Source organism: Halomicrococcus gelatinilyticus (assembly GCA_024227995.1).
Taxonomy (GTDB): domain Archaea; phylum Halobacteriota; class Halobacteria; order Halobacteriales; family Haladaptataceae; genus Halomicrococcus; species Halomicrococcus gelatinilyticus.
Window position 1 is genome coordinate 112,365 of sequence record CP100465.1, and the last position, 56,229, is coordinate 168,593.

The 56,229-nt window shown below is 67.9% G+C and carries 52 protein-coding genes and 2 tRNA genes (1 of these 54 cut by a window edge); 26 read left to right on the forward strand and 28 right to left on the reverse strand.

Features of this window, described 5'->3' with window-relative positions; translation table 11 throughout:
* Together NKT36_RS00570 and NKT36_RS00575 are read right to left on the reverse strand one after the other, a co-directional pair.
* Nucleotides 1-992, reverse strand: the 5' portion of a protein-coding gene (locus tag NKT36_RS00570; protein ID WP_327053408.1) for a DMT family transporter. It extends 10 nt beyond the left edge of the window; 992 of the gene's 1,002 nt are visible here — the first part of the coding sequence; it begins with the start codon at nt 990-992; its stop codon lies beyond the left edge, outside the window.
* Between the two features lie 276 nt (nt 993-1,268).
* Nucleotides 1,269-1,799, reverse strand: coding sequence for a multiprotein bridging factor aMBF1 (locus tag NKT36_RS00575; protein ID WP_327052007.1), 531 nt, complete (start codon nt 1,797-1,799; stop codon nt 1,269-1,271).
* A 458-nt stretch (nt 1,800-2,257) separates the two neighbouring features.
* On the opposite strand from NKT36_RS00575, the gene NKT36_RS00580 reads away from it, so the two are divergent.
* From NKT36_RS00580 to NKT36_RS00600, 5 genes are all read left to right on the forward strand, one after another.
* The gene (locus NKT36_RS00580) at nt 2,258-2,383 is read left to right on the forward strand and encodes a hypothetical protein (RefSeq protein ID WP_327052008.1); all 126 of its coding nucleotides are present in this window, start codon (nt 2,258-2,260) and stop codon (nt 2,381-2,383) included.
* Nucleotides 2,377-5,406: an MMPL family transporter gene (locus NKT36_RS00585; RefSeq protein ID WP_327052009.1), complete on the forward strand. Its 3,030-nt coding sequence runs from the start codon at nt 2,377-2,379 to the stop codon at nt 5,404-5,406. The genes NKT36_RS00580 and NKT36_RS00585 overlap by 7 nt, the downstream gene beginning before the upstream one ends.
* Nucleotides 5,406-6,140: a TrmB family transcriptional regulator gene (locus tag NKT36_RS00590; RefSeq protein WP_327052010.1), complete on the forward strand. Its 735-nt coding sequence runs from the start codon at nt 5,406-5,408 to the stop codon at nt 6,138-6,140. The genes NKT36_RS00585 and NKT36_RS00590 overlap by 1 nt, the downstream gene beginning before the upstream one ends.
* A 129-nt stretch (nt 6,141-6,269) precedes the next feature.
* A complete protein-coding gene (locus NKT36_RS00595) occupies nt 6,270-8,372 on the forward strand; it encodes an acetate--CoA ligase family protein (RefSeq protein WP_327052011.1) in 2,103 nt (700 codons plus the stop codon).
* Complete coding sequence (locus NKT36_RS00600) at nt 8,369-9,445, forward strand: phosphotransacetylase family protein (protein ID WP_327052012.1); 1,077 nt, start codon at nt 8,369-8,371, stop codon at nt 9,443-9,445. The genes NKT36_RS00595 and NKT36_RS00600 overlap by 4 nt, the downstream gene beginning before the upstream one ends.
* Before the next feature lie 166 nt (nt 9,446-9,611).
* On the opposite strand, the gene NKT36_RS00605 is transcribed toward NKT36_RS00600, so the two are convergent.
* The gene (locus tag NKT36_RS00605; protein ID WP_327052013.1) at nt 9,612-9,824 is read right to left on the reverse strand and encodes a hypothetical protein; all 213 of its coding nucleotides are present in this window, start codon (nt 9,822-9,824) and stop codon (nt 9,612-9,614) included.
* Nucleotides 9,825-9,999: 175 nt separating this feature from the next.
* Nucleotides 10,000-11,493, reverse strand: coding sequence for an IMP dehydrogenase (gene guaB / locus NKT36_RS00610; protein WP_327052014.1), 1,494 nt, complete (start codon nt 11,491-11,493; stop codon nt 10,000-10,002).
* 688 nt (nt 11,494-12,181) lie between these two features.
* On the opposite strand from guaB, the gene NKT36_RS00615 reads away from it, so the two are divergent.
* From NKT36_RS00615 to NKT36_RS00625, 3 genes are all read left to right on the forward strand, one after another.
* Nucleotides 12,182-13,081, forward strand: a complete 900-nt coding sequence (locus NKT36_RS00615; RefSeq protein ID WP_327052015.1) for a DUF5794 domain-containing protein — start codon at nt 12,182-12,184, stop codon at nt 13,079-13,081.
* A gap of 30 nt (nt 13,082-13,111) precedes the next feature.
* Nucleotides 13,112-13,336 (forward strand): DUF5795 family protein, encoded by a 225-nt coding sequence (locus tag NKT36_RS00620; protein ID WP_327052016.1) that lies wholly within the window; start codon nt 13,112-13,114, stop codon nt 13,334-13,336.
* A 43-nt stretch (nt 13,337-13,379) separates the two neighbouring features.
* Nucleotides 13,380-13,553 (forward strand) — tRNA-Trp (locus tag NKT36_RS00625).
* Nucleotides 13,554-13,807: 254 nt separating this feature from the next.
* On the opposite strand, the gene NKT36_RS00630 is transcribed toward NKT36_RS00625, so the two are convergent.
* The gene (locus NKT36_RS00630; protein ID WP_327052017.1) at nt 13,808-14,413 is read right to left on the reverse strand and encodes an archaellin/type IV pilin N-terminal domain-containing protein; all 606 of its coding nucleotides are present in this window, start codon (nt 14,411-14,413) and stop codon (nt 13,808-13,810) included.
* A gap of 659 nt (nt 14,414-15,072) precedes the next feature.
* Here NKT36_RS00630 and NKT36_RS00635 point away from each other — a divergent pair.
* Nucleotides 15,073-15,510, forward strand: a complete 438-nt coding sequence (locus tag NKT36_RS00635) for a hypothetical protein (RefSeq protein WP_327052018.1) — start codon at nt 15,073-15,075, stop codon at nt 15,508-15,510.
* 21 nt (nt 15,511-15,531) lie between these two features.
* Here NKT36_RS00635 and NKT36_RS00640 read toward each other — a convergent pair whose 3' ends face one another.
* The 5 genes from NKT36_RS00640 to NKT36_RS00660 all read right to left on the reverse strand — a co-directional run bounded on the left by NKT36_RS00640 (nt 15,532) and on the right by NKT36_RS00660 (nt 20,043).
* Nucleotides 15,532-15,993 (reverse strand): hypothetical protein, encoded by a 462-nt coding sequence (locus NKT36_RS00640; protein WP_327052019.1) that lies wholly within the window; start codon nt 15,991-15,993, stop codon nt 15,532-15,534.
* A complete protein-coding gene (locus tag NKT36_RS00645; RefSeq protein ID WP_327052020.1) occupies nt 15,990-16,676 on the reverse strand; it encodes an RAD55 family ATPase in 687 nt (228 codons plus the stop codon). Before NKT36_RS00645 ends, NKT36_RS00640 begins: the two co-directional genes overlap by 4 nt.
* A gap of 167 nt (nt 16,677-16,843) precedes the next feature.
* Nucleotides 16,844-17,401, reverse strand: coding sequence for an NAD(P)/FAD-dependent oxidoreductase (locus tag NKT36_RS00650; RefSeq protein WP_327053409.1), 558 nt, complete (start codon nt 17,399-17,401; stop codon nt 16,844-16,846).
* A gap of 105 nt (nt 17,402-17,506) precedes the next feature.
* Nucleotides 17,507-19,261, reverse strand: coding sequence for an acyl-CoA dehydrogenase family protein (locus tag NKT36_RS00655; protein ID WP_327052021.1), 1,755 nt, complete (start codon nt 19,259-19,261; stop codon nt 17,507-17,509).
* Between the two features lie 708 nt (nt 19,262-19,969).
* A tRNA-Lys gene (locus tag NKT36_RS00660) sits at nt 19,970-20,043 on the reverse strand.
* 345 nt (nt 20,044-20,388) lie between these two features.
* Here NKT36_RS00660 and NKT36_RS00665 point away from each other — a divergent pair.
* Complete coding sequence (locus NKT36_RS00665) at nt 20,389-21,834, forward strand: DHH family phosphoesterase (protein ID WP_327052022.1); 1,446 nt, start codon at nt 20,389-20,391, stop codon at nt 21,832-21,834.
* On the opposite strand, the gene NKT36_RS00670 is transcribed toward NKT36_RS00665, so the two are convergent.
* Nucleotides 21,831-22,121 carry a PRC-barrel domain-containing protein gene (locus tag NKT36_RS00670; protein WP_327052023.1) on the reverse strand — a complete coding sequence of 97 codons (291 nt, stop codon included), beginning with the start codon at nt 22,119-22,121 and terminating at the stop codon, nt 21,831-21,833. The genes NKT36_RS00665 and NKT36_RS00670 overlap by 4 nt on opposite strands.
* A 95-nt stretch (nt 22,122-22,216) precedes the next feature.
* On the reverse strand, nt 22,217-23,323 hold the full coding sequence (locus NKT36_RS00675; RefSeq protein WP_327052024.1) for a pyridoxal phosphate-dependent aminotransferase: 1,107 nt from the start codon (nt 23,321-23,323) through the stop codon (nt 22,217-22,219).
* Nucleotides 23,324-23,425: 102 nt separating this feature from the next.
* Here NKT36_RS00675 and NKT36_RS00680 point away from each other — a divergent pair, with 102 nt between their 5' ends.
* Nucleotides 23,426-24,160 carry a dolichyl-phosphate hexose transferase gene (locus NKT36_RS00680; protein ID WP_327052025.1) on the forward strand — a complete coding sequence of 245 codons (735 nt, stop codon included), beginning with the start codon at nt 23,426-23,428 and terminating at the stop codon, nt 24,158-24,160.
* Here NKT36_RS00680 and NKT36_RS00685 read toward each other — a convergent pair.
* The 11 genes from NKT36_RS00685 to NKT36_RS00735 form a co-directional block, all read right to left on the reverse strand.
* Nucleotides 24,102-26,315 carry a DUF7846 domain-containing protein gene (locus tag NKT36_RS00685; RefSeq protein ID WP_327052026.1) on the reverse strand — a complete coding sequence of 738 codons (2,214 nt, stop codon included), beginning with the start codon at nt 26,313-26,315 and terminating at the stop codon, nt 24,102-24,104. The genes NKT36_RS00680 and NKT36_RS00685 overlap by 59 nt on opposite strands.
* On the reverse strand, nt 26,315-27,493 hold the full coding sequence (locus tag NKT36_RS00690) for an ABC transporter ATP-binding protein (RefSeq protein ID WP_327052027.1): 1,179 nt from the start codon (nt 27,491-27,493) through the stop codon (nt 26,315-26,317). The genes NKT36_RS00685 and NKT36_RS00690 overlap by 1 nt, the downstream gene beginning before the upstream one ends.
* On the reverse strand, nt 27,483-29,084 hold the full coding sequence (locus tag NKT36_RS00695; RefSeq protein ID WP_327052028.1) for an ABC transporter permease: 1,602 nt from the start codon (nt 29,082-29,084) through the stop codon (nt 27,483-27,485). The genes NKT36_RS00690 and NKT36_RS00695 overlap by 11 nt, the downstream gene beginning before the upstream one ends.
* 13 nt (nt 29,085-29,097) lie before the next feature.
* Entirely contained in the window at nt 29,098-30,267 is a 1,170-nt protein-coding gene (locus NKT36_RS00700) for an extracellular solute-binding protein (protein ID WP_327052029.1), read from the reverse strand.
* 171 nt (nt 30,268-30,438) lie between these two features.
* The gene (locus NKT36_RS00705; RefSeq protein ID WP_327053410.1) at nt 30,439-31,647 is read right to left on the reverse strand and encodes an alpha-1 4-glucan-protein synthase; all 1,209 of its coding nucleotides are present in this window, start codon (nt 31,645-31,647) and stop codon (nt 30,439-30,441) included.
* Nucleotides 31,648-31,860: 213 nt separating this feature from the next.
* Nucleotides 31,861-33,438: a uracil-xanthine permease family protein gene (locus NKT36_RS00710; RefSeq protein ID WP_327052030.1), complete on the reverse strand. Its 1,578-nt coding sequence runs from the start codon at nt 33,436-33,438 to the stop codon at nt 31,861-31,863.
* A gap of 74 nt (nt 33,439-33,512) precedes the next feature.
* A complete protein-coding gene (locus NKT36_RS00715) occupies nt 33,513-34,463 on the reverse strand; it encodes a carbohydrate kinase family protein (RefSeq protein WP_327052031.1) in 951 nt (316 codons plus the stop codon).
* 73 nt (nt 34,464-34,536) lie between these two features.
* Nucleotides 34,537-35,307, reverse strand: coding sequence for a sugar phosphate isomerase/epimerase family protein (locus NKT36_RS00720; RefSeq protein ID WP_327052032.1), 771 nt, complete (start codon nt 35,305-35,307; stop codon nt 34,537-34,539).
* Between the two features lie 141 nt (nt 35,308-35,448).
* The gene (locus NKT36_RS00725; RefSeq protein WP_327052033.1) at nt 35,449-36,312 is read right to left on the reverse strand and encodes a plastocyanin/azurin family copper-binding protein; all 864 of its coding nucleotides are present in this window, start codon (nt 36,310-36,312) and stop codon (nt 35,449-35,451) included.
* Nucleotides 36,313-36,478: 166 nt separating this feature from the next.
* Nucleotides 36,479-37,693: a Cdc6/Cdc18 family protein gene (locus NKT36_RS00730; protein WP_327052034.1), complete on the reverse strand. Its 1,215-nt coding sequence runs from the start codon at nt 37,691-37,693 to the stop codon at nt 36,479-36,481.
* A gap of 810 nt (nt 37,694-38,503) precedes the next feature.
* Nucleotides 38,504-39,934 (reverse strand): aldehyde dehydrogenase family protein, encoded by a 1,431-nt coding sequence (locus NKT36_RS00735; protein WP_327052035.1) that lies wholly within the window; start codon nt 39,932-39,934, stop codon nt 38,504-38,506.
* Between the two features lie 596 nt (nt 39,935-40,530).
* Here NKT36_RS00735 and NKT36_RS00740 point away from each other — a divergent pair.
* From NKT36_RS00740 to NKT36_RS00755, 4 genes are all read left to right on the forward strand, one after another.
* Entirely contained in the window at nt 40,531-41,232 is a 702-nt protein-coding gene (locus tag NKT36_RS00740; RefSeq protein ID WP_327052036.1) for a hypothetical protein, read from the forward strand.
* Nucleotides 41,233-41,341: 109 nt separating this feature from the next.
* Complete coding sequence (locus NKT36_RS00745) at nt 41,342-42,424, forward strand: NADH:flavin oxidoreductase/NADH oxidase (protein ID WP_327052037.1); 1,083 nt, start codon at nt 41,342-41,344, stop codon at nt 42,422-42,424.
* A gap of 184 nt (nt 42,425-42,608) precedes the next feature.
* Nucleotides 42,609-43,817 carry a GNAT family N-acetyltransferase gene (locus tag NKT36_RS00750; RefSeq protein WP_327052038.1) on the forward strand — a complete coding sequence of 403 codons (1,209 nt, stop codon included), beginning with the start codon at nt 42,609-42,611 and terminating at the stop codon, nt 43,815-43,817.
* Between the two features lie 47 nt (nt 43,818-43,864).
* Nucleotides 43,865-44,626, forward strand: coding sequence for a DUF7547 family protein (locus NKT36_RS00755; RefSeq protein ID WP_327052039.1), 762 nt, complete (start codon nt 43,865-43,867; stop codon nt 44,624-44,626).
* Between the two features lie 4 nt (nt 44,627-44,630).
* Here NKT36_RS00755 and NKT36_RS00760 read toward each other — a convergent pair whose 3' ends face one another.
* From NKT36_RS00760 to NKT36_RS00770, 3 genes are all read right to left on the reverse strand, one after another.
* On the reverse strand, nt 44,631-45,344 hold the full coding sequence (locus NKT36_RS00760) for a class I SAM-dependent methyltransferase (RefSeq protein ID WP_327052040.1): 714 nt from the start codon (nt 45,342-45,344) through the stop codon (nt 44,631-44,633).
* Between the two features lie 163 nt (nt 45,345-45,507).
* Nucleotides 45,508-45,885, reverse strand: coding sequence for a Zn-ribbon domain-containing OB-fold protein (locus NKT36_RS00765; RefSeq protein ID WP_327052041.1), 378 nt, complete (start codon nt 45,883-45,885; stop codon nt 45,508-45,510).
* Between the two features lies 1 nt (nt 45,886).
* Nucleotides 45,887-47,044, reverse strand: a complete 1,158-nt coding sequence (locus NKT36_RS00770) for a thiolase family protein (protein WP_327052042.1) — start codon at nt 47,042-47,044, stop codon at nt 45,887-45,889.
* 134 nt (nt 47,045-47,178) lie between these two features.
* On the opposite strand from NKT36_RS00770, the gene yciH reads away from it, so the two are divergent.
* A complete protein-coding gene (yciH, locus tag NKT36_RS00775; protein WP_327052043.1) occupies nt 47,179-47,481 on the forward strand; it encodes a stress response translation initiation inhibitor YciH in 303 nt (100 codons plus the stop codon).
* Nucleotides 47,482-47,608: 127 nt separating this feature from the next.
* Nucleotides 47,609-47,914, forward strand: a complete 306-nt coding sequence (locus NKT36_RS00780) for a zinc ribbon domain-containing protein (RefSeq protein WP_327052044.1) — start codon at nt 47,609-47,611, stop codon at nt 47,912-47,914.
* On the opposite strand, the gene NKT36_RS00785 is transcribed toward NKT36_RS00780, so the two are convergent.
* Nucleotides 47,915-48,289: a secondary thiamine-phosphate synthase enzyme YjbQ gene (locus tag NKT36_RS00785; RefSeq protein ID WP_327052045.1), complete on the reverse strand. Its 375-nt coding sequence runs from the start codon at nt 48,287-48,289 to the stop codon at nt 47,915-47,917. It lies immediately after the preceding gene.
* Between the two features lie 85 nt (nt 48,290-48,374).
* Here NKT36_RS00785 and NKT36_RS00790 point away from each other — a divergent pair, with 85 nt between their 5' ends.
* From NKT36_RS00790 to NKT36_RS00810, 5 genes are all read left to right on the forward strand, one after another.
* Nucleotides 48,375-48,680 carry a nucleotide pyrophosphohydrolase gene (locus NKT36_RS00790; RefSeq protein WP_327052046.1) on the forward strand — a complete coding sequence of 102 codons (306 nt, stop codon included), beginning with the start codon at nt 48,375-48,377 and terminating at the stop codon, nt 48,678-48,680.
* 42 nt (nt 48,681-48,722) lie between these two features.
* On the forward strand, nt 48,723-49,199 hold the full coding sequence (locus NKT36_RS00795; RefSeq protein WP_327052047.1) for a YbaK/EbsC family protein: 477 nt from the start codon (nt 48,723-48,725) through the stop codon (nt 49,197-49,199).
* A gap of 53 nt (nt 49,200-49,252) precedes the next feature.
* Complete coding sequence (locus NKT36_RS00800; RefSeq protein ID WP_327052048.1) at nt 49,253-49,678, forward strand: DUF4149 domain-containing protein; 426 nt, start codon at nt 49,253-49,255, stop codon at nt 49,676-49,678.
* A complete protein-coding gene (locus NKT36_RS00805; RefSeq protein ID WP_327052049.1) occupies nt 49,675-50,148 on the forward strand; it encodes a GIY-YIG nuclease family protein in 474 nt (157 codons plus the stop codon). Before NKT36_RS00800 ends, NKT36_RS00805 begins: the two co-directional genes overlap by 4 nt.
* A 93-nt stretch (nt 50,149-50,241) precedes the next feature.
* On the forward strand, nt 50,242-51,252 hold the full coding sequence (locus tag NKT36_RS00810; protein WP_327052050.1) for a DUF7544 domain-containing protein: 1,011 nt from the start codon (nt 50,242-50,244) through the stop codon (nt 51,250-51,252).
* A gap of 4 nt (nt 51,253-51,256) precedes the next feature.
* Here the strand turns inward: NKT36_RS00810 and NKT36_RS00815 are convergent, their stop codons facing one another.
* Nucleotides 51,257-53,659 (reverse strand): DEAD/DEAH box helicase, encoded by a 2,403-nt coding sequence (locus tag NKT36_RS00815; protein ID WP_327052051.1) that lies wholly within the window; start codon nt 53,657-53,659, stop codon nt 51,257-51,259.
* A gap of 170 nt (nt 53,660-53,829) precedes the next feature.
* On the opposite strand from NKT36_RS00815, the gene dps reads away from it, so the two are divergent.
* The 4 genes from dps to NKT36_RS00835 all read left to right on the forward strand — a co-directional run bounded on the left by dps (nt 53,830) and on the right by NKT36_RS00835 (nt 56,040).
* Complete coding sequence (gene dps / locus NKT36_RS00820) at nt 53,830-54,456, forward strand: DNA protection during starvation protein (protein WP_327052052.1); 627 nt, start codon at nt 53,830-53,832, stop codon at nt 54,454-54,456.
* Between the two features lie 42 nt (nt 54,457-54,498).
* The gene (locus NKT36_RS00825) at nt 54,499-54,861 is read left to right on the forward strand and encodes a 2Fe-2S iron-sulfur cluster-binding protein (RefSeq protein WP_327052053.1); all 363 of its coding nucleotides are present in this window, start codon (nt 54,499-54,501) and stop codon (nt 54,859-54,861) included.
* A 50-nt stretch (nt 54,862-54,911) separates the two neighbouring features.
* Entirely contained in the window at nt 54,912-55,340 is a 429-nt protein-coding gene (locus NKT36_RS00830) for a DCC1-like thiol-disulfide oxidoreductase family protein (RefSeq protein WP_327052054.1), read from the forward strand.
* 106 nt (nt 55,341-55,446) lie between these two features.
* A complete protein-coding gene (locus NKT36_RS00835) occupies nt 55,447-56,040 on the forward strand; it encodes a DJ-1/PfpI family protein (RefSeq protein WP_327052055.1) in 594 nt (197 codons plus the stop codon).
* Nucleotides 56,041-56,229 lie beyond the last annotated feature (189 nt).

The window sequence follows — 56,229 nt, forward strand, 5'->3', positions numbered from 1 at the left end:
CCCGACGCCGTCGTGGTGACGTAGATGCCGCCGAGCACGACGACGCCGCCGGCGACGGTGGCGAGGCCCGGGACCTGCCCGAGCAGGACGAGCGCGAGCAAGGTGCTCCCGACCGGTTCACCGAGCAACGAGACGCTGACGACGCTCGACTCGACGTACTTCAGCGCCCAGTTGATGACGGTGTGTCCGAAGATGCCCGGGCCGACCGCCATGGCGAGAAAGAGCGCCCACTCGACGGGCGGATAGGCCGTCAGCGCGACGGCGTCCTGGCCGACGCTCGCGAGCGCGACGCCGAACAGGACCACCGTACAGACGCCGTACACCACCGTGACGTAGGGGACGAGCGAGACGCGCTGGCGGATGGACCGCCCGGCGAGGACGTACCCAGCCGCGGCGACGGCACCGGCGACCGCCAGGGCGTTACCGTACAGCGGTCGCGGGCTGGTCCCCGCCGCCTCCGTCGAGGTGGAGTCGAGCACCGCGCCGGTGAACAGGTCGTCCCACAGCGCGCCCGAGAGCAGACCCTGGACCTCCGCGGGACTGAGCACGCTGCCGATCGTCATCGCCGCCATCCCGACGAGGGCGACGAGGATGCCGGCCACGGTCCGGCCCGTCACGCGCTCGTCGAGCAGCGCCCACGCGCCGACGGCGACGAACAGTGGCTGGGACTGCACGAGCGTCACGGACGCCGCGACGGTCGTCCAGTCCAGGCTGGCGAACCAGGTGACGAAGTGGACCGCGAGCGCGCCGCCGGTCACCACGGCGACGACGAGGTCCCGGCCCGAGAACGCCCGGAGTTCGCTCCGGTAGCGCGTCGCCGCGAACGGCGCGAGCAACAGCGTCGTGAAGAGGACGCGGTAGAACGCCTTGACGACGCTCGGCGCGTTGCTGAACTCGATGAGGATGGCGCTGGTGCTGACGGCGACGATGGCGACCGCCAGCGCGACCATCGGCGGCACCTCCTCCTCGACCCGCTCGACGACGTGGAACATCGACACGCGATGAGTGGTCACGGCTACGGGTTTAACGTTCGGGTCCCGGCGACGCAGAACGGACGGTGGCAGCAGGAGAGGGTGGCACAGGTGGCACCGGAGTCGGTGGTCGCGGCGGCGACCCGCAATCCGTAACCGCCTCGCCGTCCGCAACCGTGCCGCTGTTCCTTGCACGCACGTCGATAGGTGAGGCGTAGCGAGGAGGGGAAATGCGAGGCGTAGCGGAGAGACGTCTCAGCGGAGGGCGGACGGACCGGTCGACGTCGGGGCGCGCCGTCAGTCCTTGCGTTTCACGACGTCGCCGAGCGTGGTGGAGCCGGTGGAACTGCCGCCGCTCCACTCCTCCTCGTCGCCGCCGGCACCGCCGGCGGAGAGGCTGATGTCGAGTTTCTTCTCGAGTTTCGACTGGACGCCGTCGCTCGGCAGGGTCTCGCCGCGTTCGAGTTTCCGGATGAGGCTCGCCTTCTCGTTGAGGTCCTTCGCCAGGTCCTCCTGGCTCAGTCCTTCCGACTCCCGGGCGTTCCGGATGCGGTCGTCGTAATCCTGCGCCAGTTCGTCCATGTCGTCGAACATGTCGGAGCGCCGGCGACTCGAACTGCTGCTGCCGGTGCTCGAACTACTGCTGCTGCTGGTGCTGGACGTGCTCGAAGACGACGTGGAGTACTTCGTCGACGTCGAGGAGGTCTCCTGCGTCTTGACCTCGGTCCCGAAGTCCGCGCAGTTGTCGCAGACGTCGAGTTCCGCACCCTCGACCTTGATCGTCTTCGGCGACGACGTTTCGGCACCGCACATCTCGCACTGTACCATGCTTCGACGTTCGCTTCCTCCACTGATAAATTGCACGCCGCGCCGCGATAGCCGGAGAACGCGACGCGCCCGGGAAGGACGGAGAGCGCCAGGGCGGTCGTCTTCCGTCACCGACAGGTTCCCACGCGCCCGACGCAGCGTCGAGGGTCGCCGTCAGGGGGAGATTCGGGCGACCGTGGGGTCGACCGGTCGTGACGCGACACCGACGACCACTGGAGTCCGTGCTGCTACCGTCACTGAACGTCGACGCAGCGAGAATCGACAGGGAATCCGTCTCGTCGGTGCGTCGATACCACCGTCGGGCAGACTCCGTTGGGACGCTGTCGCGCGTTTTCTCCTGCCGATTTTGCGGACCGACGGTCGTCAGCCTCTCTCGCCTGACACGACCACACATCGTCCTGACAAAACCCACATCTTTTTGACCGAGCTGTTAGTAGGCTTCTAACAACAGTACGACTATGTCCTCATCGAGCAACGAACCGGAGACGCTGGAACCGGCCGACACGCCCGTATCGACGGCTGAGGCCGCGGTCCAGCGAGAACGGAACGACGAACCGAACCCGGAGGAGGGACGCGCGTGCTAGACCGACTGTTCGAGACGGTCACGAAACATAGCCGCGTGACCATCGCCGTCCTGCTGGTCCTGACGGTCCTCGTCGGGGCCGGCGCGCCGATGGTCGACCAGTCGTCCTCGCTGGACCAGTTCGAGAGCGACAGCGAGGCGGCGGAGAAGCAGGCCTACATCGCGGAGAACTTCACCACCGAGCGGGATGACACGACCCCAGTCCAGGTCATCCTCCGCGGCGACGACGTGCTCTCGAAGGACGCGCTTGTGAACACGCTCGAACTCCAGCAGCGACTGCGGGAGAACGAGACGGTCGGGCCGACGCTCGCGAACGAGACCCCGACCTCCGGCATCGCCAACTTCATCGCGACTGCTTCCATCCAGCAGGAGAAGGGCGCGAAGCTGCAGGCGCAGGCGGCACAGCTCCAGCAAAAGAGCCGGCAGCTCAACCGGACCGCCGCTGGCCTCGGCGACGCGCTGAACAAGACGCGGCGGCTCCAGGGCCAGTACGACGCGCTGAACCAGTCGTACGAACAGGGCGCCATCAACCAGTCGACGTACACCGAGCGTGCGTCGACGCTGGAACTGAAGCTCGACCAGACGCGCCGGAACGCGGTGGCTGACCTGAACGGAAACCAGACGGCGACGTTCACGAAAGCGTTCGAGCAGACGCGCGCGCTCCAGTCGGAGCTCGCACAGCTGGAGGCGGCCCGCGAGCAGGGCGCCGTCAACGAGTCGACGTACCAGCAGCGGACGGGCGAGATACAGTCGCAGTTCCAGCAGGTGTACCAGCTCGGGACGAGGGGCGTGCTGAAGAGCGAGTTCGAGGCGCTGCAGCAGCAGTCCGCGGAGCTGCAGGAGCGGAAGGCCGCGATGCAGAGCGGTTCGATGCCGAGCCTCGACGAGCAGCAGTCGCAACTGCAGTCGATGAACGAGTCGCAGATCGACGCCGTCACGAAGCAGGTGCTCAGCGAGAACGCGACCGGGATGGCGTCGCAGGCTATCAATTTCATGCCGCGGACGTACGAGCCCGGGAGCACCGAGGCGAACGCGACGATGCTCATCGTCTTCCAGCAGCAGGGTGGCCAGACGGTCCAGGGGATGGCCTCCACTGACATCGTCGAGTCCCAGACGGCGCTGCAGACGATCGCGAAGGACTCGCTCGACGGCGACGCCATCGTCTTCGGGTCCGGCATCATCAGCGAGGAGATGGACCAGTCGATGGCCGACAGCCTCGCCATCGTCGGACCGCTGGCGCTGCTGTTCGTCCTGCTGACGCTGCTGGTCGCCTACCGCGACCTGCTCGACATCGTGCTCGGCGTCTTCGGCATCGTCGCCGTGCTCGTGTGGACGTTCGGCTTCATGGGCTGGGCGAACATCACGTTCAACCAGATGTTCATCGCGGTGCCGGTGCTGCTCATCGGCCTGTCCATCGACTACGCCATCCACGTCTTCATGCGCCATCGCGAGGAGCGCGGGGAGCACCCCGACGAGGACGTCCGCGGGTCGATGCGCGTCGCGCTCGTCAGCGTCGGCGCGGCGCTGACGTGGGTGACCGCCACGACGGTCATCGGGTTCCTCTCGAACCTGGTGAGTCCGCTGCCGCCCATCCAGGACTTCGGCGTCGTGAGCTCCGTCGGCATCGTGGCCGCTCTCGTCGTCTTCGGCGGCCTCATCCCGGCGCTGAAGCTCGAGATCGACGGCTTCCTGGAGAACCGCGGCCTCGACCGCAGGAAGCGCGCGTTCGGCACCGGCGGCGGCGTGCTCGGTCGCGCGCTGTCGACCGGCGCGGTCGCGGCGCGGAAGGCCCCGTTCGTCGTCATCGCGCTCACGCTCGTCGTGAGTTCGGTCGGCGCGTACGGCGCGACGCAGGTCGACACCAGCTTCTCGCAGGAGGAGTTCCTCGCGGAGGACCCGCCGGGCTGGACGAAAGACCTCCCGGAGCCGTTCAAGCCGGGGACGTACTCCGCGAAGGCGAACATGGAGTACGTCAACGAGAACTTCCAGAACGAGAACTCGGAGGCACAGTTCCTGGTACAGAATGGCGTTGCGGATGATGACGCCCTACAGAAGGTGGCCGACATCCGCGAACGAGCGGCCGAAAAGGACGTCGTCTTCCTCAATCCGAACGGCAACCCATCGACCTCCGGGCCGCTGTCGGTGATGCGGCAGGTCGCGGCCAGCAACGAGTCGTTCAACGCGACGTTCACCGCGGCGGACACCGACGGCGACGACGTCCCGGACCGTAACGTCGAGCAGGTGTACGACGCGCTGTACGCGACCGCACCGTCCGAGGCCGAGAGCGTCATCCACCGCGAGGACGGCGAGTACCGCGCCCTCAAGATGTCCATCGCCATCAACGGCGGCGCGAGCAGCGCGGCGGTCAAGACCCAGATGGAGGACGTCGCGGCGTCGGTCGAGGGACTGGAGGCGACCGCGACGGGCCAGCAGATCGTGTTCGAGATCATCCAGCAGCAGTTGCTGGACACGGTCATCCAGAGCCTCGTCATCACGATGGTCGCCGTGTTCGCGTTCCTGATGCTCGTCTACCGTCTCACCGAGGGGAGCGCGACGCTCGGGGCCGTGACGCTCATGCCGGTCCTGTTCAGCGTGACGTGGATCCTCGGAACGATGTACCTCATCGGGATGTCGTTCAACGTGCTGACGGGGATGATCACCAGCCTCACCATCGGGCTGGGGGTCGCCTACAGCATCCACCTCTCCGAGCGATTCAACATCGAACTCGAACGGCGCGGCTCCGTCTGGGAGGCGATGGACGTCGCCCTCACCGGCACGGGCGGCGCGCTCCTCGGAAGCGCCGCGACGACAGTCGGCGGGTTCGGCGTGCTCGCCTTCGCCATCCTGCCGACGCTCCAGCAGTTCGGCATCATCACCGGACTCACCATCGTCTACGCGTTCCTCGCGAGTGTGTTCGTGCTCCCGAGCCTGCTGGTCGTCTGGACCCGCTACCTTGGTCCGGGCGCTCGCGGCACCGTGGACACCAAGGCAACCGAGACCGCACCGTCTGCGGGTGAGGACTGATGGAGGAGAGCGACGCCATCGAGGCCCTCGAGGAGCTCGGACTGTCGAACTACGAGGCCAAGGTGTTCGTCGCGCTCCAGAAGCTGGGCACGGGGACGGCCCGCGACATCCATCAGTCGACCGACGTACCGCGCTCGCAGGTGTACGGCGCGGCGGAGAGCCTCCAGGAGGAGGGCCTCGTCGAGGTCCAGCAGTCGAAGCCCATCCAGTACCGGCCCGTGAGCCTGGACGAGGCGCGCTCGCACCTCCGCAACCGCTTCGAGCGCACCGAGGAGCGGGCGTTCGACTACCTCGAGACCGCCCGCGAGCAGGCCAGCGAGGACGAACAGCGCGAGGACGTCTGGACCGTCCACGGTCAGGAGGGCGTCACGAGCCGCATCGAGCAACTGGTCGCCGAGGCCGAGGAGCGTGCGGTCCTCGGTAGCCCCGCGGACCTGATGACGTCGAGCATCGAGGACGCCCTCCGCGAGCGCGTGGCGGCGGGCGTCAGCGTCATCGTCGTCAGCGAGGACGAGGCGGTCCGCGAGCGGTTCGACGAGCTCCCCGTCTTCGACCCGGCGGACAAACCCGACGAAGCGCCGATGGGGCGCGTGCTCTCCATCGACGACGACACCGTCCTCATCAGCGTCCTCGACGACAGCGGCCGCGAGACGGCCATCTGGAGTTCCCAGACGGGGTTCGCTGCCGTCCTCGGCCAGTTCGTCGACGCGCACCTCGACGAATTCCAGAGCTGACCGGGTCCGCAACCGTCGACCGTAGCCGGTGACCACCGCCGGAGCCGGGGGCCGCCCGCTACGGCGAACTCTCCCGGTCGCCGGGAAGGAGCAACTACCTTTATTCGTGAACTCGACGACGTTCGAACGATGGGTGACCGCGTACTCTCCGATATGTTCGCGCCGTCGCGCGTCGCCGTCGTGGGCGCCACCGAGAGCGAGGGATCGGTCGGTCGCGCCATCGTCGAGAACCTGCGCGACGACTTCGACGGCGAGACGGTGCCCGTGAACCCGAACTACGACGACGTGTTCGGCCTCGACAGCTACGCCGACCTCCAGTCCGCGCCGGACGTCGACCTCGCGGTGGTGGTCGTGCCGCCGCCGTACGTCGTCGACGTACTCCGCGACGCCGGCGAGGCGGGCGTGGACGACGTGGTCGTCATCACCGCCGGGTTCGGGGAGACGGGCAGCGAGGGCGCAGCGCGCGAACGCGAGTTGCAGTCGGTCGCCGACGAGTACGACCTGAACCTCGTCGGCCCGAACAGCCTCGGCGTCATCAGCACCCCCGTCGGCATGAACGCCACGTTCGGCCCGGAGAACGCCCTCTCCGGGTCGATGTCGTTCATGAGCCAGTCGGGCGCGTTCATCACCGCCGTGCTCGACTGGGCGAACGACCAGGGCATCGGGTTCAGGGACGTCGTCTCGCTGGGCAACAAGGCCGTCCTCGACGAGACGGACTTCGTCCGCGCCTGGGGCGACGACCCCGACACGGACGTCGTCCTCGGCTACCTCGAGGGCATCGAGGACGGGGGAACGTTCATCGACGCCGCCCGCGAGGTGACCGACGACACCCCAATCGTGCTGGTGAAGTCGGGGCGGACCGACGCCGGCGCGCAGGCCGCCTCCTCGCACACCGGGACGCTCGCCGGCAGCGACCGCGCCTACCAGGCCGGTCTCGACCAGGCGGGCGTCCTCCGGGTCGAGACCGTCCAGGAACTGTTCGACTACGCCCAGATACTCGCCGGCCAGCCGATGCCCGACTCCGACGACGTGGCGGTCGTGACGAACGCGGGCGGGCCCGGCGTGATGACCACCGACGCCGTCGGGGATTCGGACCTCTCGATGGCGTCGTTCACCGAGGAGACGCTCGACGCGCTCTCGGAGGCGATGCCCGAGGAGGCGAACATCTACAATCCCATCGACGCTATCGGGGACGCCGACGTCGAGCGGTTCCGGACCGCGCTCGACCTGGCGCTCGGCGACGACAACGTTGGAGCGGCGGTCGTCCTCTCGGCCCCGACCGCCGTCATCGACTACGACGACCTCGCCGCCGAGGTCGCCGACCTCCAGGCCCAGTACGGAAAGCCGGTCGCCGCGGTGCTGATGGGCGGCGAGCGGACGGAGCGGGCGGCGGACGTGCTCGCAGGGCAGGGCATCCCCAACTACTTCGACCCCGCGCGGGCGGTCGCGAGCCTCGACGCGCTCGCGTCCTACCGCGAGGTGAGCGAGCGCACCTACCAGCAGCCCACCGAGTTCGACGTGGACCGCGAGCGCGCCCGCGAGGTGCTCGGGCGCGCCGAGGAGCGCGGGGACAACCGCCTCGGCGTCGAGGCGATGGACCTGCTGTCGGCGTACGGCATCCCGACGCCGACGAGCGAACTGGTCGACTCGCCGGCGGACGCCGTCGCGGCAGCCCAGGACGTCGACGGCGAGGTGGTGATGAAGATCGTCAGCCCCGACATCCTGCACAAGTCCGACATCGGCGGCGTGAAGGTGGGCGTCCCGAACGAGGACGTCTACGACGCCTACGAGGACCTCGTCACGCGGGCGCGCAACTACCAGCCCGACGCGACCATCCTCGGCGTGCAGGTCCAGGAGATGGTCGACCTCGACGCCGGCACCGAGACCATCGTCGGGATGAACCGCGACCCGCAGTTCGGGCCGTTGCTGCTGTTCGGCCTTGGCGGCATCTTCGTCGAGGTCATCGAGGACACCACCTTCCGGGTCGCCCCCGTCACCGAGCGCGAGGCCCGCGAGATGACCGAGGAGATCGACGCCGCGCCGCTGCTCCGGGGCGCGCGCGGCCGCGACCCGGCCGACGTCGATGACGTCGTCGAGACCATCCAGCGGCTCTCGCAGCTCGTCACCGACTTCCCGGCCATCCTGGAACTGGACATCAACCCCCTGGTCGCCACGCCCGCCGGCGTGCAGGCCATCGACGTACGACTGACCGTAGACACCGACAAACTATGACGGAAACCATACTCGTCACCGCAACGGAGGAGAGCACCGGCAAGACGGCCGTCGCGCTCGCGCTCGCGCGTCTCGCGCAGGAGCGCGGCCTGTCGGTCGGCTACATGAAACCGAAGGGCACCCGCCTGCAGAGCAACGTCGGCAAGACGCTCGACCAGGACCCGATGCTGGCCCGCGAGCTGCTCGGCCTCGACGCCGAGATGCACGAACTCGAGCCCGTCGTGTACTCGCCGACGTTCATCGAGGGCGCCATCCGCGGGCGCGAGGACCCGGCGGAGCTCCGCGAGCAGGTACGGAAGAGCTTCGAGTCGCTCGCCGCCGACCACGACCTGATGATCGTGGAGGGCGGCGGGAAGCTGACGACGGGCGGCATCGTCGACCTCACCGACCCCGACGTCGCCGAACTGTTCGACGCAGAGGTCCTGCTCATCGCGAACTACGCGCGGCCGAACGACGTGGACGGGCTGTTGGCCGCCGCGGACGACGTCGGCGACCGTCTCGCCGGCGTCCTGTTCAACGGCGTCGAGAACGCGAACTTCGACCCGCTCGACACGGACGTGGTCCCGTTCCTCGAAGGACGGGACATCCCCGTCCTCGGCGTCGTCCCGCGCCAGCGCGACCTCGCCGGCGTCACCGTCGGCGACCTCGCGACGGAACTCAACGCCGACGTGCTGACGAGCGCGGACACCGACGCCTTCGTCGAGCGGTTCCTCGTCGGCGCGATGAGCGGCGACTCCGCACTCCGGCACCTCCGCCGGACGAAGGACGCGGCACTCATCACCGGCGGCGACCGCCCGGACCTCCAGACCGTCGCGCTGGAGGCCCCCGGCGTGAAGTGCCTGATACTGACCGGCGGGTTCCGTCCGCCGGGCGCCGTCGTCGGGAAAGCAGAGGAGAAGGGCGTGCCCATCCTGCTCGTCCAGTCGGACACGCTGACCGCCGTCGAGCGCGCCGAGGACGTGGTGCGCAGCGGCCGCACCCGCGACGAGGAGACCGTCGAGCGCATGCGGGAACTCCTGCACGACCACGCCGACGTGGAATCGCTCGTGGGCGACGGCGACGGTGACGACTGACGGACGCGACGACTGACGAACGTATCGTCGCCGCGCGCGGACCGGCAGGCGCGGAGTGACTGCGCCCGTCCGACCAGGGGCCCTAACTGGTGACAGCGAGAACAGGACGGTCGCGGCGCTGGCCGAAAGCTATCGTCGAGAAGAGTCGCAGAAGATGGAGTTGCAGTCAGTCCTCACCGTGGAAATCGCTCGCCTCCTCCGGGGTCAGCGTGACCCACTCGTCGTCGTCGGTCTTCACCTGGACGTGGCCCTCGGGGACCTCGTCGTCGACCTGCTCGACGTGTTCCTCGAGCACGTGCTCCTCGTACTGCTTCCAGGCCGCTCGCTCCGACGGGGCGATGGCGACCCATCCGCATCCGTCCTGTTCGCAACGTAGCATTAGCCGGGGGTGACGCAGTACCCCCGTTAATAGTTGACGGAAATATCCGGACCTTGCCGAGTCTGCGTCCGACCCTGTCGCCGCGGTACCGTCGCCGAGTCACCGGGGACCGTACCGATTCCGGTCGGGACCTGTACGAAAAACGACCTGAAGCTGGTGGAGCGTCGTGGGTCGATTACTCGCCGGGGCTGTAGTTCGGCGCCTCGTCGGTGATCATCACGTCGTGGGCGTGGCTCTCCTGCTGGCCGGCGGAGGAGACGCGGACGAACTCCGAGCGCTCCTTGAACGCCGGGATGGTCTCGGCGCCGACGTAGCCCATGCCGGACTGCATCCCGCCGACGAGTTGGTGGAGTTCGCTCTCCAGCGTGCCAGTGTACGGCTTGGCGGCCTCGACGCCTTCAGGGACGTACTCCTCCTCCGTGTCGGGTTCGTCTTTCAGATAGCGGTCGCCGTCGCCGCTCTTCATCGCGCCGACGCTGCCCATGCCGCGGTACTGCTTGTACTTCTTGCCGTCGATGGTGATGACCCGTCCGGGGGCCTCGTCGGTGCCCGCGAAGTAGGACCCGAGCATGACCGCGTCCGCGCCCGCCGCGATGGCCTTGATGGCGTCGCCGGAGTACCGGATGCCGCCGTCCGCGATGACGGGGACGTCGTACTCGTTGGCGACGTCGGCGACCTGGGCGATGGCGGTGATCTGGGGCATGCCCGACCCGGAGACGACGCGGGTCGTACAGATGCTGCCCGGGCCGATTCCGACCTTCAGTCCGTCCGCGAAGTCGACGATGTCCTCGGCGGCCTCGCGGGTGCCGATGTTGCCGACGACGACGTCGGCGTCGACAGACTCCTTGATCTCGCGTGCGCCCTCGATGACGTTTCGGTTGTGCGCGTGCGCGCAGTCGATGAAGACGACGTCGGCGTCGGCCTCGTCGGCCGCGACGGCGCGGTCGGTCTCGAACGGGCCGACGGCGACGCCACAGCGAAGCCGGCCGTCCTCGTCGCGGGCCGCATCCGTGTACTCGCGGCGCTGGAGGACGCCCTGCATCGTGACGAGCCCGGTCAGGTGGTTGCCGTCGTCGACGACGGGGACGCGCTCGATCTTGTGCTCGTACATGAGTTCGAGCGCCTCGCGAGCGGTCACCTCCTCGGAGGCGGTGATGACCTCGTCGGTCATCGCCTCGCGGACCTCGTCGCTCTCGCCGACCTCCAGGTACGGGCGGATGTCGGTGCCGGAGATGATGCCCAGCACCCGGCCGTCGTCGCCGGTGACGGGTGCGCCGCTGACACCTCGTCGCTCCATCATCGCGTCGACCTCGCGTACCGTCTGGTCGGGGTTCGCGGTGACGACGTCGCGGATGATGAGTTCGTCCGCGCGCTTGACCTCCTCGATCTCGTCGACCATCACGTCGACGTCCATGTTCCGGTGGAGGACGCCGAGACCGCCCTGGCGCGCCATCTCGATCGCCATGCGGCTCTCGGTGACGGTGTCCATCGCCGCCGAGAGGATGGGGACGTTCAGTTCGACGTTCCTCGAGACGTAGGTGCTGACGTCTGCGTCGTCCGGTTCGACGTGGCTCTCCTTCGGACGCAGGAGCACGTCGTCGAAGGTGAGCGCTTCCGGTACGCGGAGTTTCTCCGAGAACTGGCCGTCCCGGTGAGAATCGTTCGCCATGTAATCCGAACGGGGTCCGCAGTGAAAAACGTTGCGAGATTGTGGTTTCATCGGTGTGTGAAACCCACTCGATATGCACGTACATGCCCATCATCGCTCGGCGAGCGCCCGCCGGCTGGCACGTGCGTCGGTCACCGCCTCGGTCCACCAGCAGACACGTGCACAGGTCGGAAGTGTCGGATTCGTTCTCGGTACGGCAGGTCATCGACGCTGGGAGAGAACAACTATGAGTACGACTGGACGATCACGTGCATCCCCCTTGCACGCTCGCGCTCGTCCTTCGGTCGGCCGTCGGCGCGAGAGACACCGGCCGACGAGCGGATGACGTGACGAACCCCACGGAGAAGTGATGACCTGCAGCCAATACTTATACTGAACCTATGATTCGTAACTCTGGTGCCGGCTCGTGCTTCACTTTTCGCGGCCAATGTGGTCGTTTCTCACGCAACGCTTAAGAATAGAACGACAGTATGATTTGATATGGACTCTACCAGTCCCGTTCGCGAGCGCATTGCTGGTCCGACGAGCGACGACTCCAGCATCTCGATTACATCCTTTGTGCTCGCTTTCCGGACAATGGTAGAGAAGCGTGCGGGGCGACTCACTTTCGGGTTCGGACAGCCCGCGCCGTTGCACCGCAGGTATCACCGCCGTTCGCCCGACGGTCAGGGTGCTCACAGATAACTGAATGAGTAGTTCACGCCACCCCGTCGCCTACCGCCTGGAGCGGCAGGTAGGCGGCAATACGAAGCTGCTGGCCACCGTCATGGGACTGCCCCTGATAGACGGCATCTTCCCCGCGATGGTACTCGCCGGGGCGCTCGACACCTGGACGGGCATCGTCCAGGTCGGACTGCTCGTCTTCGGCGGCAGCGCGACCGTCGCCGTCATTCTCGCGGAGATGGACGGAACGCCGCGCGAACAGGCGACCAGCGTGCTCGCCGTCGGTGTCGGCCTCGTCGCGGTCGCCGCACTCGAAGCGGCGTTCGCACCGACCATCCAGAGCGTGCTGAACCTCGCGGTCTTCGAGCGGTTCGCCGCGCTCGTCATCGCCGCCATCGCCGCGAAGACCGCGAGCGCCCGCGTGGGCGAGTACCTGCCCAGTTCCGGCGTCATCATCGGACTCGGGATGCTCGCCAGCCTCCAGCCCAGCGGCTTCCGGGTCGTCACCAACCCCGACACGACCCAGGTCGTCCACGCCGTCGCCGCGGCGGGCAGCGGCGTGGCGTTCGCACTGACCGTCGCCGTGCTCTCGCCGCGTCTGCGCGAGGTCGTCGACGTCGACCGGTTCCGGTTCGGCAGCGCCGTCGCGCTGGGCGTCCTCCCGCTGACCATCGTCGGACCGCTGGAGAGCGACGCACCGCTCGCGCTGGCCGTGCTCGCCGTCGCCGCGCTGCTGGCGCTCGACCCCGGCGACCAGTTCGAGGTGGGCGGGTCCGACCACCCCGACGCCGATGCCCAGACCGTCACCGACGGCGGCGAGTACGACGACGACCAGCCGTCCGTGGAGACGGTCGGCGACGAATCGGAGACGACCGCCTACGGCTACCCCGGCGAGGACGACGGCGAGCGTCGTCCCTGGCTGTAACCTTTTGCCCCTCCGGACGCAACTCCACCCATGAGCGAAAACCGCGTCGTGCAGGGTCGGATGGTGACGCCGAAACACCTCGCGGAGATGGTCGAGGGAGAGTCGGTGATGGACGCCGAGTCGATATCCGACGCCGACCGCGACTGCCCCGAGTGCGGAGGCGACGTTCTCGAGGTCGGATACATGCCGAGCGTCACCGAATTCGTGACCGGATACAAGTGCCAGGACTGCGACTGGCAGGCCCGCGAGGAGTAGAAATCGAAACCCCTTTAGGAGATTTGGCCCAACTGGGAAGCGAGGGGTCGTGGCCAAGCCCGGCATGGCGACTGACTCCAGAGGCACGCGCCCGGGACGAGACTCCAGCTGATATACCGAGCGGGCGACTGATCATCGCTCGCGTTGACGACCCTCTGGAGTTCCGAGGCGCACCGGAGATATCAGTCGATCGGGGGTTCAAATCCCTCCGACCCCACTACTACTGCGCGCTCACAACCCGTGAGCGCGCTGTATCGTGTCTGAGGAGGATTTGAACCAGGGAGCGAGCATTCGCGAGCGACCGTGGTTCACAATCCCTCCGACCCCACTTCTTCATCGCATCATTCCTGATTGACAGCGATTCGACTCCTCTATCCGTCACTCGAGCCTCCACGCACGGGTTCAATCAGTCAGGTGATGCAGATGAATCTCCTGACCCGAGTGGAGTGCCGAAGAAGGATGTAGTTGGTCTTAGACGGTGACTGCGCTCTCGCCGTTGACCGACGGCGGAACGTCCGCCTGGTAGAACGTCACGGCACCGTACTGGGTTGTGAGCTTCAACTGGACCTCAGAACCTTCACCGAGGCCGTTGCCGCTACCGGCGATCGTGGGAGCGTGCATCGAGAGACTGAAGCGGTCGCTCTGGTCGTTCAGGACCGGGAGCGAGCCATCAGTGTCCTTGATCTCGGTCACGTTGAAGCCGGCCGTTCCGCCGTCAAGTTCGCTCTCGGGGACTTCCGTCAGCGTTTCGGCCTCCCTCGGTCCGACCCACTCGATGGTGGCCGAGGAGAGGTTGATGTCGTCGGCGCCGGAGCCGCGCATCACTGTCAGGTTGACGTAGTCGACCGTCTCTGCGTCAGTCACGTTGCCGAAGCCGGAGACGACGGTCAGGCGATTGGAGACCTGTGCGGTGGACTCCTCGCCGGTCTGTTCTGCTTTCGTCTGGAGGAAGCCCGCCGTGTTGATGAGCACGCCCGCCGCGATCGCGGCGACCAGCACCATCGCGATGAACACGATGAGCGTCCCGATACCGACCTGACCGCGGTCGTCGAATCGTTGTCGAATGTTCTCTGTCATAGTATCTATCAATCGGTGTTGATTGGCTGGCTACAGTGACCACCAGACACCTCACATAAATAAATTTAGGCGACAGATATCAGTAATGATATTTTGGGAGACGGCCGACGAAATCCCGTTCATCGATAATTAGTACAACATATCGTGAATATATTCTAGGTCGGCAGTCATTCTCCCCCATTCGCTGCCATTCACTGAGCATCAAGTCGTCCCGAACGGGGAGAGTAGGGACTCTGTAACGGACCGCCATCCGTTCGAGAACAGTTCTCGCTTGGAATTCGCCGTACCTGTACTCCAAGAACCGGACCGCGATAGCCACGGGATACGTGAATCGATCGGCGTTCCGGGTAGTCACCAACGGAACGGTTCGAGTCCGGACTATCCGTGGCAGACACCTGTGCGCCTGGGCATCCTGGTGCTCCCACTGTTTCGGGAGCGTCCGGAGACAACACCTGTGACAGGTTGTCTACCCGAACGTGGCCCGCCAGCTACCCGACAAATGCCGTCCATTGCAGAGTGGGGAGGATCGTCGTAGTCCGTCGTGGTCGGACTGCACTTCGGCAACCACAGGATGGACGCCACGGCAACTGCCAGAGGTATAAATGAACGGTCACGACGAGGTTGGAAATATACTTACGTTTCGGAACATATCAGATACCATGGCAGAGGTATTCGACTCGGAACCGGTCGCGGACATGGGCTACGAGCGGGATTACGACATCTATCTTGCCTACTCGAACATCGAGCAGGTAGACCGGAACGTGTACACCTCCTACTGGCGGAAGATCACCGCGACCGTCGTCGAGAACACCGACTGGACCGTCGAACTGGAACTGGACGTCGTCGACCACATCAACGTCGGGCCTGAGGAACTCGTCTCGTACTACGACTCCACCCCCGGAACGAGGAACGACCAGGAGAAGTTCACGGCGGAACTGGAGGTCGACAAAGCGGACATCGACCTCTACCAGTCCAAGGAGGTCCCCAGCGGGTTCAAGGACCGGTACCCCATCGAGAAGGCGGTGGTCCCGCTCATCCGCGAGTGGAGCGACGAGACGCCGTTCCGGGCGGACGTCGACGTCTCGGAGTCGCCGTAGGAACGTGGTCGTCGGCGGGCGTCACTCCCGCAGGAAGTCGGGGAGTCGCAACCGGTCCTGTTCGTCGACGGTCGTGTCGAGGAAGCCGAACTGCTGGAGCATCCCGGGGACGTCGATCCGCGACGGACCGTCGGGCGAGTCCCCCTCGTCGTTCCCCGCCCGCTGGGTGACGATGATCTCGGAGAGTACCTCGGACGCTTGGACGCTCGAGGTCATCGCGTCCTGCTCGTATGTTCGCCCGCTCGGCTGGACCTCCTCGTCGTCGAGGCCCTTCTCCACCTTGAGGTCGAGGAACTTGCGCTTGCCCTCCCTGTACGCCATCTCGACGTAGGTCCGGTTCTCCGCCCGCCGAAGACGGTCGAGTTCGTCGTCGTCCGCCTCATCCTCACGGACGGCGTCGACGCCGAGGACGAACGCGCGCACCATCGCCTCGTCGCGGTCGAGCGAGTCCCACTCGCGCGAGAAGTACTCGTCGTATATCATTGCTGTATCTCGACGTCGGGGTGGACCGCGAGCCCGTGGTTCGAGAAGGATATCTTGCGCATGTCGCAGTCGATGGCCGTCCCGCGCATCTTGATGATCTGGATCGCCCGCGTCATCCCGGTGTTCTCCAGGAAGTTGTGGAAGAAGATGACCCCGTGCGCCAGGTAGTGTTCCTTCGAGTAAGAGGAGGGGTCGGTCATCTCGGAGATGAGGAGGACGGTCGCCTCGGTGTCCTTCAGCGCAGTGATGAACTCGGTCAGTTCCTCCTCGGGATCGTCCAGAAAGTGCTGGAGCAGCATGGTCGAGTCGATTACCGCTCGGTCGACGTTCAGTTCGTCGATGAGCGCGGGGACGCGTCCCGTCAGCCCCGGTTCGTGGCCGTACTGGCTCAGGGCCTGTTTCACCTCCTCGGACATGATGTTCATGAACCGCAGCTTCTGGGACTGGATGGCCCTGTCGAACCCGAACGTGAAGTTCGACATGTCGTTGACGAGTTCCGACCGCGTCTCGTGCATCGTCAGGTAGATGCACTTCTCGTTGTTCCGCGTTCCCTCCGTGACGAACTGGGCCGACAGCGTCGTCTTCCCGCTTCCAGGTGGTCCGCTGACGATGTAGAGTCTGTCCTCCGGCAACCCGCCGTCGAGAAGTTCGTCCAACCCGTCGGTCCCTGTCGAGATTCGCATTGGCCCAGACAATGAAATTCCATCTAATAATATTGCGGCTCGATTTCTCGTCGGCAGTGCCGAAAAGAACGGAGCGTCGGGGTGCGTCTGGGGGGACGGGCGGACCACCCCGTCCACACCGTCATCGCGTCGCTTCGAAACGACGACCGTGCCCGTCGCGGCGGTGCTCAGTCGGCGTCTTCGGGCGTGTCGAAGTCGTGGAAGTGTTCGCCCTTCTCCTTGCTGAGTATGTCGAGCGCGGCTGCGCCGCCGTCGCCGGCCGAGATGACCGCCTCCCACTCCTGGTTGCGAACCATCGCGCCGGTCGCGTACGCGTCCTCCACGCTCGTCTCCATGCTCAGGTTCGCGTCGACGACGTCGTCGTCCGTGAAGTCACAACCGAGGTGTTCCGCGAGGTCGCGGTCGGCGCCGGTCGCCAGCACCACGTAGTCGGCCTCGTACTCGTCGTCATCGGTGACGACGCGGAAGCCGTCACCGTCGCGTTCGACGTCCGTTACCTCCTCGTCCTGGTGGCGGTCGACGCCGAACCCGTCGACCTGCTCGCGGGCCTGTTCCAGGAACTCCGTGCCGTCGATGCTGTCGATGCCGAGGTAGTTGAACAGGTGGGCCTTGTGCAGCCACGTCTCGTCGGTGTCGAAGACGACCGTGTCGAGCCCGTTCTTCTCCGTGAACAGCGCGGTGCTCAGCCCTGCCGGGCCGCCACCGACGATTGCAACTTGCGCCATCATCTTCGCGGGACGGTCGGTTCATCTATAAATGTATCCGTAGCAGAAGGTCCTTCCCCCACTGACGGCGCGCTCCAGACGCAGGAATCGCAGCGTAACGGACCGTCAGCGGTCGTCCAGCGCCGCGGGGTCGAGCGGCGCGTGCCGGACCACCGCGTCGAAGTGGTCCATCGACAGCGCGTTGCCGTCGGTGATGCCGCGTGCGTCCCGCGTCTCGAGTGTCTCCCGGACGAACCACTCTGCCACGACGGCCTTCCGCGCGTCGTCGTTCGCGTCAAGTTCGCGCTGCGCGCTCGCGAGCAGCAGACTGGCGGTCACCACGTCGAAGACGTAGTCGGCGAGTCGCTTCGCCTCGTGCTGGGCGTACGCCGCCGACTCGGTCGCCAGCGAGAGCACGGCCTCCTGCAGTCGCTCGAACTCCCCGGTGACCGTCTCGGCGAGCGACGCCAGCGCGGGGTGGTCGGCCGCGTCGAGGGTCCGCTGGACGAGGGGGACGAGCGCCTCGTGGGTCGACTCACGCTCCAGCGTCCGCAGGAAGTCGAGCGAGAGGACGTTCGAGGTGCCCTCCCAGATGGGGAGCACCTGGGCGTCCCGGAGCAGGCGATTTGTGACGAAGTCGTCGACGTAGCCGTTACCGCCCTGTATCTCCATGGCGTAGGAGGCGGTGTCGACCGCCATCCGGGCGGTGCGGTGCTTGGCGATGGGAGTGAGCGCGCGCATCAGGCGGAACGCCTCGCGGTCGTCGTGGTCGCGCTCGTAGCGGTCGAGCCAGCGCGCGGCCTCCATCGCGAACGCCAGCGCGGCCTCGTAGTCGACCGCCATGTCGACGAGGTCGCGCTGCATCAGCGGGAACTCCTGGAGACGCTTCCCGAACGCCTCCCTGTTGGCAGCCTGCACCTTGCTCTCCAGCAGCGCCCGGCCCATGACGCCCACCGCACCGACGGCGTTGGTCAGGCGCTCCCAGTTGAGCATCGTCGTCATGTACCTGAACCCCTCCTCGGGTTCGCCGACGAGGTAGCCCGTCGCACCGCGGAACTCCACCTCGCCCGTCGGCACGCTCTCGGTGCCGAGCTTGTCCTTGAGCCGGCGGTAGAGCTGGTCGTTCAGCTCCCCGTCCGGCGTCTCGTGAGGGACGAGGAACAGCGAGAGACCGTCGGTTCCCTCGGGGGCGTCCGGCCGGCGCGCTAGCGCGAGCGTGCCCTGGGCGTCGACGTTGCTACAGAACCACTTCTCGCCCGCGAGTTCGTACGTGCGCGGTTCGCCGTCGACCGGTTCGGCGACCGTCTCGTTCGCGCCGACGTCGCTGCCGCCCTGCCTCTCGGTGAGGAACATCGCACCTTCGATGAGGTGGTCGACGTCGCGGCTCGTCAGCCGCTCGAAGTAGTCCTCGAGGTGGCCGTCGTCGTGGTTCCGCAGGACCAGCGCCGCCCCGGCGGTCATCGAGACCGGACAGACGAAGCCGGTATCGGCGTAGGAGAGGAGCAACTGCATCGTCAGCGTGTGGACGATCCCGACCGGCTCCTCGCGGTCCGGCGGCGCACGGAACGCGTCCGCGACGACGCCGCGCTCGTACGTCAGCTGCTCGTTCTCGGCCTGGACGGGGTGGTAGACCACCTCGTTCGCGACCTCGCCCGCCCTGTCGTAGGTGTGCAGTTCGGGTCCGTGGTCGTCGACCACGTCGGCGTTGTCCGCGATGGTCGTACCCACGACGTCGCCGAAGTCGTCCAGTTTGCTCTCGGCCCACTCGAACTCGTCGTCGGGGTAGACCCGCCGCGCCTCGGCCTGGAGGGCGGGGTCGTGGCGCCAGTAGTTGACGTCGCGACCCGCGTCCAGGTCGCCGTAGTCGAACGGTGGCGTCATACGGTACCACCCATCACTCCGCCCGGTAAATTGGTTCGGGAACGGACGGTGCGTTCCGAGGCGTTTCCGGTGAGGACAAGGTGTCCGGGCGAGCGACGGCGAGGACGCGAAGTCGGTCGGTTGCGGTTCGCGACCGATCTCCCCTGCCGTCACTCAGTCGTCCGGCCCGACACTCCGTCCGCTGTGGCCCGGGCGTGGCGTCGTTCGAGGACGAGCAGGCCGACCAGGAACGCACCGCCGAGCACGAACCCGCCGACTGACTGGAGTCACGTGTGCGCGCCGGCGAGCGGGCGCGCGAACACCGCCGAGTAGTTCCGTGCCAGTCCAGTGAGCGTCCGTCCGAACGCTCACCTCTTCTCGTTCTGACGATTGTGAGTTCCGGCACGTCGTCGCGAACAGCGGGACTGCTCGCCGGTTGTTCGTCGCAGAAGCGGGCCGGAAGGGATTTGAACCACGTCGAGACGGTCCTGCTCGGTCGCTATGCTCCCTGCGCGGGCTGCGTCTCGCCTCGTTCGAATCTTCCGGCGAACGAATTTGCGCCTCACGGGATGGCGAGCAGATGAACTGCTCGCCGGTCGTTCGGCGCAGAATGTAGCGGGCCGGAAGGGATTTGAACCACGCCCGGACTCGCTCGCTGCGCTGCGCGCGTCCGGTCTACTTCGAATCCCTACGAGACGCTTCGCTCCTCACGTTCGTTCGTCGCAGAAGCGGGCCGGAAGGGATTTGAACCCCTGACCGTCTGATTAAGAGTCAGACGCTCTGCCGGACTGAGCTACCGGCCCAACGCATTCGAAACAAGTCGGGTTGGACGTAAATACGTTTCCTTTCGGAGCGGCGATGCCGTCCCGTCTCCCGAAAACGACCCTGGATCGGCTGGCGGAAGGACACCTCCGACCGGAGTTCGTCGCCGCCTCAACGTCGAGAGAACGCTCGCGAACCGGACCCGGCTCGCGCCGCGGTTGTTATCTTCTCCAGCGGCGTTAGATTTTTCCCAGGGGAGTGATTCTGTCTAAACAGGAACGCGGCTGGCGCGTCGGAAGCGAACGACGACGCGGAGGACTTCTCAGTTCCAACTCTCGAACGTTCTCCGGGAGCATTAAGTACCGGCCGAGGTTACGCCCCACGTAATGAGTGCCGGGATCACCATCTCCTCTATGTCCACCTACGCCATTCTGGGCTGCGGGAGCGTCGGCCACGCCGTCGCCGAGGAACTGGTCGAGCAGGGTAAAGAAGTCCTCATCGTCGACCGGGACTCCGACCGCGTGGAGGCGCTCCGCGACCAGGACCTCAACGCCCAGGCTGCGGACATCCGCGACGAGACGGTGACGGGGATGGTGGACGACCGCGACGTGGTGCTCATCCTCTCCTCGGACGTCGAGGCGAACAAGGAGGCGGTGGCGAACATCCGCGACCGCGACGAGGACCAGTTCATGGTCGTCCGCGCGAGCGACCCGGTCTCCGCGGACGAACTCACCGAACTCGGCGCGGACGTCGTCATCAACCCCTCGACGGTCATCGCCAACTCGGCGCTGCGGTCACTCGAGGCCGGCGAACTCGAGTACAAGGCCCGAAAGCTGTCGGACGTCGTCGAGGCGGTCGAGGGCCGACTCGCCATCATCACCCACGACAATCCCGACCCCGACTCGATCGCCAGCGCCGCGGCGCTGCAGGAGATCGCCGACAGCCTCGGGGTAGAGGCGGACATCCTCTATCTCGGCGAGATCGGTCACCAGGAGAACCGCGCGTTCGTCAACCTGCTCGGCATCGAGTTGCTCTCCCGGGACGAGGTGGACCTGGGCAGCTACGACACCTTCGCGCTCATCGACTACGTGAAGGCGAGCGACACGGACATCGACATCCCGGTCGACATCCTCATCGACCACTACGAACCCGACGAGGAGTACGAGGTCGAGTTCTCCGACGTCCGGCCGAACGTCAGTTCGACGTCGACCATCATGACGAAGTACGTCCAGGAGTTCGACGTCAGCCTCAGCGAGGAGGTGGCGACGGCGCTCCTGTACGGCATCCGGTCGGAGACGCTGGACTTCAAGCGCGACACCACCCCGGCCGACCTGACGGCGGCGGCGTACCTCTACCCCTTCGCCAACCACGACACGCTCGAACAGGTCGAGTCGCCGTCGATGTCGCCGGAGACGCTCGACGTGCTCGCGGAGGCCATCACCAACCGCGAGGTGCAGGGGAGCCACCTCGTCAGCAACGCCGGATTCATCCGCGACCGCGACGCCCTCTCGCAGGCCGCCTCCCACCTGCTGAACCTCGAGGGCATCACCACGACCGCCGTCTTTGGCATCGTCGACGACACCATCTACCTCGCCGCGCGCTCGAAGGACATCCGGATGAACATCGGCAACGTCCTCCAGGACGCGTTCGGCGAGATCGGCGAGGCGGCGGGCCACTCCACCCAGGCCAGTTCGGAGATCCCGCTGGGCATCTTCACCGGCATCGAGACCAGCGAGGACAACCGCGACACGCTGCTGTCGTTGACCGAGGAAGCAGTCAAGAAGAAGCTGTTCGACGCGATGGGCGTCGACGGCGAGACGAACGGCAGCTAGACCGCGACCTCTTCGTCGCCCTCGTCGTCCTTCATCCGCTCGACCACGTCGTTGATGAGGATGACGTCCCCCACGGCGCGGACCCACCGGTAGGGGAGGATGACGCCGTGTCCCGGGTCGACGCGATTGCTGAACAGTTCGTCGTTCAGCCCGCCGATCGCCAGGCCGGTGACGGCGGAGGCGTCGAGGTTGAGCTGGACGTCGTCGACTTCCCCCACGAAGACGCCGTTGTTGGAGTACACTTCGCGACCGACCAGGGTGGTTATCTCTTCCGGAGTTTCGTCCATATGGAGGGCGATGGACTGGATGGGTCTTAATTCTTGGTAGACTCGCCGTGATACAACGACCGTCGACTACGAACGGCGTCGGTGGCGCGACGGAATCAGCGGTCGTCCAGCACGTCGCCGAACGCGGCGAGCCCTTCGCGGGCCGACGCCGGGTCGTGGCCGAGGCTCAGCCGGAACCGGTCGGAATCGGCGAAGAATCGACCCGGGACGACGAGCACGCCCGCCTCCCACGCCGCCTGGGCGACCGCGTCGCCGTCGGCCGACTCGTGTGCGAAGAAACCGAAGGTACAACCCGACGACACCTCCCCGACGAGGTCGTGCTCGGCGACGAACGACGCGAGCAGGTCGTGGTTCGTCGCGACGCGGGCGCGCGAATCGACCGCGAGTTCGTCGCTGACGTGTAGCGCACGGCGGGCGAGCGCGACGCTCGGCGACGCGACGGCCGGGACGTGGGACGCGACGGTGCGTGCGCGCTCGACGAAGGCGGCGTCGGCGACCAGCCAGCCGACGCGGAGCGGTCCGAACCCGAAGAACTTCGTCAGCGAGTTCGTCACCACGGTGTTCGGCAGGTCGGCCGCGGTGGGGCCGCCGAAGGCACCGTCCACGGGGTCGGTGGCGTACGGGGCGTACACCTCGTCCACCAGGAGCGTTGCGCCGGCGTCGGCGGCGACGCGGCTCGCTTCCGCCAGCGTCTCGCGGTCCTCGCGCCGGCCGCTCGGGTTGTGTCGGTTCGTCACCGTGACGCACGCCGTCCCGTCCATGACGGCGGCGGCGATGCGGCCCGGGTCGAGCGCGAACCCGTCCTCGGCCGGTCGGCGGAACCGGTCGACCGTCGCACCGAGCCCTGCCGGGGTCGCGACTAGCGGTTCGTACCCCGGCTTCTCCACGAGCACGCGACCGCCAGCGCCGACCGCTTCCTCGCTCGCCCCGTCACCGTTCGCCGCCCTGTCGAGGGCGGCCGCGACCGCGAGGAAGTTGGCGTGAGTTGCGCCGGCCGTGACGAGGACGTTCTCCGTCGCGACGCCGTAGACGTCCGCGAGTTGCGTCTCCAGGTCGGCCGCCGGTGACTCGACGCCGTCGAGGGCCGGCGGCACGGGGTCGTCCTCGGGCCACTCCCGGCGGAGGTCGCTCGCCCCGAGGTCGTGCGTCGCGGCCGCCGGGCGGCCCTCGATCCAGTCCAGGTACTCGATGTCGGGGAACACGTCCGGGCATACACAAACCGACGCCTTAGTGTTCGGGGACCGTCGCTCTTCTCTTTTCGGCGAACCTAAAAACTCAAGTTCGCCCCGGCGCAAGACCGGACAATGACCGATACGGCCGCCAGCGAGGAGTTCACGTTCGACGACGTGAGCGTCGTGATGGGAACCTACAACGAGGAGGAGGCCATCGGGACGGTCCTCTCCGACGTAGAACGGGTGACGGACGGACGGGCGAACGTCGTCTGCGTCGACGGGTCGTCGGACCGGACGCCCGACGTCGCTCGCGAGCACGGGGCCCGCGTCATCCGGCAGGAGCCCCAGGGCTACGGCGTCGCGGTCCGCGCGGCGCTCCTCGCGGCCGACCGCCCCGTCGTCGTCACGACCGACTGCGACGACACCTACCCGATGGAGCAGTTACCGGAGTTCCTCGCCGCCATCAACGACGGCTACGACGTGGTCAGCGGCGACCGCCTCTACCACGGAGCGCGAGCGATGCCGGACCTCAACCGGTGGGGGAACCGGGCGTTCGCCGCGCTCGCGTCGGTGCTCGCCGGCCGTCGCGTCCACGACACCACGACGGGGATGCGCGCCTACCGGCGCGATGTCATCGAGAACGTCGCCTGGACCGAGAACACTGGCCTCTCCGCGGAACTGCTCATCCGACCGCTGCTGCGGGGCTACCGGGTGAAGGAAGTCCCCATCGAGTACGACGAACGCCTGGGCGAGACGAAACTCGACCCCCTCTCGGGCGGCGCGGCCATCGCGAAGTCCATCGTCCGGGTCACGCTGGCGGAGCGACTGCGGCGGATCGTCCGGGGGACGTCGCCACCGTCGCGTTGACGAACGCGCCGTCGATGGGCACCTCGCCGGGAAGGTAGGTCCCCTCGCGCCCGCAGTCCGTCGTCAGCAGACAGAGCCGCGTCTGGGGCGGCCAGAGCACCCGCACCGAGTCGCCGCCGCTCGCGACCGACGCGTCCTGACGGTAGGTGAACGTCGACCCGCCTGGCTGGGCGACGGTGACCGCCAGCGACGCCGTCGTCGCGTCGTCGACCGGCACCGTCGCCCGTCCGGTCGCGGTGACGTTCTCGCCGACGACGCGGGCGCCGTCCGGGGTGACCACCCACGTCAGCGTCGCGACGTCGTCGCTCGTCGTGTACCCGGCCGCACCGTCGCCACCAGGTCCGTCGCCGTCCACCGTTCCCCTCGCCGTCGCGTTCAGCGTGTACGTGGCGACGACGTCGCCCGACTCTAGCTGGACCGTGACGTGGTCGGTGTTCGCGGGAATGCCGACGGTGGTCTCAAGGCGGACCCGTTCGCCCTCCTGCACTGCCAGCTCCTCCAGCCGCGGCGTCACCGTCGCGTCCGCCGCCGGTCCCCACTGCCCGCGGTAGGTGTAGCGGTAGAGCGTCCGGTCGTCGTAGGCGTCGACGACCGCGAAGTCGTCGGCCGCATCGCGGTCCTGCACGTACACGACGTCGCCGCCCAGCGACGGACCGTTGCGCAGCACCTGGAACGGATGGTTGAGCCAGCCGCCGTACGGCGTGGGCACGAACACGAGCGCGTTCGACAGGTCGCGGTCCTCGAACGGCTCGTAGGCCGCGGCGTGCTTCTCGGAGAGCGCCTCGTTGGCGGCGACGGGTGGCCCGAGCGCGCGCTGCTCCGCGACGGCGACGACGGGGACGGTGACCAGCAGCGCCACCGCGAGCGCGACCGTCGCCCGCCGACGGTCGAGGTGCGAGCGAGCGAGACGACGGACGACCGTCGCGACGGCGACCGTGCCGCTCGCTGCGAACGCCGACAGCGGCAGGAGCAGGTCGAAGTGGTAGAACGGGCCGAACAGGGCGACGAACCCGTCGTCGGGGTCGGCGAGGTCCGCGAGGACGTTGAGGTTCCCCCAGAAGTAGACGTTGCCGACGACGACAGTGACGAGCAGTCCGGCGAAGATGCCCCGGAGTTCGCGGTCCGAGAGGCCGGGGCGGTTCGCCCAACCGCTTCGGGCGCGGCGGAGGAACGCGCCCACGCCGACGGCGGCGAGGAGGGTGCCGACGGGCGCGGCGACGGTCCACCGCGTCGCGAACGTCCACAGCAGGCGCGCGTTCGCGCGGAGCGCCAGCAGCGGCGTGTAGTCGCGCTCGTACCCAAGCAGTTCGCGGTGCCCGAAGCCGAGGCCGTCCTGCGGCGCGAACGCGGCGTAGGGGAACACGAGCGGCGACCCGGTGACGTACCAGTTGTACGCGAGCGTGACGCCGACCCACGCGAGGCCGAACGCCGAGACGACGGCGTACCGACCCACGACGCGTCGGAACGCCGGCGGCCACGGACGCGTGAGGTGGTCGGGCCGCGTTCGCGCGAGTTCCAGCAGGCCGTGCGCGGCGAACGGGAGGACGAACAGGACGGCAGTGTACGGCCGCGCGAAGAACGCGAGGCCGGTGAAGACGCCGGCGGCGGCCGCCCACCGGTGGTCGTCGCGGCGCACCGCGCGCACGTACGCGGCGGCGAACGCGAGGTTCAGCATCGTCGTCGGCGCGTACGGCAGGAAGGTGGCGGACGTGAGCAGGAAGAGCGGCGTCCCGAGCAGGGCGACGCCGGCCAACGCGGCGGTCCTCGCGTCGAAGGCGTCGCGGGTCAACGTGACGACCAGCGCGGCGTTGGCGGCGGCGACGCCCACGAGCGCGTACTGGAAGTTACCGGCGAGCTTTCCCAGCGCGAAGACGGCCGCGGGGACGGGCGTGTACTTGGAGTACATCCGGTTCCCGTCGACGACGAAGAACCACGGCCGGAACGCGTCCGGGAACTGCGTGTGGAGGAACGCCTGGCCGTCGAGCAGCATCGCGGCCTGCTGGAGGTAGACGCCTTCGTCGTGGTTGACCGAAAGGTACGGGAAGACGTTCGTCGACAACCAGAAGACGATGGCGGCGGCGAGCAGTCCGGCCGTGACGGGAAGGACGAGGGCGGGAACGCCGCGATTCGTCGGAGTCGCGCGCCAGCGGTCCATCAGTCCGATTCGGGGGCGCGGGCCTGCGTCTCGCGCTGTTCGCGGGGGAACCAGGCCAGGTCGTGGTCGGCTGACAGTTCGACTCGGACCGGGGTGTCGAGCGATATCTGGCGGGAGTGGTTGTGCATGCACATGAGGACGTCGGCGTCGTCGTCCTCGTCGGCGTCGTCGAGTTCGACGCGGTAGAGCACCGTCGGGCCGAGGTAGCGTCGGTAGGTGACGCGGCCGTCGGCGTCGCTCTCGTCTGTCGGGACGGCGTTCAGGTCGTCCGGCCGCACGAGCACGTCGATGCGCGTCTTGTCGTACTGCGGCGCGAGCCCGTGGATCTGGTCGCGGTCGACGACGCCGATGCCCGTGTGCACCTCGTCGTCGTCGACGAACGCCGAGAGGAAGCCGGCGTGGCCGAGGAAGGAGGCGACGAACCGCGACTCGGGGTTCTGGAACACCTGCTCGGGCGTGTCCACCTGCTCTATCTTGCCGCCGTTCATCACGGCGATGCGGTCGCTGATGGACATCGCCTCCTCCTGGTCGTGGGTCACGGAGATGGCGGTGACGCCCGCCTCCTTGAGGATGCGACGCACCTCCTCGCGCATCTCGACGCGGAGGTCCACGTCGAGGTTCGAGAACGGCTCGTCCAGCAGCAGTATCTCCGGCTCGGGTGCGAGCGAGCGCGCGAGCGCGACCCGCTGCTGCTGTCCGCCCGACAGCTCGTCGGGGTAGCTGTCGCGGTGGCTCTCGAGGCCGACGAGGTCGAACATCTCGTCCACGCGGCGCTCGCGTTCTTCGTCGGGGACGTCCTTCAGCCCGAACGCGACGTTCTCCTCCGCGGTGAGGTGGGGGAACAGCGCGAACTCCTGGAAGACGACGCCGATGCCGCGCTGTTCCGGCGCGACGAAGGAGCCGTCGCCGGAGACTGCCTCGTCGTTCAGCACGACCCTGCCGTCGTCGGGGCGTTCGAGGCCCGCGATGAGCCGGAGGGTCGTCGTCTTCCCGCACCCGGAGGGCCCGAGGAGCGTCAGTATCTCCCCGTCGCGCACCGACAGAGAGAGGTCGTCGATGACGCAGGGGCCGTCGCCGTAGTGCTTGGTGACGCCGTCGAGTTCGAGCACCGTCTCGCCCGACGGTCGGTTGCTGTCCGGTGCGGTCGCGGGTGCGCTTGCGAGTTGACTATCTGACATCGTATCCCTCCCGTGAGAGTATCACGAGCATCGAGAGTCCGGAGACCACCAGCAGGATGAGCGCCGGCACGGCGGCCGAGCCGAAGTGCCCCGCCGCCTGGGCGTCCCAGATGAACGTCGACAGCGTCTGGAAGCCGATGGGGCGCAACAGCAGCGTCGCCGGCAGCTCCTTCATCGTCGTCAGGAAGACCAGCGCCGCGCCGCCGAGCAGACCAGGCGCGATGAGCGGCAGCGTGACAGACCGGAACGCCGCGATGGAGCTGCGGCCGAGCGTCCGCGCCGCCTCCGGCAGCTGAGGGTTCACCTGCAGGAACGACGCCCGCGTCGACCCCACCGACTGGGGAAGGAAGCGGACGACGTACGCGAACACGAGCAGCGGGATCGTCTGGTACAGCGGCGTCGCGTACTGCGAGCCGAAGTAGACGATGGCGAACCCGATGACGACGCCCGGGATAGCGTAGCCGACGTACGAGAGCCGCTCGTACGCGGCGGTCAGTCGGGCGTCGTGGCGCGCGGCGAGGTACGCGATGGGCAGGCCGGCCAGCGTCGCGGCGAGCGCGGCGAGCGCGGCGACGTAGATGGAGTTGGTGACGTACCCGAACTCGAACTGCAGCGTCGTCGCGTAGTCCGCGCCGCCACCGACCAGCCACAGCATCAGGATGCCGAGCGGCACGACGAGCGCGAGCACCGCGACCAGCGCGGGGAACAGCATCGCCGGCCACCGCCAGCGCCCCAGCCGGACGCGGTCACCGGTGCGGCCGCCCTGTCGCCCGGCCGTCCGTTCCTCGCCGCGGATGCGCGACTCGACGGCGAGGATGACGAGCGTGCCGGCCACCAGCAGTAGCGAGAGCATCGACGCGTAGTCGCGACCGATGCTCTGCTCCACGTAGATGACGCGCGTGAACACGTCGTACTGCATGGTCGCTGGCGTCCCAAAGTCCGACAGCGCGTACAGCGCGACCAGCAGGCTCCCGGCCGCGACGGCCGGCTGGATCTGCGGGAGGGTGACGCGCTTGAACGCCTCCCACCGCGAGTGTTCGAGCGTCCGCGCGGCGTCGACGAGAGTCGTGTCGAGCGACTTCAGCGAGGCGCGCGTCGTGATGTATACGTAGGGGTAGGTGTACAGCGTCAACACGACGAGCGCGCCCTCGAAGCCGTATATCTCGGGGAGCGACTGGACGCCGAGCGGCGCGAGCAGTTGCTGGAGCTCCCCTCGCGGCCCGAACGCCGAGACGTAGGCGAACGCGCCGATCCAGCTCGGGATGACCAGCGGCAGCGACACCGCGATGGTGAAGAAGCGGCGGAAGGGCACGTCGGTCCGCACCGTCAGGTACGCGAGCGGGACCGCGAGCAGTATCGACGCGCCGGTGACGCCGACAACGAGCAGCGCGCTGTTGAGGAGCACCTGGATGGTGCGCGCGCTGGTCAGCAGGTCAAGGGCTCGCGCCTGGCCGACGTTTCCGGCCATGCCGACGAGCCAGAGCAGCGGCAGCAGCACCGCGGCCGACACCGCGCCGGCGAGCAGGACGAGCCCCAGCGGTAGCTCGCTCCCGTCCGTTTGCCCGCCCGTTCGGCCGATGTCGATGCTCATCTGGTCACTCTGTTCAGAGCAGTCCCACCTCTCGCATGAGGTTCAGGGTCGGTTTCAGGTTCGATAGCTGTCCGAGGTCTAGCTCCTTCGGCGGGTTCAGTTCGTCGATGGTCGGCAGACGGCCGAGCGGTTCCACCTGCGGAATCAGGGGGTACTCGAACGTCTTCACCGCGAAGTACTCCTGGGCTTCCGCCGAGAGGAGGTGCTGGACGAAGTTCTGCGCCAGCGTCGGCTTGCTCGACGTGTTCACCACGGCTGCGCCCGCGACGTTGAACATCGCGCCGGCGTCGCCCTCGGTGAACGCGGTGCCGACGGAGGCGTCCTCGTCCCTCGCCAGCACGCGCTGGATGTAGTAGTGGTTGGTGAATCCGGCCGAGATCTCGCCGCGGGCGACCGCCTGAGCGACGAGGAACTCGTCGGAGTAGTTCTTCACGATCTTCTCCTCTTTCATCGTCTGCAGCCACTGCTTCGTCTTCTCGCGGCCGTTCAGCAGGCGCATCGCGGTGACGAACGCCTGGAACGAGGCGTAGGAGGGTGCCCAGCCCATCGCGTCGTCGAACTTCTTCTGGTCCGGGAACGCGGAGATGTCGGTCGGGATGTCGCTCTCCTGGAACTCGTTCGTGTTGAACGGTATCGTCCGCGCGCGCCCGGACGTGCCGACCCACTGCCCGTCGGGGTCGCGGAACCGCTGGTCGACCTTCCCGAGCACGCTCTCCTGGAGTTTCTTCGTCCGACCAGCGCCAGCGAGCAGCCCCAGCGAACCGGCGTCGACGGAGTAGAACACGTCCGCCGGGCTGGCGTCGCCCTCGGTCTGGATGAGCTGTGCCAGCTCCGTCGAGCCGCCGTACTGCGTCTTCACCTCGAATCCGTCGTAGAGGTTCTCGATGAACTGGATGAGTTCGCCGACGAGCGCCTGACCGCGCCCGGAGTAGAGGGTCAGCGTCCCCTCGAGGTCCGGCATCGCCTCCATCGAGGTCCCGCCAGGCGTCCCGCGATCACCGAACGGCGACCGACCGGACCCGATCTGGCCCACGACGTCGGCGTCGTTGCCACCGTCGTCTCCTCCGGTGAGGTCGCTGAGACATCCGGCAGTGACACCGACAGCGCCTGTCCCGACGGCACCGAGGAATCGGCGTCGTCTCCAGCCGCGTTCCTCGCCATCAGTAGAGTCGCGTCGCTCCATACAGTAAATTAGGCTGGCCTAAAACGTTTATACCTACCGATTCAGCGATACGGGCCGAGCGTCGATACCCGGGGGTACGAACTGGACGAAGAAGAACCCGCCGGTTCGGCCGAGAGCGGAAGACGTCTGCCGACCGGCCAGCCGACGGGTGGGAACCGGTCAGGGTCGCACTCAGTCGTCGGCGGGGACCGTCCGACGTGCGGGGTCGAGCGCGTCGAGGCACGCGAGCCATTCGCCCATGCGTTCGCCGACGAGATTGAAGAACGCGCCGTTCTCGTACTCGGACCAGTCTCCCTCCGCGAGCGCCGTCGCCATCGTCTCGTAGACGGCCGCGAACGCGTCGGCAGCGTCGCGGTCGGCGCGCGGCGCGTCGTCACCGGTCCGGTCCGACTGGTCGACCGACTCGCCGCAGTCGTCGACGACTTTCCAGAGGTGCTCGTTGAGTTCGAGGCCGGCCACCTCGTTCTGGAGGTCGTCGAACGTCGACCGCGGGGCCTTGTCGTGACGACAGAGCGGGTAGCCGTTCAGGATCTGCTTGCCGAGGACGTCACAGGCGCGCTTGAGGAAGACGCCGCTCCAGATGTCGTCGAACCGGCCGACGTCCCACTCGTTGTCGTCCATCGGCAACTGGTAGAACGCGGGGACCACCTCGCGCCGGAACGCGAGGTTCATCGAGCAGACAGTGAGGTAGTCGCCCGGCGCGGCGACGAACTCGTCGGCGTAATCCGCTTCGGTCGTGCGGGTCTGGGCCTGCCCCTGCAGGTCGCCGTCCATCAGGATGCGGACGGCGTCGAGGTCGGGGACGTTCGTCCAGAGCCCCTGGGAGGCGACCACGTCGGCGACCTCCGTCGTCTCCGTCTCCACCGTCTCGTCCATGGCGGCGTAGGGGTAGCCGCGGGGGTAGAGTCCGTGTTCGTCGAAGTTCTGGTAGAGGACGTTCACCCAGTGCTCGTCCGAGGACACCTGTTCGACCGCGCCCTCGTACTGCAGGTTGCGGAGGTGACGACCGAAGAAGTCCTCGTCGGGGAACGGCGCCGTGTCGTCGTCGATGAAGACGCCGTACTCGAACCCGTTGGCCCACAGGTACAGGAGGCCGAAACTCGTCTGGGCGTGACTCGCCTCGGGAATCAGGTGGGCGTACTCGGGGACGCCGTGTTCGTCGAACCACTGCTCGCGCCGGGTCCCGTCGAAGACCCGTCCGGCGACGTCGAGGTCGTCGAGCATCGCCTCCATCGCTGCGGTGTCACAGAAGTCCTCCGTGACGAGCACGACGTGCAGGCGGTCGACGTCGAAGTCGTGGTCGCGGGCGTTCTCGACGTAGTCGCGCACGCAGTCGTACTCCCGGATGGTCGGCACGACGACGCAGATGTCCTCCTCAATCATTGCTCTCGTCGTGAGATGATTTAGGCAGCCCTAAAAACGTGTCCTTTCGCGACGGACCTCGCGGCGCACGACCGCTCCCTTCGCGAGGCGGTGTCGGCCGACGACTCCTCGACCGCGAGGAGCGGAAGTTCGGGGTGCAGGTCGACGAGAGAGTTCTCCGGTTTCCACGGCCAGTGCGATCACCGGAACCGGGAAATCGGTCGGTGAGGATCAGTCGCCGCGCGCGGGCTCGGGGTCGCTCGACCCGAAGCGCTCGAAGGCGGACCGGAAGTCGCCGTCCTCCTCGGTGATGGTCTCCCAGGCTTCGAGGCCGCGCTCCTTGCGGGTCCCCTCGATGGTGTTGTCGAGGACGAACGCGACGAGGCCGCCGACGGCCATGCCGGTACCGCCGATGACGTAGACGGTGTCGGCGACGAGCTTCGTCCCGAGGACGGGACCGAGGTACGCGACGTTCGAGAGACTCTGGCGGAAGAAGGCCGACCCGCCCATGCCCTCGGGCGCGGCCGCAGCCACGTTGCCCATGTAGGCCGGGATGGCGAGGCCAGCGAACAGCGAGATACCGAGGATGTAGATGTTGCGCGTGGAGTCAAGGTCGACGTACTTCAGGTTCGAGAGGCCGACGGCGACGATCTGGCCGAACATGGCGATGTAGAGGCCGCCGATGATGGGGTCCGGAATCGAGCGGATGAACGCGCCGAAGTAGCCGACGAAGCCGACGGCGAGCATCGCGACGGCACCGATCTGGACGACGTAGCGCGAGGCGACGCCGGTGAGGCCGATGGCGCCGACGTTCTCCGAGTAGGAGGTCGACCCGCCCGCACCCATGACGCCGGCGAAGACGTTCATGATGCCCTCCATGCCGATGCCGTGGTTGATGCGGCGCTCGCTCGGCGCTCCGACGCCGGAGAGGCGCGCGACGGCGTGGTAGTCACCGAAGCTCTCGATGATGGAGGCACCGACGCCGGCGAGCATCCCGATGGCGAGGGAGGCCTCGAAGCGCGGCACACCCCACTGCAGCGGGGTCGGGGTGACGACGGTCGGTGCCTCGAAGATGCTGCCGACGTCGACGTAGCCAGCTGTCCCGGCGGCGTACACGCCCGTCACCGAGAGGACCGTGGCCACGACGTACGCCGCGACGATGCCCAGAAGGACGGGGAAGAGCTTGAACGCCCGGTTGCGGTCGTCGATGTACTGCGAGAACAGCGTGATGAGGCCGAGCGTCAGCAGCAGCAGCGGCCAGTTCTGGTTCGCCGTCGCCACCTGCGGCGTGCTGAAGAGCGAGAGGCCGATGAGCGCGATGGTCGGCGCGATGACGAGCGGCGAGAGGTACCGCCGGATGCGTCCGATGAGGCCGAGGTAGCCGATGACGACCTCGAACAGCGCGGCGACGATGATGGCCCCCTGGAGGCTCAGCAGCGCGGCCCGCCATTCGGCCATCCCCGTCGGATTGTTCGCCTGCACGACGGCGACGACGGCGAGCGCGGGGGCGAGCATCGAGAACGGTGACCCCTGCACGATGGGGTAGCGGTTCCCGAACGTCGTCTGGGCCAGCGTGGCGATGCCGGAGACGACAAAGAACGTCCCGATGAAAACCGGCCACAGCCGGTCGGGCATGCCCAGCGTCTTCGCGAGGATGAGCGGGACGGCGACGTTCGCCCCGACCATCGTCAGGTAGTGCTGTACGCCCAGGAAGAGCGACTCGCCCAGCGGCGGCGTGTCCTCGATGCCGTACTCGACGAACGATCCCTCCGATTCGACCGCGTCCGAACCCGCGTTGGTGTCACTCATGTGTTCTCGTCGGTCTGTTCTTTCGAAACCACGTAGTAAGCTTAAAAGTGGCGTTACGATGTTCGTGGCGTGTCCTACGATTCTCGCAAGCGATCCACTGATTCGCGGTCCGGCAGCGCGGTCATCGCGCCGTCCGCCGTGGTCGTCAGGGCGGCGACGGCGTTCGCGAAGGAGAGCACCTCGTTCAGCGTCTCGACGCCGGCGGCGAACGCGGCGAGCGCGCCCGCGGTGAACGCGTCGCCGGCGCCGGTCGTGTCGGCGACGTCCACGTCGAATCCGGAGTGCGACGCCGACCCTGCACCCCAGGGTGCCTCGGGAGTGGCGTGCGCGTACGACCCCTCGTCGCCGAGCGTCAGCAGTGCGGTGTGGGGCCCGCGGTCGCAGACCGCCTCCGCGAGACCCTCCGGGCCGCGGACGGCGAACCCCGCGTGGTCGAGGTCCGCCGGGGTAGCCTTGACGACCGTCGCGTGGTCGAGCAGTTCGACCACCGCGTCCGCGAACCCACCCGATGGCCAGAGTTCTGGTCTCGCGTTGGGGTCGAAGACGACCTCGCAGTCGGAGTCGCGGGCGCGTTCGGCGAGTTCGACCGTCGCCGAGCGGCCCGGTTCCGCCGCCAGCATCACGCCGCCGACGTACACCCACTCGACGGCGTCGAGCGCCGCGTCCGGGACGCCGCCCGGTTCGAGGCGCGTGTCCGCGGTACCGTCGCGGTAGAAGGTGAACGCGCGGTCGCCCGCCGCGTCGTGGGTGACGAACGCGAGCGGCGTCTTGGCCTCGGGGTCGTGCTCGACGAACCGGTCCGGGACGCCCTGCTCTGCGAGCGTCTCACCCAGAAAGTCACCGAACGGGTCGCGGCCGAGTCGCGTCCAGAACCACGGCGCTTCGCCGAGTCGCGCGAGTCCCACCGCGACGTTGGCGGGCGCACCGCCGGGTCGTCGGGCGAACGAATCGACGTCCGCGAGCGGTCCAGGGTGGTCCGGCAGGAAGTCGACCAGCGTCTCGCCGGAGACGAGCACGTCGGGCATGGAAGGACGTGGGGCGTCGTCCGGCAAAGCGTTTGGTACGGCGTTGCGATCTCCCCCGGAGACGAACCGCCAGTCACAGGAGTTCGTCGAGGTGCCGGACGCTGGTCTCGAGGTAGTCGTACTCCAGCGTGAACACCTCGAGCGAGAGCGTCCCGGTCCAGTCGTCGGGCAGCGCACCGAATATCTCCGCGAAGTCGATGGTACCGGAACCGAATGGAAGGTGCTCGTCGCGGGCCCGCCGCGTGTCGTTCAGGTGGAAGTGACTGATGCGGTCGGCGTGGTCCGCGACGAACGCGGCCGTCTCCGCAGAGTCGAGACCGGCGATGCGGGCGTGGCCCGTGTCGAGCGTCATCGAAGCGCCGGTCTCCGCGAACAGCCGGTCGAAGTCGTCGAGACCGAACCAGTTGCCCGGGACGTTCTCGACGCACAGTTCGACGTCCCGTTCGTCGGCGAACGACGACAGCGCCGCGAGCGTCTCGACGACGTTTGCGCGGACGGTCTCGCCGTCCCACGCGGGTTGCCAGGCGTTCGACCCGGCGTGGACGACCGCCTTCTCGGCGTCGAACGCGCCGGCCGCGTCGATGGCGGCTTCGAGTTCGCGCCGCGCGCCCTCGCGAACGTGGTCGTGCGGCGACCCGACGTCGAGCGTGAACGGGAGGTGGACCGCGAGGTCGAGGTCGTGCTCCGCGGCCGCGCTCCGGACCGCCTCGGGGTCGAGGTTCCTGTAGGCGTTCGCCCCGTCGAGCATCAGTTCCACGTAGTCCAGTCCAAGATCGGTGGCCACCGCGAAGGCTCTCTCGTACTCCATACCGACCTGCGTGACGAACCCGGTCCTGACGTGCATGCCGTGACGTCGACGGACGTCGTGTTAGCTCTGGTGGACGTCACGGCAAGCGATACCCGCCGTCGGCGGTTACCGAACCGTCAACGGCGGTCGACCGGAGATACACCAGAAACGTCTCGTGACAGGTGGCTTCCCGGACGGTCAGTAGCCGCCGCCACCGCCTCCGCCACCATCCATACCGTTCCCATCACCTCCGCCCATACCGTGTCCGTTGTCACCTCCGCCGCCATCCATACCGTTTCCACCGCCTCCGCCGCCATCCATACCGTTTCCACCGCCTCCGCCCGGACCGTGTCCGTTGCCGCCACCCATACCGCCATTACCGTTGCCCTGGCCGCCACCGCCACCCATACCGCCATTACCGTTGCCCTGGCCGCCACCGCCACCCCTACCGCCATTACCGTTGCCCTGGCCGCCATTACCACCGTTGCCGCCGCCGCCACCGTCGCCCTGGGTTTCCACGTCCCCCACCATCGTCGTCGGGTGGATGGTGCAGATGTACTGGGCCACATCCGGGGTGACGACGAACTGCAGCGTCTGGGTCGCACCCTGCTCGGCGATGGTCTCCGTCACGTCGATGGCGTCGTCCGGCGGCGTCACCGTCTCCTCCGTCGTGGTCGGGGTCCCGGTGGCCGTGGTCCCCGGCGTCGTCCCCTGGCCCGCGGTGCCGGCCTGGACGTTCGGAAAGATGACCTCCAGGTTCTGACCGTCCTCGTTCTGGAGCGCGAAGTTGTGCGGTTGTCCGTCGAGGTTCTCCCACGTCACCTCGTACACCTGGCCGACCGAGAGCTGCAGGGTCGGGTTCGACTGTCCCTGGATAGACTGGGGTGCCCGCCCCTGCCACGCCTGAACTTCACCGCCGAACCGGTAGCGCTGCACTGGCTGGGCCGTCGGCGTGGTCGTCTGCTGTGCGGCCCCGAGCGACGTGCCGGCCAGGAGGGTGCCGCCTGCCACCGAGAGGAACCGTCGTCGTGACCCTCGTCCGTATCGCGTCTCGTCAGTCATTGTGAACCACCAGAGACCGAGCGTCCGAGAACCGTTAAACGGCCAGCATCGTTCGTTCGCCGAACTCGGTGAACGGCGCTGGAACGAGGGATTACCGTGGACGACGGAGGGGTAACGACGGTTTCCGGTCGAGCGGCTGTCGACGGGTCGGCGTGGCGCGTGGCGGTCAGACGTAGCCTTTGACGCTGGTGTGGACGCCCATGGCTTCCAGTGTCTCCTCCAGGGCGTCGAGGACGACCGCGAGGTCCTGCTGGAGCGCGTACTCGCGGTACTTCCCGCCGGCGGACCCTTCGTTGATCTCGCTGACGGTGAGGATGCCCAGCATGGCGAGGTCGTCGAGATGCTCGCGCAGCCACCGCGCGGTCAGCGTCTCGCGTCCGGCCGCCTCCGAGAGCATCTTGTACCGCGAGTAGATCTCCCGCGACCGCGCGGGCGTCTCGTCCTCGGCTTCGAGCGTGGCGAGCGCGTAGACGACGAGGCGCTCGTGGTCGTTGAGGTCGGCGATGCCCCGCGCGACCTGCTCGCGCTCCAGCAGGTCGCGGCCGCGCCGGACGTGCTCCTCCGTCACCTGCTCGGCGTTCTCCTCGCGCGCGAGGTCGCCCGCCTTCAGCAGCAGGTCGAGCGCCTTCCGCGCGTCGCCGGACTCCTGGGCACCGAACGCGGCACAGAGCGGGATGACGTCCTCCGAGAGCACGTCCGACTTGAACGCGACCTCCTTGCGCTGTTCGAGGACGGCGCGGAGTTCGTTGGCGTCGTACGTCGAGAAGGAGATGGACCGTTCGCAGAGCGACGACCGCACCTTCGGCGAGAGGCTGTCGCGGAAGGTGAGGTCGTTGCTGATGCCGATGAGGCCGATGCGGGCCTCCGTCAGGTTCTCGTTCTCGCGAGCGCGCGAGAGCTGGTAGAGGATGCTGTCGTCCTTCAGGTGGTCGATCTCGTCCAGCACGAGCAGGATGATGCCGCCGTGATTGTCGAGTTCCTCCCACATCAGCTCGTAGACCTGCGAGCGTGAGTACCCCGTCTCGCTGATGCGGTTCGCGGGGTCCCGGAGCATGTTGACCAGGTGGCTCGCCACGCGGTAGCTGGAGTTCAACCCGTCGCAGTTGACCAGTTCGGTGACGACGTCGAGGTCGTCGTACTGGTCGGCGTTGCTCGACAGTTTGTCGAGCAGGAACCGCGTCGCGGCCGTCTTGCCGACCCCCGCCTTCCCGTAGAGGAAGATGTTGTCCGGCTGTTCCCCGTAGATGGCCGGCTGGAGCGCGCCGTGGTACTCCTCCAGTTCGTCGTCCCGACCGACCAGCGTATCCGGCGTGTAGTCGTCCAGGAGCGCCTCCCGGTTCTCGTAGGGAGAGTGCTCTCGGACGAATTCGAACGAACCCATCGTTCGGCCGGAGAGGGAGGAAGGTATTAATCCTTCCGAACCACCCGTTCCGCTGATTCCACTGTTTCTTCTGAAGCTGTCGTTTAAAAGACACCCCCACCCCTGCGTTCCGCTGTGTACGGAGAGTATGGAGGGGAGGGGTCGGATGGGGAGACTATGCAATGGGGAACGTTGAAGTTCCCGGGCCAAAAACAGCATCTGCAAACTAGTCAAAATAGTCGATTTCGACTACTGCGGCGGGGAATATTCTCCGTTCGATCCGTCGACCAGCACCGAGGGCTTCGTCCGTCGCCCAACACAGAGGAACGGCGGGGTGGGGGATATTTTAAATCGTCCTCGACAGAGGAAACAGAAGAAGTTCTGGTTAGGGTCCGCGGAACTCCTCCAACGTTCCATGGACGCAGCCAGCCAGGCGGACCACCTGTCCCGAATCGGACGGCTCGTTGTCCGCACCGCCCGGCTGGCTCTCCGAAGACAGAGGAACGACGGTGTGTGTCAACCGTCGACGCGCGCCGAGGGCAGCCGGGCACAGAAATATCAGGCGTCGAACCACTACGGGTGCGGGGGAAGCACCGACCGAGTGACGTGACACAGCAGCCGAACGATCACTGCCACTAGACAGAGGAACGACGGTGTCGGTGGCGACCGCTGACCGGGTCGACCACCGCCGGAGCGGACCGCGTTCACTCTCTGGCCCACTGCTTCGAAGACAGAGGAACGACGGGGTGGGGTGGTGGAACGGTCGTCGACCGACGGTGAACGTCCGTGAACAGAGGAACGACGGGGTGCAGGGACCTCGCTCGACGGCGTTCAGAGGACGATGCTCTTGTGGCGCACCATCTCCTCGATGGTCAGGTGCAGTCCCTGTCGGCCGATGCCCGACGCCTTGTTGCCGCCGAAGGGGATGTCGCCGAGACCGTGACTCGGCGCGCCGTTGATGCGGACCGCGCCGGCGTCCAGTTCGTCGGCCATCCGTCGCGCGCGGTCGTAGTCGGCCGTGAACACCGCCGCGTCGAGCGCGAGGTCACCGCGGTTCGACACCTCGACGGCTTCCTCCTCGCGCTCGAACGTCGTCACCGCGGCGATGGGACCGAACTGCTCCTCGTGGATGATTCGGGCGTCCTGGGGCACGTTCGCGAGCAGCGTCGGTTCGAAGAACTGGCCGTCGCGTTCGCCGCCGCGGACGAGGTCTGCGCCGCGGTCGAGCGCATCCTCGACGAGTTCCTCGACCCACTCGGCCTGGTCTTCGCTGATGAGCGGCCCCATCTGGGTCTCCTCCTCGAAGAGGTCGCCGACGACCCATCCCTCCATGTCCGCTTCGATGCGCTCGACGACCTCGTCGTGAACCGCCTCGTGGGCGATTACCCGACTCACGGCAGAGCACCGCTGCCCGGCGTACTTCAGCGACCCCTTGGTGCACGCGCCGGCCACCTCCGACAGGTCAGCGTCGGGGAAGACGACCGCGGGCGCGTTGCCGCCGAGTTCCATGTGCAGGTTGACCATCCCGCTCTTCCGCGCGACGTGCTTGCCCGCCGCGCTGCTGCCGGTCATCGTGATGGTGTTGACGCGACCGTCCCCGACGAGGAGGTCGCCGATGGTGCTCCCGCGGCCCGGCACGAAGTTGAAGGCACCGTCCGGAAGGTCGAGTTCGGAGACGACGTCCGCCAGGATGGCTGCGCTCACGGGCGTCTTGCTGGCGGGTTTGAGGATGACCGAGTTGCCGGCCGCGAGCGCCGGCGCGACCTCCAGCGCGGTCGTCGAGAGCGGATAGTTGTACGGGGTGATGCAGAGGACGGTTCCCATGGGCTCGGGCTTGACGATGGCCTCCCACCCCTCGTGGCCGCGGGTCGTCCCCTCGCGGTACTCGCCCTGGAGGGTGCGAGCCTCCTCGGCCGCGCGCCGGAACCGCTCGGCGGCGCTGTCGACGCCGCCCCAGGCGCTGGAGATCGGCTTGCCGGCCTCGCGGACGATGACCTCGGCGATCTCGTCCTTGCGCTCGAGCAGTCCGTCGGCGATCTGCTCCATCCATTCGGCGCGCTGGGGGATGGTCGTCTCGCGCATCGCGTCCTGTGCGCGCTGGGCGGCCGCGAGCGCCCGGTCGGCCATCTCGGCGTCGGCCGCAGCGACCTCTGCGAACACGCCGCCGTCAGCGAGGTCGGTCACTTCGAGAACCTCGTCGGCGTCGTGCCATTCGCCGTCGACGTAGAGTCGCTCCCGTCGGTGGAGTGGTTGCTGTGACATGCGTGAACGTAGAACCGCGATGCGTAAATCATTTACTCACAATTGGAATAATAATCGTATCTCACCCGTGGCTCCTCGGTCGAGCGTCCGGTCGGCACTCCAGGCCAGCACGGTCCGGCGTTTCTCTGCGTCCCCTCCCCCGATTCGTCGCCGACCCGTTCCGGTTCGACGGCTCCGTACTGCGTCGACAGTGTCGTCCCCCACCGTCGGAGACGGTCCATCCCTCAGCTGGCACCTCACCGCGCGGGTCACGCTCACCGGTCGGACGCCGTGCGGGAGAAAAAGCGTGACGGGCAATTTGGCTCTGGGACGGCTTCTGCTCCGCAGTCACGACGTTCGTTGGCCGAGGGTGGCGGCGACGGTGGCCGTGAACGAGACGCCCGTGAGTCGGTGATTTCCGAACGGTCGAACCCGTGACTGCGAACACCGATGTGTGTCGACGGCAGGGACAGTCGTTCCGTCGACCGAGACGGTCCCGTACGAGACGTACTGTCACCGAACTGACCAAATTGGTGCGGCCACCTCACTTATTATCTGATATAATAATCGGAGTGAAACATTTAAGCGAGGATTTGGAACTTTCCACCGCGAATGGAATGATACCGAACTCCCGAGACGCGCTGGATATTATCGAGCGAAACGACGGTCGGCACGATTACCTGCTCCACGAAGGGGACAAGTACCTTCTCAACCTCTCGGAGGTCGGGAGCGGCATCGTCTCCCTCCCCGGCGTCCCCGACGAGCGGAAGGAGTCCTACGTGACCGCACTCGACGACGTCAACAGGCGCTACTTCGACGCCCGGGAGTTCGAGGAGGACGTCCGCGGGAAGTACCACCGGTACGACGAGGAGGCCGAACGCAACCTCCGGTCGGCGGTGGCCGAGGGGGCCTCCAACGCAGTCGGCACGCTCCGCGACCTGCTCTCGGCGTACGAGGCGGTCGCCGACGCCGTCAAGACGAACGACGTGGCGCACGCCGAGCGGAAACGACTGGTGAGAGCGGTCGACAAGTACACGAACCGGGCTATCCGCCAGGGGTGGTACCCCGTCGTCAGGGCGTACGACCACGCGCTAAACCCGGGCGAACGCATCGCCGAGGGGAAGACGCGCAAGCGACACCGCATGTACGGCGAGACCGACATGCCCGGCGTCTCGCAACTGCTCGACACGCCCATCTTCGACCAGGTGACGCCCGAGGAACTCAAGGCCGTCCGCAAACTGGACTCGAAGGCACCGGACAAGGCGACCCGCGTCGCGACGCGACTCGTCGAGCACCACCGCTGGCTCCTCGACGACTGACGTCAGCGGATGGACGGGACGCTAACGGCAAAGGTTGGCTCCGACCGATTCCGGCAATCCTCTCCCCGTTTGCTGGTGCTTTCAACCGGCGGTTACCTACGTCGTCACGATGACCGACGACCTGTTCAGTTCTCTCTCGCTCCGCCAGACGACCGTCCCGAACCGCGTGATGGTGTCGCCGATGTGCCAGTACTCCTGTGAGACCGACGGCCTCGCGACCGACTGGCACCTGGTCCACCTCGGAAGTCGCGCCGTCGGCGGCGCCGGCATCGTCATGACCGAGGCGACCGCCGTCGAACCCCGCGGCCGCATCTCGCCGAACGACCTCGGCATCTGGAGCGAGGAGCACGCGGAGGCCCTCGCACCCGTGGCCGACTTCGTGCGGGGACAGGGTGCCGTCCCCGCCATCCAGCTCGCCCACGCCGGACGGAAGGGGAGCAAGACCCGCCCCTGGGAGGGGAGCGAGACGGTCGCGCCCGACGAGGGCGGATGGGAGACGCTCGCGCCGAGCGCGGACAGCTGGCCCTACGACCGTCCGAAACCGGCCATGCGCGAGATGGATCGGAACGACGTCGAGACCCTCGTCGACGACTTCGTCCGCGCCGCGGAGTACTCCCTCGACGCGGGTTTCGAGATCGCCGAGGTCCACGCCGCCCACGGCTACCTGCTCCACGAGTTCCTCTCGCCCGCCGCCAACGACCGCGAGGACGAGTACGGCGGCAGTTTCGAGAACCGGACCCGCATCGTGCGGGAGGTCGTCTCGGCGGTCCGGGAGGTGTGGCCCGACGACAGGCCGGTGTTCGTCCGCGTCTCCGCGACCGACTGGCTTCCGGAACGGGAATCGTGGACCGTCGAGGACTCCGTGCGTCTCGCCGACCGCCTCGCCGACGACGTCGACCTCGTCGACGTGAGCGCCGGCGGTCTCCACCCCGACCAGCAGATTCCGAATCCCGGGCCGAACTACCAGGTGCCGTACGCCGAACGTATCCGCGAGGAGACCGGTCTTCCCGTCGGCGCCGTCGGCGGCATCACACAACCCGAGCAGGCCGACGCCCTCGTCCGGAACGAGCGCGCCGACCTCGCGGTCGTCGGGCGGGAACACCTCCGCGACCCCTACTTCGCGCTGCGGGCCGCCGAGGAACTGGGAACTGACGAACTGGAGTGGCCGCTGCCGTACCGCCGCGCCGTCTAGAACGAACGCGCTCCTTTTCTACGCGCTACCGCCACTCCTCCGCCAGCAGGCCGTAGTTCACCACGTCCTGCCACTCGTCGTCGACGAACGCCTTCTCCCGGGTGACCTCTCTCCACGACCAGACCCCCTCGCTCCATCGAGCGGAGTACCAACGTATTTCTCCTCGGTCGTCTGACCGGTAATCATGACGGAGTACCGCCCCGTTCCGGACGAGTACCGCGCGACGTACCACCGGTTCCTGGACTACGCTTTCTCCCCGGAGGCGGGTCCCCAGGCCTACGAGTCCGACGACGACGTCCGCGCCCGTCTCGCCGACCGTCGCGGACTGTTCGACGGCGACGACCTGCAAGCCGTCTGCGGTCACCACTGGTTCACGGCACGCATCCGCGGCGACTGGCACGAGATGGCCGGACTGTCGGCGGTCGCGTCGCCGCCCGAGAACCGCCGTCAGGGGCTCGTCACCCGGCTGCTGCGGGAGTCGCTCGCCGAGTACCGCGACCGCGACGTGCTCTTCGCCGCGCTCTGGCCGTTCGACTACGGGTTCTACCGCCGGTACGGCTGGGGGACCGTCACCCGGTTCACGAAGTACGAGACCACCCCGGAGGCGCTGGCGCTCGACACCGAACCGTCGGGCGAGTTCCGCCGCCTCGACGAGGACGACTGGGAGCTGCTCGACCCGGTCCACGACGCCCACGGCGAGGACTACGCGCTCACCGTCGACCGCATCGAGGACTGGTGGTGCGAGCGCGCCCTCGACACCTGGGGCGACGCCGACCCCTACGTCTACGGCTGGTTCCGCGACGGGGAGGCGCGCGCCTACCTCGTCTACGAGGTCGAGGAGGACGGCGACGACAAGCGCCTGCACGTCACCGACCGCGCGCACGTCGACCACGAGGCGTTCCGCCACGTCCTGCGGTTCCTGCGCTACCACGACTCGCAGGTCGAGGTGGTCCGGTTCTACGGACCCGCGGACGAGAACCTCCTCGACCTGGTCGACGACCCCCGCGAGGTCGACTGCGAGGTGAAGACCGGGCCGATGTTCCGCCTCGTCGACGTCCCGGCGGCGCTCGAACGCGTCGTCGACCCGGGACAGACGGCGGCATCGCGCGACAGCGCGGACTCCATCGTCCTCGACGTGACCGACCCGCTGGTCGACTGGAACGAGGGGCGGTTCGCGCTGGACGTGGCCGGCGAGTCTGTCGACTGCACGCGAACGGAGGCCGACCCGGACGTACGGACGGACGTGAACGGCCTCTCGCAGGTCGTCGCCGGCTACCACTCCGTCGACGAGGCCGAGCGGTACGGGAATCTCACCATCCTGGACGACGACGCGGGCGACCGCCTCGCCGCGCTGTTCCCGTCGCGCGACGTCTTCCTGCGCGAGAACTTCTGACCCGTCGCACAGCCAACGCTTTTGGGCTGGGGTACGAACGACGAGCCATGGCAGACGACCGCGACGACCTCGAGGAGCGCGTCGAGGAACTGGAGGCCACGCTGCGCGAACTCCGCGACGAGATGCGCCGGCCGCCGCGCGGTCCCATGGGCCTCCCGCGCCCCCCGACGCCGCGCGAAGTGCTCCGGTTCACCGGCGAGTACGGCATCCCCACCGCCATCGCCGTGCTGGAGGCGAACCTCCGCGCGCTGGAGATGCTCCAGCGCGTCATCCGCTACGTCGACCCCGCCGACGCCACGAGCGAGACGCGGGACGAACTCGGCTCGCGCGCCCAGCGGGCGAGTCGCGCGACATTCGACCGCCTCGAACGCTCCCTCGCCGACCTCGAAGACGTCATCGCCGAGGGCGACCTCCCGCGCGAGTCGGCCGCCCGGAACATCCTCCAGGAGGCCCGCCGGCTGAACGAGGACATCCGCGACGAGATCTCCGCCGGCCGCGAGCAGGCGGACGCCGCTCGCGAGTCGGGCGGAGTCGACAGGGGCGAGACCACGGACGACCTGGGCGGCGAGGCCGTCGACATCGCCGTCGACGACGAGAGCGAGGACGGCGCGAGCGACGCCACCACGGAGGACGACCGCCCGGAGGTGGACGTCGACGCCGAACTGGAATCCATCCGCGACGAACTGGAGGAGCGAGACGAGAGCTCCGTCGGCGTCGACGAGGCCGACGCAAAGTCCGGAACCTCACCCGCCGACGCCGATGACGATGGGAGCGACTCCGACGAGGACGCGGACGATGCGGACACCTGACCTGTCATACCTTCTCCAGCGCCGCCCGGTAGTGCGGTCCCTCGTCGCCGTACCGAACGGCCGCTACCTCCCAGCCGGTGCCGTCCGTCGCTGCTCGGAGCCTGTCGGGGGAGAACAGACGGAACAGCAGCGCGTCGCCGACGTCGCCCTCGTACTCGAAAGACATCACGCGGTGGGCCAGCCCCGGCGTGGGGTCGTCGCGGTAGCCCAGTAGCTCCGCCGCCTCGTCGCGGTCGGGGTCGTAGCAGTCGACCACCGCCGTCCCGTCCGGCGTCGTGACGTGCGCGAGGTCGCCGAGGAACGACCGCAGGCCCTGCATCGACCCGGCGAGTCCTATCTGGGTTCCGACGACGAGCGCCGACCGGAACCGATCGCGGTCGAACGACTCCCGCAGCGCGAACATGTCGCCGCGGCGCGCGTCGGCCACGCCCCGCTCTCGCATCGTCTCGACGAGGTGGTCGCTCACCTCGACCGCGACCGTCTCGAACCGCTCCTGGAAGTACAGCGCGTGGCGGCCCGCGCCGGCGCCGACGTCGAGCAGCGGGCCGTCGACCCACGACGCCAGCCACTCGCTCGCCTCGTCGTCGACCGTGAACTCCGCAAAGTAGAACCGCTCGATAGGGTGGTCGAGGGTCTCCTCGCCGTCGCGCTGTACCAGCGGTTCGTCCTGCTCGTCCAGATGGAAGTCCCGGACGGCGCGACCGAACGGGTCGGACATGGCTCGACGTTGGGGAAGTGTCGGGAAAAGGATTGGTGGCCGTTGTTACCGTCCCAGTCGCGGTCCGACTCTTTGGTACGTTTCAAACCGTGACGCACCGATGAACGGCGCTTAGACCGAATCTCTCTCCGATTCGAACCGTGGAGCGTCGATGAAACGACGCTCAGACCGATTCGAACCGGAACCCGTCCCACTCCTGGCTTTCCTTCTCGCGGATGCCGGCGTCGGGGTCGCGGAGTTCCTCGGCGTAGACCGGCCGGACCTCGTCGCCGATGTCGACCTCGGCGTCCTCGACGAGTTGGCCGATGGCGCGGACGCGCTCGCCGTCGACGTCGAACTCCACGATGGCGAGGGAGTTCGTCGAGCGGACGCCGGGCGGCGTCGCGGTGTTCGTCGTCCAGGTCACGACCTCGGCCGTGCGCTCGGAGAGGTCGACCGTCCCCTCCTGGGGTTCGCCGCACTCGGGGCAGCGCGGGTGCCCCGGGTAGGTCAGGTGGCTGTTCGGGCAGCGGTGCGCGTCGAGAGTGTGGTCGTCTGTCATCTCAGGGTTCCTCCATGATGGTGGTGGTGACGCAGTTGCCGAACCCGCCGACGTTGCACGCGAGGCCGACCTCGGCGTCGACCTGCCGCGCGCCCGCGTCGCCGAGCAACTGCTGGTGTATCTCGTAGGCCTGCGCGACGCCGCTCGCGCCGAGCGGGTGACCCTTCGACTTGAGGCCACCGGAGGTGTTGATGGGCAGGTCGCCGTCGCGGTCGGTGACGCCCTCCTCGACAGCCTTCCAGCCCTCGCCCTGGTCGAAGAAGCCGACGGCCTCGCTCTGCAGGAACTCCAGGATGGTGAACATGTCGTGCAGTTCCGCGACGTCGACGTCGTCCGGTTCGCGGTCGGCCATCCGGTAGGCCTGGTCGCTGCTCTCGACCGCTGCGCCCATCACCGTGGGGTCGTCGCGCTCGTGGACGACGTGGGTGTCGGTCGCGCCGGCGACGCCCGAGATGACGGTGTACTCGTCCTCGTCGACGTATTCCCCGGCGACCGATTCCGGGCAGAGCAACAGTGCCGCGCTGCCGTCGGTGATGGGGCAGAAGTCGTACAGCCGTAGGGGGTCGGCGACGACGGGCGACTCCATCACGGTGTCGAGGTCGACCTCCTTGCGGAACTGGGCGTGGGGGTTGTCGAGGCCGTTGCGGTGGTTCTTGACCGCGACCTTCGCGAGGCTCTCGCGCGGCGCGTCGTACTCGTGCAGGTAGCGCCGCGCAGTCAGGCCCGCGAACGAGGGCAGGGTGACGCCGTGCTTGTACTCGACGGGATGGGTGAGCGAGGCGATGACGTCCGTCGCTTCGGCGGTCGTCCGGTGGGTCATCTTCTCGCCGCCGACGAGCAGCGTCAGGTCGCTCGCGCCCGACGCGACGGACTGCCAGGCCGCGTAGATGCCGGCCCCGCCGCTGGCGCTGGTCTGGTCGACGCGCTGGGTGTACGCCGGCAGCGCACCGAGGTCGTGGGCGAGGGCGTTCGGGACGCCAGTCTGGCCCTCGAACTCGCCGCTGGCCATGTTCGAGACGTACAGGTGGTCGACGTCGTGTGGCGACGCGCCGGCGTCGGCGAGACACGCCTCGCCCGCCTCCGCGAGCAGCTCGCGGAGCCAGGCGTCGCGGTCGCCGAACTGCGTCATCGACGCGCCGATGACTGCGACTCGGTCCATGCGCGACACGACGGGGTGGCGGGTTTATAATCTTGAGATTCGTGCAAGCGTGGCTCGCGGTCACGGTTCGCGGCTGATGTCACCGCGATGACGGGGGACAGGTCCAAGCGTCTCGGCGGCGTACCCTCCCTGCCGTGCCAGAGGACGACAAACGAGATCCGTTAACTGGGTTGCCCGAGGACCTCGGCATCGAGGAGGACCTCGGCCGGACCGAGCAACGGCTCAGGATACGCATCGAGAAACGACGGTACGACAAACCGGTCACCGTCGTCGAGGGGTTCGACAGGGGGTCGGTGGACCTGAAGTCGCTCGCGTCGGACCTCAAGAGCAAACTGGCCACGGGCGGGACTGTGACCGACGACGCGATCGAACTCCAGGGAAACCATCGCGACCGGACCGAAACGATACTGAACGAGAAGGGGTTCGCGGTCGAGTAGCGCCAGACGTCGCCGCTCGCCGGCGCGCGCCGACGGCACTCGTCGGCGCGGTGTTACGGTCCCGGAACCGCGCCCGCCCGGCCCGGGGATTTTTGTCTGCGTGGGTGTGTGTAACAATCACGCTACGATGACGTCCGAGGAGGCCGACGACTCCAGTCAACCGGACGGCGTGACCACCACGGAGGGAGAGGACCCGACGACGGTGGACCGCCTCGCGTCGCAGGTCGAACAACTCGAATCGGAACTCGACGCGACGAAGGAACGGCTCAGCGCAGTCGAGAAGAACGTGCGCTGGATGGCCCAGCGGCAGGCGTCCGAGACGGGGCGGAGCATCTGTCCGAGTTGCAACGCCGGCGGCGCTCTCACGGTCGAGCGCACCGCCACCGGCAAGCAGAAGGTCGAGTGCTCGAACTGCGGCGAGCGCCTGGTGTAGTCACCGCACCACGAGGCGGCGCGTCCGCGGGCCGTCGCACTCGACGAACAGTATCGACTGCCAGGTTCCCAACGCAAGGTCGCCGTCGTCCACGGGGACCGTGACGTGCTCGCCGAGCAGCATCGAGCGCAGGTGGGCGTCGGCATTGTCGTCCATCCGGTCGTGTCCGTAGTCCGCGCCTCGGGGGACCAGGTCCGCCAGTGCGTCCTCCAGGTCGTCGAGCAGTCGACGCTCGTTCTCGTTGACGACCACGCCGGCGGTGGTGTGCGGGACGAAGACGGTGCAGGTGTCGGCGTCGTCAGGGACCCGGTCGGCGACGCGCCGGGTCACGTCGACGACCTCCAGCCGGTCGGACGTCGTGACTTCGAAATCCATACCGGCCCTTCGTCGGCAGGGGAGTTAATCCGTCGGGCGGCCCAGACCCGCAGGAGCTAACTCCGTGGCACGAACTCGCCCGCGTATGGAGGCCCAGCAACGAGTCGCGGAGTTCGTGGCGGACAGGGAGATGGACGCCCCGCCGGCGTTCCGACTGCTCGACCTCGCGGCCGAGGTGGGCGAACTCGCCGCGGACGCCAACGAGTCGTCGGGATACGGGGCGTCCCCGGACGACGTCGCGGTCGACAGCGACGAGATCGGCGACGCGCTGTTCGCGCTGCTCGCGTTCGCAGACTCGCTCGACGTCGACGCCGGTGCGGCCCTCGACGAGGCGCTGGCGAAGTACGAGGCTCGCCTCGACGAGCGCGGGGAGGCGTCGTCCGAAAACTGACGGGACCGGGAGAGATTTGACGCGGGAGGACGACTCGCCGCCATGCACGAGCGAGCAGACGAGTTCCGGGAATGTGCACGCGAGAAGTTCGGGTTCGACGTCGACGTCCACGAGTTCCCCGAAGGGACGAAGACGGCCGCCGACGCCGCCGAGGCCGTCGGCTGCGACGTCGCCCAGATAGCCAGCAGTCTCGTCTTCCGCGCCGACGGCGACCTCGTCGTGGTCGTCACCAGCGGCGCGAACCGCGTAAGCGAGGCGAAGCTTGCGTCCCTGCGCGACGTCGACGAGAGCGACGTGTCGATGGCCGACGCCGACGCCATCAGGGACGCGCTCGGATGGTCCATCGGCGGCGTCCCCCCGTTCTGTCACGATACTGACCTCTCCGTCTATCTGGACGAGACGCTCACCGAGTTCGACACGGTGTGGGGCGCGGCGGGCACCCCCGAAGCGGTCTTCCCCCTCGACCCGGAGACGCTGCGGGAACTGTCGGATGCGACCGTCGCCGACGTGACCGAGTGACCAGCAGCGCCGGAGGCCGACCATTGATTTTCCCCGCCTACTAACCCCCGGACATGAGTCTGATCGGTACCGCGCTTGCGACCGTCGTCGACGCCGTGCTCGGCGTCTGGCTCGGCAGCATCGTCTTCTTCTCGTTCGTCGCCGCGCCGACGACGTTCGGCGTCCTCGGCGACGACGCCGGTCGGGTCGTCAACGCCATCTTCCCGAAGTACTACGACTTCGGCCTCGGCCTCGGAGCGGTCGCGTTCGTCGCGGCCGCGGCCGCCGGCGCGATGACCGCCTTCGATGCGGTCCTGCTCGTGCTGCTCGCGCTGGTTGCCGTCGGGGCGGCGCTCGACGGCTACGCCCGCTGGGTGCTCATCCCGAAGATGGAGCGGGCGGGCGACGACGCCTTCGCCGAGTACCACCGCCAGTCAGTCGTCCTGAACGGCGTGACGATGCTGGCCGTCGCCGGCGCCATCGTCGCCGCCAATCTATGAGCGACGGCGGCACCTACACGCTGCTCGTGGAACTGGACGCCCCCGCGACCGTCCCGTTCGGCGCGCTGGGCGAGCGCGACCTCCCCGCCGGCTGGTACGCCTACACCGGCAGCGCGCTCGGCACCGGCGGGTTCGCCCGCGTCGAACGCCACGGCCGGGTGGCGAGCGGTGAACACGACGCGCGCCACTGGCACGTCGACTACCTGCTCGGGCATCCGGACTCGCGACTGGTCGACGACGTGCGGACGGTCGGGGCGGACGCGGAGTGCGCGGTCGCCCGCCGCATCCGTCGCGGCGTGTCCAGCGACGGTCGCAGTTCCCCCGGGGCGTCGACTGACGGCATAGCCGCAGTTCCCGGCGTCGGCGCGACGGACTGCGACTGTCCCGCTCACCTCCACGGACCCGCCGACCGGGAGACGCTGGCCGCGACCGTACGCGCCGCTCACGACGAGCAGCACCTCGACGGGTGACAGTTCCGGCCGCCTCGTCGCCCGTCGCACGTCCGTCGGGCGGACTCTCACCCCTTGCGACAGTTTAAGTATCAAGACTACGGACTTTCCGCCATGGTCTGGTACGCCGTCGAAGCCCTGGACGACGCGGTCGACCCGGTGCGAACTCTCCTGTTCCCTCTCGACGTCAGCAGGTGGCTGAAACTCGCCGTCATCGTCCTCTTCCTCGGTGGCGGCGGGGTGACGCCCCCGACCGCCGGCGGGCAGTCGACGGTCGGCGGCGGCGAGATGGCGCCCGACGGCGGCGCTGTTGAACTTCCCTCGGAGACAGTCATCGCGGCCGTCGTCGGCTTGCTCGTCGTAATCCTTGCATTCGTCCTCCTGTTCACGGTCCTGGGGTCGGTGATGGAGTTCGCCTTCCTCGAATCGCTCCGCACGCGCGAGGTCCACGTTCGCCGCTACGCCAGCGACAACCTCGGCAAGGGTCTCCGACTGTTCGGCTTCCGCATCGCGCTCTACCTGGTCGGACTCGTCCCCATCGTCGGTCTCGCGCTGTTGCTGTTCCCGGGTCTCGCGACGGGGTCCCCGACCATCGTCCTCGGGACCGTGGCGCTGTTCGTCCCGGTCATCGCGCTGTTCGGCTTCGTCGTCGCGCTCGTGGACGGCGCAACGACGAACTTCGTCGTCCCCGTGATGCTGCTGCGAGACGAGGGCCCGGTCGCCGCCTGGCGCACCTTCTGGCCGACGCTGGTGGCCGACTGGAAGCAGTTCGCCGTCTACGCCGTGATCCGCGTCGTGCTCGCCATCGCGGCCGGCATCGTCCTCTCCATCGTCGGCGGCTTCCTCGCCGTCGCCGTGCTCGTGCCGTTCGCCGTCGTCGGTGCCGCCGCGGCCCTCGCCGCCGGTTCCCTCTCCGCACTGTTCTCGACCACCGCCGGACTGGCCGTCTTCGCCGTGCTCGTCCTCGCGTACGTCGTCGTCCTCTTCTTCGTGCTCTCGGTGGTCCGCGTCCCCATCCAGGCGTACCTCCGGTACTACGCCCTGCTCGTCCTCGGTGACGTCGACGCCGACCTCGACCTCATCCCCGAGGTCCGCGAGGAGACCCGCGGCCCCGAACCGGTCTGAACCCTCACTTCTCGGCCAGTCGTTCCAGCAGGTGCGCCGCCAGGTCCTTGTCCAGCGGGTCGTTCGCGTTGCCGCAGTGGGGCGACTGGACGCAGGACGGACACCCCGACTCGCAGCCGCAGGCGCGGATCATCTCGGCGGTGTTCGCCATCAGTTCCTCGACGGTCTCGTACCCCTCGCGCGTCAGTCCGACCCCGCCGGGGTAGCCGTCGTAGATGAAGATGGTGCTCGCGCCGGTGTGTGGGTGGTACGGCGTCGACAGCCCGCCGATGTCGCGCCGGTCGCACAGCAGTTCGAGCGGGAACAGCGATATCATCCCGTGCTCGGCGGCGTGGATCGCGCCGGCGAAGTCGCCCTCCATCCCCCGTAGTTCGCGCTCGATGGGTTCGGGGATGGTGAAGTACAGCGCCCGCGTCCGCAGCGGCAGTTCGGGCAGGTCGAGCGACTGTTCCCCCAGCGTGTCGCCCGTCTTCGGGTCGCGGCGCTCGAAGCCCGTGATGCGCTTGCGCATCGTCACGTCCGCGAACCGGACGACGCAGTCCTCGCGCGTCGACAGCGTCTTCTCGCGCAGGTCCTCCTCGACGGTTATCTCCTTGTCGTGGCGGACCTTCGTGTAGTAGTCGGCCCACGTCGGCGACAGCTCCGCCACGTCGCGGCCGAGGTCGAGGTCGACCACCTCGTAGCTCTGTCCCTGGTGGTGGTAGATGGCACCCGGGTGGACGTCGGTGAGCGCGTCGCCGAAGGACAGGGAGGCGATGACGTCGCCCGACGACCGGTCGAGGACGTCGACCTCCCGGTCGTCGATGGTCCGGAGGCTCATCTCGTGCTGCGGGCTGCCGTCGCCGTCGTAGGTCCACCGCATCCCGGCGTCGGTCTGGCGGCGCGCCAGTTCGCCGCGCGCCGCCAGTTCCGAGACGACGTCGGGAAACGTCTCGCCGAAGTGGCGCTCGTCGTCCGGCGACAGCCACGACTCGCGGGCGGCCGATTTGACGTGGTCGGGGAGCAGTTCGTCGTTCGCGGGGTTGACGACGGCGCGCTCCGGGCCGCCGGACTCGTCGTCCTGCCCGTCGTTCGCCTCGGCGTCGCCGTCCACGTCGTCCTCCTCGCCGCCTTCTGCGTCGACCGTCTCGACGCCGGCGAACAGCGCCTCCGGGTGGGCCATCACGTACTGGTCGAGCTGGTCCTCGCCGGCGACGAGGACGACGAGGCTCGGGTCGTCGCCGCGGCCGGCGCGCCCGGCCTGCTGGAACGTCGCCATCCGCGTTCCCGGATAGCCGTCGAGCAGGACGGCGTCGAGGCCGCCGATGTCGACGCCGAGTTCGAGCGCGTTCGTGCTCCACGCGCCTCTGACGTCGCCGGAGTGGAGGCCGTCTTCGAGTTCCCGGCGACGGTCGTCGCGGAGCGCGGCCTGGTAGGCGGCGATCGTATCCGCGCGGTCGCGCTGGCCGCGCTCGCGGAGGTCGTCGGCGCTCTCGATGGCGTACTGCTCGGCGGCCTGGCGCGCCCGCGTGAACGCCAGCGTCTGGTGGTCCCGGCCGACGAGGTCGACGAACAGGCGCCTGGTCTCGACGTGGGACGACCGGCGGCGGCCCGACGCCGTCCCGTCCTCGTACTCGGGGGGATTCCACAGCAGCCAGTGGGTCGGCCCCGTCGTGCTGGCGTCCTCGTCGACGAGCACGAACGACGACTCCGGGCGTCCGGTGACGCCGCTGGCGTGCTCGACCGGGTTGCCGATGGTCGCCGAACAGCAGACGAAGTCCGGGTCGCTGTCGAACCGCTCGCAGATGCGTTCGAGACGGCGCATGACGAGGGCGACGTGGCTCCCGAAGACGCCCCGGTACTCGTGGACCTCGTCGACGACGACGGTTTCGAGGCCCTTGAAGAACCAGTCCCAGAGCCGGTTCGCGTACGGGAGCAGGGCGTAGTGGAGCATGTCGGGCGTGGTGAGCACCACCGTCGGCATGCGGTCGCGCACCTCCCGCTTCTCCCCCTTGTCCAGTCTGCCGGTGTACTGGTCGACGGTGACGCGACTGCCGAACCCCAGGTCGCGGGCGAGCTCCGACAGCGTCTCCTCCTGGTCGTTGATGAGCGCGTTCTGCGGCGCGACGTACAGCGTGCGCCCGCCGTGGTCCATCGCGCGCTCGAACGCGGGGACGGTGTAGGCGAGGCTCTTTCCGCTCGCGGTCCGCGTTGCGAGGACGACGTCGTTCCCGTCGCGGACCGCGTCGATGGCGTCGGCCTGGTGCCGGTAGAAGCGGCCGATGCCGCGCTCGTCCAGCGCCGAGGCGAGTCGCGGTTCGACGTCGACGTCGCGGTACCGTCCGTCGTCGCCCGGGAGCGTCGCGTGCCGTTCGACCTGTCCGTCGTAGTACGGACGCCCGCGCAGCCAGTCGATGGTCCCCTGCACGCGTCTCGGTAGGGAACGGGGGACCTAACGCGTTTCGTCGCGCGCCCGATCCATCGAACGGCCACAATGGCTAAGGTACAGAAATGGTTTCGCTATATGAAAATAACGTCCGTTGTGCCAAAGGAAATTTTAAGACAACAGAAGTAGAGTTGGTTCCTGGGGGTTTACCTATGTCAGACGAACGTAAACACGGCTCCGGAAGCGTTGCGCCGGGAGATACCAGCGACCGAGTGGGGATGCAGGTCATCCGGGAACGCGGTGGCGACCCCGAGGAGATCCGGGAGGCGCTCATCGACGCCATCGGCGCGGAGTTCTCGACGTACTACTACTACACGAACCTCCGCACCCACCTCGCGGGTCACGAGGACTACAAGGAGATCGCCGAAGACGCGCGTCTCGAGGACCGCGCACACTTCGAACTAGTGATGCCCCGGGTCTACGAGCTCGGCGGACACATCCCACGGGACATCGGCGACTTCATGGACCGGGCTGGCTGCCCGCACGCCGAACTTCCCGAGGAACCGAACGCCGAGAACATCCTCGAAACGCTCCTCGAAGCGGAGCGCTGTGCCATCCGAACGTGGTCCGAGGTCTGTGACATGACCGAGGGGTGCGACCCGCGTACCTACGACATGGCCTCGCGCATCCTGCAGGAGGAGATCGACCACGAGGCGTGGTTCATCGAACTGCTCTCCATGGAACGCGACGGCGAGACCAACCCCGCCGGCCACTTCGTCCGCGGCGAACCCGGCGAGGCACCGTACTCCACGAACAACCGCATCAACGACTCGGCCTGAACGGACGACACGCTCATTTCTTTCCGGCCGGAACTCGATTCCGTGAGTCGCTACACCGTCGACATCGAGGTTCCGGAGGACTGCGACGTCGACCAGGCCGGCGAGACGGTCTCCGTCGAGGTGTCCGACGACGAGTACGTCCTCGCCGTCGCACGGTCGGAGGGCGTCTGGCTGCCCGCCGACTGCCAGCAGGGCTGGTGTACCACCTGCGCCGCCGAACTGATCGAGGGCGAGGTCGACCAGTCCGACGCGCGCCGGTACTACGAGGAGGACCGCGAGGCCGGCCTCGTGCTCAGCTGCGTCGCGAAACCGCGCTCGGACCTGCGGATACGCGCCTGCCAGCAGGACGCGATGCTCGACCACCGCGCCGCCCACGACCGGCCGCCCGGGAACGCCAAGCGGTGACCCCGGACGTTGCGACGAGGTTTATTGAGGGCGAGACCCGAACACTGAGCATGAGCGATTACCACGCCGTGCTGGTGTTCGACGGCGACTGCCCCTTCTGCTCGGCGGCAGCCTCCGCCCTCCGGCGACTCCCGGGCGTGGGTGCCGTCGCGTGGAACGACGACGCCGCCCAGGCGTTCCTCGCGGCGCAGTTCGACGAGACGCCGTTCGCGCTCGTGCTCGCCGACAGCGGGACCGAACGGGTGTACGTGGGTCGCGAGGCGGCCCGCGAACTCTGCGAACGCGCCGGGATGCCGGCGCTGGTCCAGGACGTCGTCGGCGACAACTACGAGTCCATCGCCGACGCCATCCGGACGGTGACCGGCGTCGACCGCGACCCCGACCCCTACCACGGCGTCTACCCGCTCGCGGACGACGCCCGCGACCGGTTCGACGCCCTCGCCGGCAGCGCCGGTCACACCGCGAAGGTCCGGCGCTAGGCCACAGCGGTGCTCTTCAGGTGCCGACACCACCGTTCTCCACGCCGCCACGTACGTCTACCTCACCACCACGTATATGCTACTCCCTGACGTGGCCTCGTGTGGCATGGACGGAAAGAAACTGCTGATGATCGTCGGCGACTTCGGCGAAGACTACGAGATCATGGTACCGTTCCAGGCGCTCAAGGCGGTCGGCCACGAGGTGGACGCGGTCTGTCCGGAGCGCGGGGAGGGCGACACGGTCAAGACGGCCGTCCACGACTTCCGGGGCGACCAGACCTACCTCGAATCGCGGGGGCACGACTTCGCGCTCACCGCGGACTTCGAGGCGGTCGACCCGGCCGACTACGACGGCCTCGTCCTCCCGGGCGGCCGGGCACCGGAGTACCTCCGGACGTACGACGAGGTGCTCGACGTCGTCCGGCACTTCGACGACGAGGACAAACCAATCGCCGCCATCTGCCACGCGGCCCAGATACTCGCGGCGGCGGACGTCGTCGGCGGCCGGACCTGCTCGGCCTACCCCGCACTCGAAGCCGACGTGGAGGGCGCGGGCGGCGACTACTACGACGGCGTCGTCACCGACGGCAACCTGGTGACGGCCCGCGACTGGGGCGACCACCCCGAGTGGCTCTCGCAGTTCCTCGACGTCCTCGGCACCGAGGTAGAGCACGGGCAGACGGTCGCTGCGGACGACTGACGCCGATTTTCGACGCTCTCGACGCCTCTTCCCGTCGAACGGCGACGACGGTTCCCCCATCCCCTCGCGGCATTTCGTATAGCGCGATACGGTTCATGCGTTCCGTCAGGCACACGTCCCGTCCTCTCGCCGAGGTCGCGTCGGGCCGTCCGCCGTCGTCCCGAGCGACGACTCGTCGGCACGCGAGGC

Excerpts from the sequence above, each read along its gene's own strand:
- NKT36_RS00805 (WP_327052049.1), top strand. The coding sequence starts at position 49,675 with ATGAGCGACGGCGGCACCTACACGCTGCTCGTGGAACTGGACGCCCCC.
- NKT36_RS00735 (WP_327052035.1), bottom strand. The coding sequence starts at position 39,934 with ATGTCACAGCAACCACTCCACCGACGGGAGCGACTCTACGTCGACGGC.
- NKT36_RS00770 (WP_327052042.1), bottom strand. The coding sequence starts at position 47,044 with ATGGACCGAGTCGCAGTCATCGGCGCGTCGATGACGCAGTTCGGCGAC.
- NKT36_RS00605 (WP_327052013.1), bottom strand. The coding sequence starts at position 9,824 with ATGCTACGTTGCGAACAGGACGGATGCGGATGGGTCGCCATCGCCCCG.
- NKT36_RS00700 (WP_327052029.1), bottom strand. The coding sequence starts at position 30,267 with ATGGAGCGACGCGACTCTACTGATGGCGAGGAACGCGGCTGGAGACGA.
- NKT36_RS00635 (WP_327052018.1), top strand. The coding sequence starts at position 15,073 with ATGGCAGAGGTATTCGACTCGGAACCGGTCGCGGACATGGGCTACGAG.
- NKT36_RS00715 (WP_327052031.1), bottom strand. The coding sequence starts at position 34,463 with ATGCCCGACGTGCTCGTCTCCGGCGAGACGCTGGTCGACTTCCTGCCG.
- NKT36_RS00650 (WP_327053409.1), bottom strand. The coding sequence starts at position 17,401 with ATGGCGCAAGTTGCAATCGTCGGTGGCGGCCCGGCAGGGCTGAGCACC.
- NKT36_RS00785 (WP_327052045.1), bottom strand. The coding sequence starts at position 48,289 with ATGGATTTCGAAGTCACGACGTCCGACCGGCTGGAGGTCGTCGACGTG.
- NKT36_RS00795 (WP_327052047.1), top strand. The coding sequence starts at position 48,723 with ATGCACGAGCGAGCAGACGAGTTCCGGGAATGTGCACGCGAGAAGTTC.
- NKT36_RS00780 (WP_327052044.1), top strand. The coding sequence starts at position 47,609 with ATGACGTCCGAGGAGGCCGACGACTCCAGTCAACCGGACGGCGTGACC.
- NKT36_RS00690 (WP_327052027.1), bottom strand. The coding sequence starts at position 27,493 with ATGTCAGATAGTCAACTCGCAAGCGCACCCGCGACCGCACCGGACAGC.
- NKT36_RS00765 (WP_327052041.1), bottom strand. The coding sequence starts at position 45,885 with ATGACAGACGACCACACTCTCGACGCGCACCGCTGCCCGAACAGCCAC.
- NKT36_RS00670 (WP_327052023.1), bottom strand. The coding sequence starts at position 22,121 with ATGGACGAAACTCCGGAAGAGATAACCACCCTGGTCGGTCGCGAAGTG.
- NKT36_RS00600 (WP_327052012.1), top strand. The coding sequence starts at position 8,369 with ATGACGGAAACCATACTCGTCACCGCAACGGAGGAGAGCACCGGCAAG.
- NKT36_RS00755 (WP_327052039.1), top strand. The coding sequence starts at position 43,865 with ATGGCAGACGACCGCGACGACCTCGAGGAGCGCGTCGAGGAACTGGAG.
- NKT36_RS00720 (WP_327052032.1), bottom strand. The coding sequence starts at position 35,307 with ATGCACGTCAGGACCGGGTTCGTCACGCAGGTCGGTATGGAGTACGAG.
- NKT36_RS00680 (WP_327052025.1), top strand. The coding sequence starts at position 23,426 with ATGACCGATACGGCCGCCAGCGAGGAGTTCACGTTCGACGACGTGAGC.
- NKT36_RS00790 (WP_327052046.1), top strand. The coding sequence starts at position 48,375 with ATGGAGGCCCAGCAACGAGTCGCGGAGTTCGTGGCGGACAGGGAGATG.
- NKT36_RS00750 (WP_327052038.1), top strand. The coding sequence starts at position 42,609 with ATGACGGAGTACCGCCCCGTTCCGGACGAGTACCGCGCGACGTACCAC.
- NKT36_RS00595 (WP_327052011.1), top strand. The coding sequence starts at position 6,270 with ATGGGTGACCGCGTACTCTCCGATATGTTCGCGCCGTCGCGCGTCGCC.
- NKT36_RS00640 (WP_327052019.1), bottom strand. The coding sequence starts at position 15,993 with ATGATATACGACGAGTACTTCTCGCGCGAGTGGGACTCGCTCGACCGC.
- NKT36_RS00760 (WP_327052040.1), bottom strand. The coding sequence starts at position 45,344 with ATGTCCGACCCGTTCGGTCGCGCCGTCCGGGACTTCCATCTGGACGAG.
- NKT36_RS00800 (WP_327052048.1), top strand. The coding sequence starts at position 49,253 with ATGAGTCTGATCGGTACCGCGCTTGCGACCGTCGTCGACGCCGTGCTC.
- NKT36_RS00580 (WP_327052008.1), top strand. The coding sequence starts at position 2,258 with ATGTCCTCATCGAGCAACGAACCGGAGACGCTGGAACCGGCCGACACG.
- NKT36_RS00725 (WP_327052033.1), bottom strand. The coding sequence starts at position 36,312 with ATGACTGACGAGACGCGATACGGACGAGGGTCACGACGACGGTTCCTC.
- NKT36_RS00835 (WP_327052055.1), top strand. The coding sequence starts at position 55,447 with ATGGACGGAAAGAAACTGCTGATGATCGTCGGCGACTTCGGCGAAGAC.
- dps (WP_327052052.1), top strand. The coding sequence starts at position 53,830 with ATGTCAGACGAACGTAAACACGGCTCCGGAAGCGTTGCGCCGGGAGAT.
- NKT36_RS00830 (WP_327052054.1), top strand. The coding sequence starts at position 54,912 with ATGAGCGATTACCACGCCGTGCTGGTGTTCGACGGCGACTGCCCCTTC.
- NKT36_RS00655 (WP_327052021.1), bottom strand. The coding sequence starts at position 19,261 with ATGACGCCACCGTTCGACTACGGCGACCTGGACGCGGGTCGCGACGTC.
- NKT36_RS00630 (WP_327052017.1), bottom strand. The coding sequence starts at position 14,413 with ATGACAGAGAACATTCGACAACGATTCGACGACCGCGGTCAGGTCGGT.
- NKT36_RS00695 (WP_327052028.1), bottom strand. The coding sequence starts at position 29,084 with ATGAGCATCGACATCGGCCGAACGGGCGGGCAAACGGACGGGAGCGAG.
- NKT36_RS00710 (WP_327052030.1), bottom strand. The coding sequence starts at position 33,438 with ATGAGTGACACCAACGCGGGTTCGGACGCGGTCGAATCGGAGGGATCG.
- NKT36_RS00730 (WP_327052034.1), bottom strand. The coding sequence starts at position 37,693 with ATGGGTTCGTTCGAATTCGTCCGAGAGCACTCTCCCTACGAGAACCGG.
- NKT36_RS00645 (WP_327052020.1), bottom strand. The coding sequence starts at position 16,676 with ATGCGAATCTCGACAGGGACCGACGGGTTGGACGAACTTCTCGACGGC.
- NKT36_RS00810 (WP_327052050.1), top strand. The coding sequence starts at position 50,242 with ATGGTCTGGTACGCCGTCGAAGCCCTGGACGACGCGGTCGACCCGGTG.
- NKT36_RS00740 (WP_327052036.1), top strand. The coding sequence starts at position 40,531 with ATGATACCGAACTCCCGAGACGCGCTGGATATTATCGAGCGAAACGAC.
- NKT36_RS00590 (WP_327052010.1), top strand. The coding sequence starts at position 5,406 with ATGGAGGAGAGCGACGCCATCGAGGCCCTCGAGGAGCTCGGACTGTCG.
- NKT36_RS00615 (WP_327052015.1), top strand. The coding sequence starts at position 12,182 with ATGAGTAGTTCACGCCACCCCGTCGCCTACCGCCTGGAGCGGCAGGTA.
- NKT36_RS00665 (WP_327052022.1), top strand. The coding sequence starts at position 20,389 with ATGAGTGCCGGGATCACCATCTCCTCTATGTCCACCTACGCCATTCTG.
- NKT36_RS00685 (WP_327052026.1), bottom strand. The coding sequence starts at position 26,315 with ATGGACCGCTGGCGCGCGACTCCGACGAATCGCGGCGTTCCCGCCCTC.
- NKT36_RS00745 (WP_327052037.1), top strand. The coding sequence starts at position 41,342 with ATGACCGACGACCTGTTCAGTTCTCTCTCGCTCCGCCAGACGACCGTC.
- guaB (WP_327052014.1), bottom strand. The coding sequence starts at position 11,493 with ATGGCGAACGATTCTCACCGGGACGGCCAGTTCTCGGAGAAACTCCGC.
- NKT36_RS00620 (WP_327052016.1), top strand. The coding sequence starts at position 13,112 with ATGAGCGAAAACCGCGTCGTGCAGGGTCGGATGGTGACGCCGAAACAC.
- NKT36_RS00575 (WP_327052007.1), bottom strand. The coding sequence starts at position 1,799 with ATGGTACAGTGCGAGATGTGCGGTGCCGAAACGTCGTCGCCGAAGACG.